Origin of the sequence: uncultured Bacteroides sp., from assembly GCF_910585845.1 — a bacterium.
Classification (GTDB): domain Bacteria; phylum Bacteroidota; class Bacteroidia; order Bacteroidales; family Bacteroidaceae; genus Bacteroides.
This window is the reverse complement of sequence record NZ_CAJUHF010000008.1, coordinates 57,672-99,941: the sequence shown is the minus strand read 5'-3', so window position 1 is coordinate 99,941 and position 42,270 is coordinate 57,672. Positions and strand designations below refer to the sequence as shown.

Genomic DNA, 42,270 nt, shown 5'->3' with positions numbered 1-42,270 from the left:
ACTCAATTCTATCACTATATCTTTCCGCATTTCACTTTTTTGTAGTAACTTTGCTTTATAAACCTAAAAAACGGCAAGTCATGAAATACAAATTGTTGGTTCTTGATGTAGACGGAACCTTGCTTGATAGTGAGAATAATATCAGCAAACGCACTTTGACTGCTTTGCTGAAAGTACAGCAAATGGGAATACGTGTTGTGTTGGCCTCCGGCAGACCCACGTATGGACTTATGCCTATTGCGAAGGCTTTGGAACTGGGTAACTATGGTGGCTTTATCTTGTCCTACAATGGCGGACAGATTATAGATGCACGAAATGGAGAGTTACTGTTTGAACGCAGGATCAATCCCGAAATGTTGCCTTATCTTGAGAAGAAAGCACGTAAGAACGGATTTTCCATCTTTACCTATCATGAAGATACGCTGGTCACCGATTCTCCCGAAAATGAACATATACGCCGGGAAGCGCAACTGAACGGACTGAAAATTGTAGCAGAACCGGAGTTCTCTATAGCTGTGGACTTTGCTCCTTCTAAATGTATGATTGTCAGTGATGACGAAGAAGCATTGGTAGGGCTGGAAGAACACTGGCGAAAAAGGCTGAGCGGAGCGCTGGATGTCTTTCGTTCGGAACCCTACTTCTTGGAAGTAGTACCTTGTTCTATTGATAAGTCGCATACACTGGGAGCCTTGCTCGAAAAGTTAGGAGTCAGCTCAGAAGAAGTCATTGCTATTGGTGACGGGGTGTGTGATGTCTCCATGATACAGTCAGCCGGACTGGGCATCGCTATGGGAAATGCTCCTGATTCGGTGAAAGTTTGTGCCGATCGGACTACCGCTTCCAATGATGAAGACGGAGTGGCCGAGGCGGTAGAAAAAGCTATTCTTTCGGAGATGCGTCCAGCCGATGTTCCTTTGGAGCAATTGAATCAACGTGCACGCCATGCTCTGATGGGAAATCTGGGCATACAATATACTTATGCTTCCGAAGATAGGGTAGAGGCTACTATGCCCGTAGACGAACGTACCCGTCAGCCTTTCGGCATTTTGCACGGTGGAGCCAGTTTGGCGTTGGCGGAGACAGTTGCTGGCTTGGGCTCTATGTTGATTTGCAAACCGGATGAAATAGTGGTTGGTATGCAGGTCAGCGGAAATCATATCTCTTCGGCTCATGAGGGAGATACGGTGAGGGCCGTAGCAACGATTGTGCATAAAGGGCGTTCTTCGCATGTCTGGAATGTAGATGTATTTACTTCGACAGACAAATTGGTCTCTTCGGTACGTGTGGTCAACAGTATACTGAAAAAAGGATAGTCCGGTAGTCGAAATCTAATAGAAAACTTACATGCCTGTTATTGAAATATCATCTTTGGCGCACCCGGGAGTGGATGTGTTCTCCACGCTTACCGAAGCCCAGTTGCGTAATCGCCTTGAACCCGACAAGGGAATTTTCATCGTAGAAAGCCCGAAAGTAATCCGGGTAGCTTTGGATGCCGGATACGAGCCGTTGGCTTTATTGTGCGAACATAAGCATATCACTGGTGATGCTGCTGACATTATCAAGCGTTGTGGTGACATACCTTTATATACAGGAAGCAGAGAACTACTGACGACACTGACTGGATACGTTCTGACGCGTGGTGTGCTGTGTGCCATGCGTCGCCCTGTATGTCGCAGTATGGAAGAGGTGTGTCGGGATGCACGGCGCATAGTGGTTATTGATGGGGTAGTGGATACGACTAACATCGGTGCGATTTTCCGTTCGGCGGCAGCCTTGGGGATAGATGCGGTGTTGCTGACGCGCAATTCATGCGATCCGTTGAACCGTCGTGCGGTCAGGGTGTCCATGGGTTCAGTCTTCCTTGTCCCTTGGACTTGGATGGAGGGTACTATCGGCGATTTGGGCAAGTTGGGATTCCGTACGGCTGCTATGGCACTCGCGGACGATTCCATTCCGATTGATTCTCCTGCCTTGGCAATTGAATCCAAGTTGGCTATAGTGATGGGGACAGAGGGAGACGGACTGCCGCATGAGACGATTGCGGAGGCTGATTATGTGGTCCGTATTCCGATGGCTCATGGAGTCGATTCACTCAATGTGGCAGCAGCTGCGGCGGTTGCTTTCTGGCAACTTCGTGTTCCTGAAAAATAGAAAAAACGGATTAATCATGATTGATACAGAAAGGCTATTATTGCGGGAATGGGTCGAAGAAGACATTGTTCCTTTTGCAGCAATCAACCGGAGCGAGAAGGTGATGAAATACTTCCCGAAGCCTCTTTCCTACGAAGAGACTGTAGGATTCTATAACCGCATAACGCGCGAGTTTGCAGCGTGCGGATTCGGTTTGTATGCTGTGGAGCTGAAAAGTACAGGTGAATTTATCGGTTATACCGGTTTTCATCGGTTCGACTTTGAAGCTGACTTTTCTCCCGGGATAGAGATTGGATGGAGGCTTGATGACAGACATTGGAATCGAGGATATGCAACGGAGGCTGCACAAGCCTGTTTGGATTATGCCCGCAAGAGGGGAGGATTCGATCGGGTATACTCTTTTACTGCGGTATGCAATCGTCGGTCGGAACGTGTGATGCAGAAGATTGGCATGAAGCAAGTGGGGACGTTTTCTCATCCGGCATTGCCTGACGGGCATTGGCTTAGGGAACATGTTTTATACTGCATTGATTTTTTATAAAGAGCTATCCGGGAGTTATCGGTCGATACTCTCAACGTGACCGAAGTTGGGACTGATGACTCCCGGATAAAAATAAAATGCCCTGAAATTTTGTTATTTCGAAAACTTATCCTAACTTCGCGCCCCGAATGAGGAGAGATGCTCGAGTGGTTGAAGAGGCACGCCTGGAAAGCGTGTATACCCCCAAAGGGTATCCGGGGTTCGAATCCCCGTCTCTCCGCGCAATGAAAATAATGATTCACAGGTTTTACACCCGATTTTACATCCAATCATGTAAGATCGGGTGTTTTTCTGTCTACGAAACGGATAATTTCGGGTCAGTCCCCCCCCCATATCTTTAAATATTATTTAAAAGGTACGGGCAATGGAAGAAAAGGAGATATTACTCAAGACGATAGAGGCATTGAATACTACAGTAGCCTCCTTGTCCGCAACCCTTTCTCTTTCTTACTACATAACGAAATGCCATAATCTTGTCGTTTTTTAGAGCCTGTTTAAATTTTGTTCAGCCTTCTTTTGAGAGTTCTTTTTGAGGATGTTTTTCTGTTTTTATAAGGAGCATAGCGGGCTATGTGACGAATAAAAAGAGGAAAACAGACCGAAAAGAAACTCTAAAGAAGCTGAATAAAAAACTTTTTGAAGAAAATTTAAACAGGCTCTAAAATTAATAGAATAAAGTTTGTTTTTGTGTTTTAAGCTTAAGACATGGCAAATGTAAGGAGGTTCTCTCAACTAAAAAAATATTTTTGCGAAAAGCGTTCCACAAAAAGCTTAAATGATGATACTTTCCTTTGAACATTTTTTGTCCGTCCTGATGCATCGCTTTCAAAGTGCACAGAAAAGAGGAAGTGCTATTGTTTTTTATAAAAATATACGTACCTTTAGATAATAAAAAAAGAATTGTATCATTTTTTACTTAACCGTTTTTCCTATGAATGCCATTCACTTACTATTTGGCCCCGTTGGACCTGCGCTGAAGCTTATTTTTTCAATCGGATATATCCCCAATGAGAACGATTTCTTGGAGCTAACAGATGAGCAATATGCCGCATACCTCAAACAATACGGAGAAGTAACGAGCAAAATGTATATGTTTGCACCTAACGACCCTCACCACGCCTTAAACGAAGATTACAATGAAATCTCATGCATTGATGAATATGAATTGCAAGGATTCAAAGAAGCGGCAGCACTCATACAAAAGTATTGCGACAAATCCGGCCGCATCTTCCAAAACACGAAAGAGATACTTCAATACATGGCCTCAGCCTTGCCAGATGTCTTTAGCAAAGGAACACCTTATGAAAAGTATCACCATTTATCTATTTCTATTACGAACTCGAAGAATTAGTTCTATTTAAGTAGATTTTCCAAAGTTAAAAAAGTGACTCGTTACTTCTTTTAAAGTATTCTTTGTATTCATTCAATCACATTAGGCAGAAAGAACTATCTGTTCTGTGGCGATCATGAAGCTGCTGTCAGTGTGAGTGTCGTCTGTTCACTGCTGGCTACCTGCAAGGCACATGAAGTAAATCCGAGGAATTACCTGAATGAGGTTATTGCAAGGATGCCATATATGCAGAAAGCATCGTATGATGAACTGTTGCAACTGCTACCGCACCGATGGAAAAAGGAATGACTATTACTACCATATACTAGCAATGGCCATTGTTGTTAGCGTACTTTATCGGATGCTTACGGAAGAAAGTTTGCATAAAGAAAGGAGGATGTATTCGCTCAACGGAATGCATCCTCCTTTTCAATCAGTCAGTTTAGGTTTATTTCTTGTTATTCAGCTCTACGGTATATGTGCGTTTTCCGTCATAAATGCTGTTGACGAGCACTTTTAGACCTTTCTTCCCTTCCAACTGTTTTTCTATTCCTTCCAGTTTGAATGATACGATTCCCCAACCCGCTTTGCGTTGTTCGTCATGGTAGGCGTTGTGGCGGAATTCCAGGTTGAGATAACCGTCTTCCGTTTCAGGGGCTTCGGCAGTCTCATTAATAACCATGTTCAGCATGTGTCTTATCTGCGGATTCTCACTGTGGAAGAACTGATGCTCGATGTTCAGGTACTTTCCCGTAACCCAGAGTTCAGTAACATTGATGCGGTCATTACCAATGCTGTCGGCTGTTTCCTCGGTCAGGGGGATGATGTCCTTGGTCAATATGTTTTCGAGCTGTATCAATTTCACGTTATATTCATAACCCAGTTTGCTCTCTTTCAACGGGAGAAACTGGATGAAAACTCGTTGTCCATCTACCAATTCATAATCGTGAATGTTGGTTGTGTCACTGGGATACATTTTGCTGCCGTCATCCAGGCTAAAGCAATAATCCCTTCCGTCGATAATCTCCAGCGTACCGATTGTAAAAAGGGTATTTGCGTTGCTTCCGTTATATGGATAAGAATTGCTGTTGTCTTCTAAACAAGACTGCAACATAAACATTGCCAATGCCGTAAGAATAACCGTTGCTAAATAAAATTTTAACTTCTCCATCAATTGTACTCTTTTGGTGTTCGTCTTAAAATAGTCTATACGCTTAGAAAATACCATAGAATGAAGAATACTGCATAAACGAATGTTAAAGAAATAAAAGCGCTATTTTTTCTTTGCTCTGTGCAGTATTTCTATCTTTGCTGCATTTATTAAGATAAACACGTGTCAAGAGAAAGAATGGAAGAACAGGAACTGGCAGAAAGGTGCAGGCAAGGAGACAACCTTGCCAGAAAGGAACTGTACGAGTGCTATGCAGGACGTATGCTTAGCGTGTGCTTTCGCTACACGGGCGATCGTGAGACGGCAGAAGACTTGATGCACGACGGTTTCCTGAAGCTTTTCGATTCTTTTGATAAATTCACTTGGCGGGGAGTGGGCTCCTTGCGGGCTTGGATGGAACGTGTCATGGTGAATACGGCATTGCAATATTTGCGTAGGAATGATGTCATAAACCAGTCGGAGGCACTGGACAATGTGCCCGAAATCTATGAGGAGCCTGATGTTTCGGCGGTAGAGACCATTCCTCAGAAAGTACTGATGCAGTTTATTGGTGAATTGCCTGCCGGCTATCGCACCGTATTCAACTTATATATATTTGAAGAGAAATCTCATAAGGAGATTGCCCAATTATTGAACATCAATGAGAAGTCATCGGCTTCGCAACTGGTGCGCGCCAAAGTTGCTTTGGCAACGAAAGTGAAGAAGTGGATGCGGGACAATGCTTAAAGGAAAGGACGTATGATGAAAGACGAAGAATTGTGGTTGAAAAAGATAAAGGAACGGTTGGACGATTATTCCGAACCGTTGCCTGACGCTGGTTGGGAACGGTTGGAGAGAGCCTTGACGACTGTTCCGCCTATGTCGGTAAGAATGAAAAAGAAAGTTCAGTTCCGGCGTTGGGTGATGACGGCTGCGGCTGTAGGGCTGGTGGCTGTGTCGTCGCTTAGCCTGTGGTTGGTGTACAGTCCGATGGTGGATGAGGTGAACCGTTCTGTCGAGTCGGTTCTGACGATAAAGCCTGACGAACTGCCGGAACAGGCAAAGCCGTCTGTTCGGGGAGAGCAGCCGGAGCCTGTAATCAGAAGGATAGTGGAACGTGGACAGGCTGCAGGACGGCAACCGTTTGTAGCGCAACATTTGAGGGCGGAAGAAGCGAAAGTGAATGTACACGAAGATTTATCGGATGAGGCAGATGCTCGCATAGCAGATATAGATCAGGAAATGTCGGTATCGGACGAAACTGGAAAAGCGGATGAGGAAAATATGTTTTCCGAGAAAGCTCCACAAGAAACATCCTCAGCGCAGGAAAAGAGCAGTCGGAGAGTATATCGTCCTTCGGGAAAAGATAAATTGCATTTGCCAGCAGAGAATAAATCTTCTAAAAGAGGAAAAGGATGGGCAGTAGGATTGTCTGTAGGAAATGTGGGTGCCAATACTTTGCTGAGTGATGCAGAAAAGAATGGCATGCCGGGCTTTGCTCAGAGTTCTGCTCCATTATTTAGCGACAAGTTGAATATGTCAGACATTTCTAATGGCATAATGACCATTCCGGCAGAGCGTGAACTTGTATTTGCGGGCGGAGTGCCTTATCTGCAGGAGAATACACATCTGGTTCGGGATATTAAGCATAAGCAGCCTGTCAGTTTTGGAGTTTCCGTGAGAAAGATGTTGCCTAAGAATTTTTCTGTAGAAACCGGTGTGACTTATACCATGCTGGCATCGGAGATTACCTATGAAAGCGGTTCGGAGAAAATAACCCAAAAGTTGCATTACATGGGTATTCCGGTGCGTGCAAACTGGAATTTTGTCAATAATAAGAACTTTACGATGTATGTCTCTGCCGGTGGTACAGTGGAAAAATGCGTTTACGGCAAAGTGGGAAGTGAGAAAGAAACCGTAGATCCCTTGCAGCTTTCGGTAATGGGTGCGGTGGGTGCCCAATATAATGTAAGCAATAGAGTGGGTATTTATGTAGAGCCGGGTGTTTCTTATTTCTTCGATGACGGTTCTGCGATAGAAACGATACGTAAAGAGAGCCCGACTAACTTCACGTTGCAGGCAGGGATCCGTCTGACCTATTAAAGAAAGCGGCTGACCTATTGAAAGGAATACAGATTGAAAGAGAATCACCACAGATTGCCTTGACTGGCGCAGATGTAATATTCAACAGTTGATTTCCAATGGGAATGAAAGCTGAATATTCTGCGTAGTTCAATGTAATCTGTGGTGAATAAGGTTTTTAGCACAACTTTGTGCTTCTGTTTATTGGTTGCGATGGTTTATCTTTTTGCTTCCGTAGCAGCCGTATGGACTTTCCCTTTCAGGTCGTCTACTTTTTCTGCGATATCAAGAGTTACGTCTGCCATTTTTTCGGCAGCCTTATTGCTGGCATACAGGACTTTCTTTTTGGCATGTTCTGCAAACTCTTCGGTGCGGTCAGCAACTGTTGCCATAGCGTGATGAATTTTCTTTTTCAGTATTTTGGCTTTTGTAGTACGTGAAAAGCGGTGAGCAAATACTCCGACGACTGAACCTATAGCCAGTCCCAACAAAAGGTTTGATCTATTAGCTTCCATAATTAAAGTGGTTTTAGGTAAATAAAATAATTAAAAATCAGTTTTCTTAGGATGGCGGATAAAAGATATGATCCACAACAATAAGATTGCTCCGATGACTGAGGTGAACAGGCTTCCCAGAAGTCCAGTTGTGCTGACACCCAGCAGGTTGAATACCCAGCCTCCCAATACACCGCCGGTAATACCTACAAGTAGGTTGACGAGAACTCCGAAGCCGCCTCCTTTCATAATCTTGCCAGCTATGAGACCGGCAACGATTCCAATGATGATGTACCAAATAAAATACATAATATTAAGTTTTAGTTAAAGAATAATGTTAGCGGAACAAATGGTTTAAAGAATCAGGATAAACATCAGTTCCGTTTTTGAAATAAGAAACATGAGGGCGGAGAAAATGTTTTGTGCACAGAAAAGGATTTAACAACAATTGTCTTATCGAAGAGAGGTAGGGCAGAACTTATTTTATATATAAAGCAGTTATGGGAGTGAAAAAGAAGTTATTCGGGAGTTAGCAACCGATACTTTTGACTAAAGGGGGGTGAGACTCGTCACAAGATTGACATCGTTTTTTGGGGGGGATGATGAATCCGGCATCGATCTTTTGTCATAGATTTTTTTTGTATTCGGCGGCAAATAGGGTTGTTTCAGTTCTTTTGCAGATTACGTTTGGAAGGGGGGCAGGCTGTGAAGAGAGCCGACAGCAGTATGCAGGTTATGAAGAAAGTTGTTCTCATTGCGGGATTGCTGATAGAGTGAATCTTGGTTTATACTGGTTTAAAGTGCCAAAAGATACGATAATTTCCCTATATTTTCCTTTACCTTTGCCGTTATAATGTGGGAGCCTGTTGAAATATTCTTTAGGAGTTTTTTCGAGTACTTCTTTTGAGCTCTTTTTCAGTCTGCTTTCCTGTTTTTATGAGGAACATTGTGGGCTATGTAGCGAATAGAATCAGGAAAACATCCTCAAAAGTAATTCTAAAAAAGTTATGCTCCAATATGAAAAAGAAAAAGGTGTCTTGAACTGGACTAATATTGAATAAGATATAGACAGGTTCCTGTTATGATAAAAAACGAAATTGATTATGGAAACGGAAAAAGAGAAGGCAAGAGCCGGAAAACTGTATGACGCCAATAGCGATGCAGAACTTTTAGCAGAAAGAGATATCTGCAAAGAGAGGTGTTATGAACTGAACAACCTGCGTCCCTCGCAGAAGAAGGAACGGGAGGAGATCATCCGCTCGCTGTTTGGCAGGACGGGAAAATCTTTTCTGATAGAACAACCGTTCTATTGTGATTATGGTTATAATATAGAGATAGGAGAGAACTTCTATTCGAATGTGAACTGCGTCATTCTGGATGGGGCAAAGGTGACATTCGGCGATAATGTGTTTGTGGCGCCCAACTGTGGTTTCTATACTGCCGGTCATGCGATGGATGTGGAACAACGGGCACAGGGACTTGAATACGCTTATCCCATCAAAGTGGGAAGCAACGTGTGGATCGGTGCGCATGTGTGCGTGCTTCCGGGAGTGACAATAGGCGATAATACGATTATCGGAGCCGGAAGTGTGGTCAACAAAAGCATTCCTGCCAATGTGTTGGCTGTAGGGAACCCCTGTCGAGTGCTTCGCCGGATTACGGAGGCTGATAAAGAGAAGTATATGAAGCCGTAGCATTTGCAGTAGAGATGCGGATGGACCATGATATGCGTTGACAGACATGGCGTGTGTGGCTGGTTGGGGGGGGAGAGGATAGTTATGGTCCCTTCTTTTGCAACCGGGTTGCAAGAGGTTTTGCCTACTTTTGCAGCAGATAAAAAACAAGTAAACTTATGGAAACAAAATGTCGGTGCGGTTGTGCACATGTTCATACTGCTTCGCAGGAGAAGGAAAGGGTTCCGGTTACTCCTCAGGGCAAAGGGAAATTCCGTTGGGCTATGCTGAATAGGATATGGGCTCCGTTGTCGTCGTGTCTATTCCTTATTATGGGTGTTATCTTTCAGCAGCAGGAATGGGAATGGTTTGCCCGGCCGGCGATTCAGTTCGGATGGTTCCTGCTGGGTTTCCTGCCAGTGGGATTTCCGGTGATGCGTGAGGCAGTGGAAGGCATCATGCAGAGAGAGTGGTTCAATGAGTTTTCTCTGATGACATTGGCATCGGTTGGAGCGTTCTATATCGGAGAATATCCGGAAGCACTCGCCGTAATGTTACTCTATACGTTGGGAGAGATGCTTCAGGACAAGGCTGTGGGGAAGGCTACCCGTGATATCCGCAGACTGCTCGATGTACGTCCCGAACAGGTGGAGGTATATCAGGAAGGGGCGTTCCGGACGGTTTCTCCGCGCGAGGTCAAGGTGGGAGAGCTTATCGAAGTGAGATCCGGCGAACGCGTACCGCTGGACGGGACTTTGCAGAATCCGCATGCCGTCTTCGACACTTCCGCGCTGACCGGTGAGAGTATGCCCCGTCATATGCAGCAAGGCGATGACGTCCTTGCGGGCATGATTGCCGGCGGGCAGGCTGTGCGGCTGCTGGTGACAAAGCTTTACGAACAAAGCACGTTGGCACGCATCCTCAACCTGGTGCAGGATGCAACGGAACGGAAAGCGCCTGCCGAATTGTTTATCCGCCGTTTTGCCCGCGTCTATACGCCGGTAGTCATGATTCTTGCCCTGCTGATCGTGCTTCTGCCTGCGGTGGTATCTGTGGTGCATGCCGGTTTCGATTACGTATTTGAGGATTGGCTTTATCGGGGACTGGTGTTTCTTGTGATCTCTTGCCCATGTGCACTGGTCATCAGTATTCCGTTGGGATACTTCGGTGGCATAGGAGTGGCTTCCCGCATGGGGATCCTCTTCAAAGGGAGCAATTATCTGGATGCCATTACCCGCGTGAATACTGTCGTGTTCGATAAAACGGGCACGTTGACTACCGGAAGTTTTCAGGTGACGTCGATGCAGGCGTCCGGCATTCAGGAAGAAGAGCTGTTGCGCCTGCTTATATCTGTAGAGAAGAAGAGTACGCATCCGGTGGCTCAGGCCATTGTACGTTATGCCGCCGGACGAGGAGCGGAACCGGTGGAAGTGACGGCGCTGAGCGAGCAGGCAGGCTATGGGCTGGAGGCGGAAGTGGAGCAGCACAAACTCCTTGTGGGCAACATCCGCCTGCTGGGTGAGCGCGGTGTATCGGTGCCCGACGGACTGGCAAACAGTGTGTCGACAGTTGTAGCTTGTGCGGTGGACGGGTGTTATGCAGGCTGTCTGCTGCTTTCCGATACCCTGAAAGAGGATTCAAAGGATGCGGTTAAGGCACTGAAAGCTTTAAAAATAGATAATATCCAGATGCTTTCCGGCGACAAACAAGAGATTGTTGATACCTTTGCCGCGGAGTTAGGCATAGAGAAGGCATACGGCGACTTGTTGCCCGAGGGCAAGGCTGCCTATATGGAGCGACTCAATTCGATTCCGGATGCTTCCGTAGCCTTTGTAGGCGACGGCATGAACGATGCTCCCGTGCTTGCCCTCAGCGATGTGGGGATTGCAATGGGAGGTTTAGGATCAGATGCCGCCATTGAGAGTGCCGATGTGGTGATCCAGACCGACCAGCCGCTTCGTGTGGCAACGGCAATCTCCATCGGACGTGCCACAAGGAAAATTGTGATGCAAAACATCGTAGCGGCCATCGGCATGAAAGTATTGGTTCTGCTGGCAGGAACTTTGGGTTTCGCCACGCTTTGGGCGGCGGTGTTTGCCGATGTAGGAGTGGCGCTGCTGGTTGTGCTCAATTCTGTCCGCATATTAAACAAGAAATTCTGATAGAATTATGGAAGATGTATATCTGAACAAGCTGTCCTTACGGGATATTAAGCCTACGGCGATGAGGCTGCTGATTCTTCGCACCATGATGGAGATGAAGCGGGCAGTATCTATGACAGATCTGGAGGAGAAGCTCGATACCGTAGACAAATCCACCATTTTCCGCACCCTTTCCTTATTCCTTTCCCACCATCTCATACATGGCGTAGACGACGGAAGCGGCTCGTTGAAGTATGCTGTTTGCGAGGATTGCTGCATGTGCACAGTAGAAGACCAACACATGCACTTCTATTGCGAGCATTGCCACAACACCTATTGCATCCGGAGTGTGCATGCTCCTACGGTCGTATTGCCGGATGGATTCGTGCAGACAGGCATCAACTATGTCATCAAAGGCATCTGTGCCGATTGCGCCGCCCGCGAGAGAACAGATGCGAAAGAATAGGGAACGGTTCCCAGAGCGGTTTCTAAATATCGTCTATAGGACGGATGATTTTTTGTCCCACGAGACGGATAAATTTATCTCACGAGACGGATAATTTCATCTCGTGAGACGAATATTTTTGTCCCACGAGGCGAATAATTTCATCTCACGGGACGAATAAATTTATCTCATGAAGCGAATTAACTCCCGATAACTCTTTAACCTCCAACTTCCTCTCTTCAATTTTTAGCCTTGAACACCGGTTCCGCTTTCTGTATCTCCGATTCAAAACCGAACCAATATCCTCGGTTCTCCCCTTCGCCGGAGGGCAGGAAACAGAGCCGTAGGTTTTCGCGGTACTCTCCGTACAACACTTCCCACTGTTCGGGAGGCGTCTGCCTTTTGGTTCTGACCGTTTCTGCCGGCACTTTCTTCAGCGACATGCCCGCTTCTATCCAAGCTATGCTTGCTTCCAGTTGATATTCCGGATACTGCTGCTTGCAGAAATCATACAAGATAAGCCCTCGTTTCTCGAGGCTCATCGGCTGGTCTGCCCAACCCTTCTGAATCAGATGCTGCAAGAACTCATGCAGGAACATGTCATATTTCAGAATCAGTTTTCGGGTGATGTCCTGCCAGGCAGGAGCATTGTAGAACCCATCGAGCAAACGCGACAGTTGCCGTGCCGTTTGCAATTCGTCCACCGTGATTTGTCGGGTCTGCAATACTTCGTAGGGCGGAAACGGAGCGTACTGTATGCCCAGTTCTTCCGCCCTGCGGCGCATTTCCGTGCCGGGCAGCAGTTTTAGAGACTCCAATTGTATTTCTCCGGCTCCATATGCAGCCAGCACGCGGATGTCCTCGAAGATTTCGGAAAGCCGATAGAGTGGGAGTCCGGCAATGAGGTCGGCATGCGTCTCCATGTTGGGAAGGGCGCACAGGAACTTCAGTCCCTCCAGTGCATCCGCCAGCTTACCCATGCGCCTGCTTTGGACAAGCACAGGCTCGCGCAGGCTCTGTATGCCGGCTTCCAGATGCAGCAATCCTTGGGGCAGATGCTTCAATTCCTCTTTCAGCTCTTCGGAGAGCAAGGCGGGATGTATCTCTAAGTGGAAACGGATGTCGGGAGAAAATTCACGGAACAATTCCAGTAGCTCCTTTGCCCGGCGACTGCTGTAGTTGAAAGTACGGTCGAGCACACGCACGTTCTTTATTCCGTGACGGTGGATGATTTGCAACCTCTCGCGGATAACCTCAATAGGCAACGGGCGCACCGGTTTCTCTCCGCCGCTGACGCAGAAAGCACACGTGTTAAAGCAGCCCCGTGTGGTCTCCAGTTGTACGAAAGGCTTGCTCCAATTGAAGAAGCGGCTTTTCTCGGGAGGGACAAGGTGCTGGAAGTCGGACACCCGCGCGATACCATTGTCGACGTAACGACCATCGGCATCGAGGTAGCAGAGGCCGGGAATCTCCTTCCATCTCTCTTGCTCTCCGCGCAGCGCTATCCATTGCGGGAAAGCCTCTTCGCCTTCTCCCCTGAACACGCAGCAGACAAACGGGTTACGACGCAGAAAAGCCTCGTTGTCTCCTAAGAATTCCGGTCCGCCCAGCACGATGCAGCACGAGGGCAACAGAGCCTTCACCCTTGAGACGATATGTAGCAGTTGTTCATGATTGAACAACCAAACTGTGGCAGCAAGTACGTCGGGTTGTTGCCGATAGACTTCGCCTGCCACCATGCCTGCGTTTTCGTTGATGGTGGCGGAGACTACATGCCATTCGATGGCGGAGGCTTCGTCGGCCATCTGCGCATGTAGTGCGGGAAGTGCCAACGAAGAATGGGCGTATGAACTGTTCAGATCAAGCCAAAGGAGTTTCATCTTATTATATAGGATTGGTATTACAAAAAACGATGGCAAAGGTAATGAATGTATTTCTATTTATCCTCTTTCTGTGTGCTCAATCCTTCGTTGAGAGTTGAGTGGGGCATTTCGTGTATAACGCATCTCATCAAGAAGTGCTTTGGGGTTATAATGCTAAATATATTTTGGAATGAATAACCAAACTGCGATCATATGATAAGCAATATTTTAGAATATGGCAGGGGTTAAATGAATATAAAAGATAGGGGGAGTAAAAGGGGGAGTATCAGAAAAAGAAAAGTCCCTGAATTATTGAAATTCAAGGACTTACAAATTTTATTTTTCTGTTTTTGCGGAGAGACAGGGATTCGAACCCCGGGAACCTCGCAGTTCAACGGTTTTCAAGACCGCCGCAATCGACCACTCTGCCACCTCTCCAAAAATTCTTTTAGGGAGTGCTTCTCTCTTAAATCGGTGCAAAGATACGACTCTTTTTTGATAATACAAATGTTTTTAGAGAAAAACTTTAGAAACGAACACGCTTTTTTCATTTTTATTGGGGTTGAGGCGTGTAATACCCTCTATCCGGATTGCTGTGGAATGGGCGTAAATGGCATTATGTTCTATAATAAGTTTGCATTTCTTGTTCTAATGTCATGATGGCAGTTGCTTGTTTGTTCTCTAAATCCAGTACAGTTCACTTTGTAGTGTATGAAGCTGACGTTTATGGCGCTAAACCTTAACTTCGCATGTCTAAACCTTAGGTTTACCGAGAAGTCTATTGATATTAAGCCGATTGAATTCCAAATATCCAAATCCTTGTAGATGGTAGATAAAAATGGAAAATACTTTTAAAAATATACGCACGCGTGTGTATGAGAGTAGTAGGGGTATGCAAGAGCGTAATAGGGATATGCAAGAGAATAATGGGTATGTTCGGGAGAGTATGGGAATACGCGAGGGAGTATGAGAATAGGAAAAGAATAGGTTCCAAATCCTTAATTTATGCTGTTCAACATAAAAAATGCATGTATATGCCTGTAATTACGGAAATATTTCCGTAATTTTGCAGCCCGAAAGGATAACATTACATTTACCCACTAACAAAATGAATATTATGGAATTGAACAAAACCTTTATTGACGGGCTTTGGAGCAAAGAAATCAATGTCAGTGATTTCGTTAGTAAGAACATTACGCCTTATACGGGTGACGCATCTTTCCTGCAAGGACCTACCGAACGTACGAAGAAAGTCTGGGAAATTTGCCTGAAAGCACTCGAAGAAGAGAGATCCAATAACGGCGTCCGTTCCCTTGACCCACATACCGTATCTACCATTACTTCACATCAGGCTGGCTATATAGATAAGGAGAACGAACTTATCGTCGGCTTGCAGACAGACGAACTCTTGAAACGCGCCATTAAACCCTTTGGCGGTATCAATGTAGTGATGAAAGCTTGCCGTGAAAATGGAGTGGAAGTAGACGACAAGGTGAAAGATATCTTCACTCACTACCGGAAGACGCACAACGACGGCGTGTTCGATGTCTACACGGAAGAGATCCGCTCATTCCGTTCGTTAGGCTTCCTCACCGGATTGCCCGATAACTATGCACGCGGACGTATCATCGGTGACTACCGTCGTCTGGCACTCTATGGAATAGACCGCCTTATCGAAACGAAGAAGGAAGACCTGCGCGGCCTGACTGGTCCAATGACCGAAGAGCGTATCCGTCTGCGCGAAGAGGTGGCCGAACAAATCAAGGCACTAAAGGACATCAAGGTGATGGGCGAATATTATGGCCTTGACCTCAGCCGTCCGGCAACTTCTGCACAAGAGGCTGTGCAATGGGTGTACATGGCTTACCTGGCTGCCGTAAAAGAACAGGATGGTGCCGCCATGTCGCTGGGTAACGTTTCTTCGTTCCTCGATATCTTCATTGAATATGATCTGGCACACGGAAACATCGACGAGACGTTTGCACAGGAATTGATTGACCAGTTTGTCATCAAGCTCCGTATGGTGCGCCACTTGCGTATGCAGTCGTACAACGACATTTTTGCCGGCGACCCGACTTGGGTGACGGAAGCCATTGGCGGACGTTTCAACGATGGACGTGTGAAGGTGACCAAGACCTCTTTCCGTTTTCTGCAGACACTCTACAACCTCGGTCCTTCTCCCGAGCCGAACTTGACGATATTGTGGAGCCCCGAACTTCCGGAAGGCTTCAAGGATTTCTGTGCCAAAGTTTCGGTAGACACCAGCTCCATCCAATACGAGAACGACAACCTGATGCGCGAAGTGCGTAACTGCGACGATTACGGAATCGCCTGCTGCGTGTCCTATCAGGCTATCGGAAAGCAAATCCAGTTCTTCGGCGCACGTGCCAATCTGGCAAAGGCGTTGCTGCTTGCCATCAATGGCGGACGCTGCGAAAACACGGGTACGGTGATGGTGAAAGGCATCCCTGTGCTGACGAGCGATGTCCTGAACTTCGAAGAGGTGATGGCAAACTACAAGAAAGTGCTGACGGAAATTGCCCGTGTGTACAATGAGGCGATGAACATCATCCACTATATGCATGATAAGTATTACTACGAGAAAGCGCAGATGGCATTTGTAGACACTAACCCACGTATCAATCTGGCTTACGGTGTGGCAGGTCTTTCCATTGCTATCGATTCGCTGTCCGCCATCAAGAATGCAAAGGTTACGGCTCGCCGCAACGATATAGGTCTGACGGAAGGTTTCGACATTGAAGGTACATTCCCTTGCTTTGGAAACAATGACGACCGTGTAGACCATCTGGGTGTAGATCTGGTCTATTACTTCAGCGAAGAACTGAAGAAGCTCCCCGTTTACAAGAATGCCCGTCCGACCCTTTCGCTGCTGACCATTACTTCCAATGTGATGTATGGCAAGAAGACAGGTGCCACTCCCGACGGACGTGCCAAAGGTGTGGCTTTCGCTCCGGGTGCCAATCCGATGCACGGACGCGACAAGAACGGTGCGATTGCGTCACTGAGCTCTGTGGCCAAACTGCGTTACCGCGATTCGCAGGATGGTATCAGTAATACGTTCTCCATCGTTCCGAAGTCTCTCGGTCCGACGGCGGAAGACCGTGTCGAGAATCTGGTGACCATGATGGATGGCTACTTCACCAAAGGCGCGCATCATCTGAATGTGAATGTGCTGAACCGTGAGATGCTGGAAGATGCTATGGAACATCCGGAAAAGTATCCGCAACTCACCATTCGCGTTTCCGGTTATGCGGTGAACTTCGTGAAGTTGAGCCGTGAGCATCAGTTGGAAGTCATTAGCCGTTCGTTCCACGAACGTTTCTAAGTTGAAAATCTTTAATAAGGGTGTGTCATAATGCCCAAATTGAAAGATTCCCCCTGCCACAGCTATTTGTAGCAGGGGGATTTTCTCAAAAAAGAGTTTTGACACATCCCCATTTCAATGAATTAATCAGTTTATTATAGTCAAATCAACCAAAAACTCACTTCAATGAACTCTCCACTCTCCACTTTCCACTCTCCACTCATTAAGGTCCACTCTTACGAGTCGATGGGTACTTTCGATGGTCCCGGTTTGCGTCTCGTGGTCTTTCTGCAAGGTTGTCCTTTTCGTTGCCTGTATTGTGCCAATCCGGACACGATAGACACGAAAGGGGGTACGGCTACTCCGCCGGAAGAGATTCTGCAAATGGCAATCAGCCAAAAAGCCTTCTTCGGGAAGAAGGGAGGAATTACCTTCTCCGGTGGCGAACCGACATTGCAGGCAAAGGCACTTATCCCTTTGTTCAAAGAACTGAAAGCTAACGGTATTCATATCTGCTTGGATTCCAACGGAGGCGTGTGGAACGAGCAGGTAGAAGAACTGTTGGGACTGACAGACTTAGTCTTGCTGGATATCAAAGAGTTCAACCTCGAACGCCATAAATACCTGACCGGATGTACTAATCACCGGACTTTGCAGACTGCCGCCTGGCTGGAGGAGCATGGGCATCCCTTCTGGTTGCGCTACGTGCTGGTGCCGGGATACAGCGACTTTGAAGAGGACATCTGCAGCCTGGGCGAACATCTGGGTAGATATAACAGCGTAAAGCGTGTGGAGATACTTCCTTACCATCGGCTGGGTGTGCACAAATACGAAGCGATGGGATGGGAATACAAGTTGAAAGAAGTAAAAGAAAATACTCCCGAACAATTGGAACGTGCCGAGGCATTGTTCAAGCAATACTTTGACACGGTAATTGTGAATTGAATGGAGTGGAGTGAAGTGAAGTAAAGTAAAGTAAAGTAAAGTAACGAACGCAGAAGCGGAGGTTTCCTGCCGAACGGCCTCAATCGTTCAGGGAAACCATTCCATCTGCATACCTGCATACTCCTCTTTCTATTAGAGTCTGTATGGCTTTATCAGTTGCAATATCTATGTTTGCATTCCTTCTGTTGAAGCCGAGGAGTTGGGCAATTACTCGTTTCAGGTCTTCTATGGGCATGGATATTTGTTGTTCTATGGCATAATGGGTGGCACTGATAACCTCCATGATCGGTATATCCAAAATGTCACGTTTGGAGTCGGCACGGAAGAAGTCGTCGTCCTTTGCTTTCTCTTTATTCTCCCAGTAGATGGTTTGAGTTCCGGATTGCGGATCTTTATATGCATCCTGCAAGAGGCCGTCGATAAATGTTTGCAGGCGGGGTGTCACTCTGTTTATTCTCCATATTTGCACTATCCTTTTGTATAGCAACGTATTTGTTATGGGCTGTTCTATCAGTATGATCTGCTCAAGTTGTTTTTTTACCAGCTCAGGAGAGGCCAGGACTTCATCAATATCTGTAGCGAATTTGACTTCGCGCAGGTTGGCAAACACGTAATCTCTTTCGCGGATGTTGAGCAGTGGTACAATAGGTTCATGGGCTACGGTGAATGTTTTCAGCGGGGCGGCAGGTTGGGGCGCGAAAGGTTCCTTCCTTTTTTGGGCATCCTCCAGTTTGCTGATAATACGTTTCACGACATTCTCTTTGTGTTCGAACCAGTCGACCGACCATACACGCATGATGTTCCAACGAAGCATCTGCAAAACATGGGGCTGCACAACCTCGCGGTCTCTGGTGGTTTTGGTCTCGTAATAGTTCTTGCCGTCGCAAAGTATTCCCAGAATGTACGTATCCGGTTGCTCCGGATTGACGATAGCCAAGTCGACTTTAAAGCTCGAACGTCCTACCAGTGTATCTACTTTATAGCCGCGTTGCGTAAGCTCTTGCGCAATTAAGGTTATCAAGTCACTCTGTTTCTGATTCTGGAGTTGGACAGCGGGAATAGGGGAGGTGCCACGCTCGGCAAATTCCAAGAATCTTTTCAGTCCCTCCACGCCTTTCGACTTTGTACGCTTCAAGTCGATTTGTTCGGATCGCAGGGTGGAGAAGATGATCATTTCATAGCGCGCACGAGATACTGCCACGTTCAGGCGACGTTCTCCTCCCTGGTTGTTCAGAGGACCGAAATTCATGGATACATTGCCATGCTTGTCTGGACCGTAGCCGATAGAGAACAGGATGACGTCACGTTCGTCTCCTTGCACGTTCTCCAGGTTTTTGATAAAGATCGGTTCGCTGCTCTGAAAAGCTTTCTCTTCTAATGCGGGATATTTGTTCAGTTCCTCTATCAGGATGTCTTCTATCAGGTTTTGTTGTACTTGGCTGAAAGAGACTACGCCAATACTCTTTTCGGCAAGTTCCGGTGTTTGCAACCGATGCACGATTTCCTTTACGATGGCTTCAGCTTCAGCGCGGTTGCTGCGGGTGCGTCCCTTGTCGTACGTACCATCTACGTGAACCATGCGTACTTTGGAAACTCTGTCGTCTACGGAAGGGAAGGTGTACAACCTTCCGTCGTAATATTGCGAGTTGCTGAAAGCAATAAGGCTCTCGTGCTTGCTGCGGTAGTGCCAGGTCAGATGACGGGAAGGTAACGACAATGATATGCAGTCGTCTAGGATGCTTTCCATGTCATCAAATTCAGCTTCCTCTTCATCAACCTGCGAGGAGGAGAAGAAACTTGTGGGCGGCATTTGTTTCGGGTCGCCCACAACAACCAATGCCTTGCCGCGTGCGATTGCCCCTACAGCCTCACTGGTAGGCATCTGGGAGGCTTCATCGAAGATGACAAGGTCGAACTTCTCTCCATTCAAATCGATATATTGGGCTACGGATATCGGGCTCATCAGCATGCATGGGCATAGTTTGGGCAATAGCGTAGGGATTTGGTCTATGATTCTGCGGATGGATGTTCCGCGTCCTCCGTTGGTGATGTTTCTTTTCAGTATTCCCATCTCAGAGCTGGCGGCAGCTTCCATAGTCAGGGTGGGGATCTTGGATGCCAACCTTCCATATAGTTCTTTTTTGCTTAACTCTTGGAATTCGATGTTCAGCGATTTATATTTGGCAATCACCTCCTCGAACAGCAGACCGTTGAAAAGCCGCAAGGTTTCGTCAGCATTGACGGCTTTGACAGCCAACTGATGATAGATCCCTTTGCTGTAGGCCTTGGCGGCTTCGGCTCCCGTCTTGTGATTGTTGGTGATGTAACTGATCACTGTCGGGTGTTCTTTCTCCAGTTCTCTTTTGCGTAGGCACCATTGTTCCCAATCCCTTATCCGGTTGAAGTGTGTCAGCCATGTGTGGAAAAGGTCAGGCAGTTCCGTCTCCAGGTTATTGTCGGGCAATTGCATGCTGCATATCGCATTCATGCGGACAAGTTCCTCATTCAGTTCCTGAATGGTATCGGCTATCTGTCGGAAGCTCTTTTCATTCGTTTGTTTGAAGGCATTCCAGTCGATATCAATCCGGTTTGAAATATGGTTAAGGATATTGCTAAACGGTTGTCCGGTTAGTTCGGCATACTCCACTACAACTTGGTAAATTAGGGGAAGTTTTTTCAATGTGCAGTCAATGTCATCCCATTTTTCCTTGTTCTTCCTTCCTAAGAAGCCGAAGCAGGTCGATAATTCGGCAGACTGTTCCAGAACAATCTTCTTGTGCTTGTCATAGAGGTTAAGTTCAGTTAAGAGTTTGGGCACCTGTTGCTCCTGCAGGCTTGCATTGTACAACCTTAACTTATTGAGATAAGCCCTTTTGGCGAAGAATTTGGGCAGAAACCACTTCATTCCGATAGCATTCCATTCTTGCTGAAGAGCGAATGCATTCTCTTCGAACAATTGGGGTGCATACTCTTTACCCAATTCCGTTCGTATCCGATCCCGTTCGCGTCCGGACCGGACAATCTCTTTCCACTCTTCGATGAGGGTGTCGTTTCCGCCTGTCTCCAGCAGTGTCTTGTTCAGATAGGGCAGCGAGGCGAGCAGGTCGCAGATCCTGTTTATCCAGCTGATCCCCTCCCAGGTGTCCGGAATGGAAATTGCGAGGCTGTCGGTGAGATGTTTCTTGTAGGACATAACTTGGGCGAACAACTGATTGATATGTTCAATACCATCCTTTATTCTTTGACAGTTCTCGAGGGAGGCATTGTACGGTTCCAATCCCTTTAGCGGATGCTCTTGCGGATGTCCTGTGATCTGGAAGACCGTATCCAGTTCTTGTATCTTCTCGCAAAGGAGCTTGATTTTATCTTTTGTGATGTTGTCCAATAGAGACAAGTCGAAGGAAAGTTCATCTCCTTGTATCGAGAGATAGTTGGTTATGCAGTCGTACAGAGACAGGCCGGAGGCATGGGGCTGATGCAGGGCTTCCATGTAGCCGATCAGTTGTTTTCTGCGTTCGAACAACTGGGCGGAGGTTTTCTTAAACTCTGCCGGCGACTGGATATGAATTGCCTTTATGGCTTTCTGGAGCTGGGCGAGGAAGTGGGATTTGGTGACTTTGTTGGAGTGCAGTTCCAAACAGAACGGATCCAAACCGATCTTGGTCAGACGGTCTTGCACAACGGAAAGCGCCGCCATCTTTTCAGCAACGAACAGCACCCTTTTTCCCTTGTACAATGCATTGGCTATCATGTTGGTGATGGTCTGCGATTTTCCGGTTCCTGGAGGCCCATGTAATATAAAACTCTTCCCTTCACCAGATTCGATTACGGCTTCCAGCTGCGAAGAGTCTACATCGATGGGAATGGAAAAGTCGTCGGGCGCACAAGTCTTGTCTATCTCTCGGGCATCCACTTCCGGCACGTTGTCCTGCCATTGGATGCGGTTTTCCATCAGGCTGGCTATGATGGCATTCTCTTTCAACTTTTCCGCATTGCTGTGGATGTCGTTCCACATGACGAACTTGTTGAACGAGAACAGTCCCAGCATTGACTCTTCCACTACGTCCCAACCCTTCATGTCGCGGATGCAAACACGGATGGCTGCAAAAATTTTCTTTACGTCTGCACCGTTGTTGTCTTTTGGCAACGGCATCAGTCCGGAGAGGTTGATATTGAACTGCTGTTTCAGCAATTCAACCAGTGTGATGTTCAGTATGATTTCTTCGTCTCTTGTACGGATGGTGTACCTATTAGTACCGCCGCGCCGTATGATGTCTACCGGCAGTAGCAGTATGGGGGCAAAACGGGGTTTTACGCTTTTGGTAGATTCGTACCATTTCAGGATGCCTAAGACCAGGAACAAAGAATTGGCTCCATTCTCTTCGATGGCAGTTCGCGAGGCACGATAGATGAATTTCAGAGAGTTTTGCAATTCGCTTTCCGTCAGGTAAGAACGGAGCCTTTTATTTTCGAGTTCGCTGATTACTAACTCTTTCAGGTCTTCTTTCCATCGTGACGAGTCGTACATCTCGTTTGCATTAGGCTCTATTTTTACTTTGATGGGATTGGGGAGTATCTGATAATTCTCTCCGGCCTGTAGGTGATCTTCCAGATTATCTATCTTGTGGGAGATGAAAGGGATGACCCTTTTGCCGAGTCTGATATTGATCAGGTTGTTGCGTAGGGAGAAGTCCAGTAGTTTTCTTTCCCAAATCATCTGCTTGGTAATTTTCTCTTTGCAGTTGTCCAGCTTTATCTCATATCGGTCCAGCTGGTTGACTTCGGTGGTGGCATTTTTGTGTTCAATACCGGTGTTTTCTATTTGCCATTCGCCGTTGCACTTTATGCGTTGGGGCAATGGGCGTATTCCTTCAAGCCGGCATCGGTGTACATCGATGAACAGGTCGAAATTTCTCTCTCTTTTCAACTCTTTTTGTGCTGTATCCACGGCTTCTTCGAAAGTGACATTCTCCGAAGAGGTAAGGGTAGTGGTTTCTACCAATACAATGTCGTTGATGCCGTTTGTGCTTCCTTTCAGCAGAAAAGAGGCATCATCTCCCACGGTCTGATGGTAGAGATCTTCCGTGAGCCATGCCCCTATCAGAATGTGTCCTTTTAACAGAACCAGCAGTGGACGTATACCTATGGCTTCCAGGCAGGAGGCATAGAGTAAAGTCAGGTCGATGCAGGTGCCCAGTTTACTGGTGAGTACATTGTCGACTAGACGGATGCGCTGCCCGATCACTTCAAAACTGGCGGGAATGGTGGAATATACCAGCGATTCGGAGCGGAGTGCTTCATAGACGGCTGCTACTTGGGCACGTACGCGGTTAGGGTCTTGGGTCTGATATTCGTCTAAGGATGAATTGCCGGTCCACTTCTCCAGAAATTGGGATGCTTTTATGCTGATTCTTGAAAGTAGGGGATGATTGGGAGTGACAAAAGCAGCCAGCAGTGCAGGCATGATGCTGATGCCCGCCCATTGGTCGTAAGCCATCAGTTTAATGGGAAATTCCTGTTGGTAGACCCTTTCATCGGAGATGGTGACAGTCAGGGTGAAATGTGTATCGATGCCTTCGGTCAGCTCAATCAGTTTAGTATTTTCGGGTGATATTTCCAGGTTGCTGATCTGGACATGCTTGCCCTGAGGAATCAGGTCCAGATTACTTTCCGAATGCTTGATCAACTCGCCGTCTATGGCGACTTTAACATGTTCCCAGTCGGCAGTGTCACTATTTGAAAGTTCGCAGAAGCTGCATGACAACACATGGTTGTGAATCATTGCATAGTTGATGCATGGAAGGTAGTCCAGACGGACATTTCCGTTGAAGGTGCCGGCGATGGCATTGTTATTTCCCATTATTGTTATAGAATTTGACTGATAAAAGGGGTAATCCTATATTTTCATTCCCGGTTCCAAAGATACGGATATATTGGGAATAAATCATCTTTTATTCTAATTTTAATGGTATGTTTATGATATATTTAGTTCAAGGTAGGTTGTTTTTCTTGTTTATCGTTCTTATTTTTGTGTTGTTCGTAGCTTCATGTCCTCTTTTTTTGCTGATAGAAATCTTATGTCTAAGCAGGTCTTACTTCAGGGTCAGCTTGGCCAAATAGTCGTAGTGCTTTCCTTCTTTGATTAGTTCTGCCCGAAAACCGCTCTCGGCAGCGTAGAGGTTGAGGGTCTGGTAGTCGATGTAAAGCCAGTCGAACTCCTCTCCGCAGATGTTTTTATACTGCATACGGAAGTCTACTTCTCCGTAATAGTTGTCTGCCAGATTGATGGAAAAACTGCCGTCCTCTTCTTCGAACAGGTAGCGCAGGTCGCTGGAGTCCATAAGAATGCACCCATCGGGATGGAGCAATTGCTTCATCCGCCTGAAGAAAGCGGGCAGGTTCTCCAGTTTTCCGATGATACCCGAACCGTTCATCAGCATCAGTATGGTGTCGTAATTTCCTTGGAAATGCTCGTCGAACAAGTTGGCAAGGATGGCGTGCCGCACGCCACGTTTCCGCATTACATCCACTGAAAGCGGCGAGATGTCGATGGCATGCACCTCTTTCCCTGTCTCTTGCAAGGCGAGGCTGTGGCAACCGCTTCCGGCACCTACATCCAGAATCTTTCCTGTGGCCAGTTGCAAGGCGTTGCGTTCCAGTGCGGGCATCTGTTTTTCTGTGCGGAACAACTCTTTCACAGGTATCTCATCTTCATCAAATAGCGAAGAGAAGACACGTAATCGGTCGGCCTTCTGTCGGTTGAAGTAATCGGCTATGGCACTTCCCATAGGGTCCTTGTCGGCGGGAATCAGGGCTGTATTCATACTGTTCACTCTTTTTGAAATTGCTGCAAAGATAGGAAAAATGTCTTCTATGAGCAGAAAAAAAACTATCTTTGTGCCGGTTATACGGGCTTTCCTCCGGCACCGGACCGGTTCGAAAGGATCAGATTTGAGATATTGGAAGGGAGGAATGGACAGACACTAATTCTAAAAAGATGCCTGAAATATGAGTATAGAAGATGCAATGATGGGTGGCATCGTCTTTAAAGGAAAAAAAGACGCACCCAAGGAGAACGGAAAAGTGAAGACTAAAGCGAAGAAGAAGTCGTATATAACCGGAACACACGGTTCGGGTGCTGCCAAAATGAAGGCAGATATACGTAGAAAAAGAGCGAACCGCCACAAGTGAGATGTGGCGGTTCGCTTGTTAATAAGGGCTTTTCTGTTTTTATTTCTATCTTATTTAATGAGTGCTTTCAGGCTTATTTAATGAATGCTTTCAGAATTTCGCCTACGTACATGCGAGGCTGACCTTCCATTGGGGCTTGCGAAGGCATCTTCTTGCACTCCAGAATAACCGAAGGCTCGGTCTGGTTGGCAGGATAGAAACGTACGGTGTATGTTTCAGCCTTCTCCATCATCTCGAACGGCTGATCGGGAGAGAGGAAGCTGAAGATGACGGGCTTACCTGATGATTTGCCCAACGAACCGCCGGCATTGGCCGTCATCATAGTCATGTTGAATGCATCTGAACCGATCACCAGCACCAGTCTGCCTGCGCCCATTTGTATGGCATTGGCAGGCACTTGTTCGGGGGCTATTTCCCTGTAGTTTGCTGCTGCGTTCGTAGTGGCAGGAGTGAGTGGAGTAGCCGGAATCACGGTCGATGCCTGTGCAGGTGTCTTTGTCTCCACCATATTCTTTGTTTCTACCATATTCTTTGGGGTGATGACTATCGGGCCGTTGTTGATAGGTTTACTCTCTTCTTTGGGTTGGACTGTCTCAGCTGGCTGTTTGACGGTCGATTCACTGAGTGCTCCTACTGCGCCCAAGGCGAGGTCGTCCACGAAGTCGACCGTCTTTCTACGCCATTTGGCAAGACCGCGCACCAGTTTGGTTTGTGTCTTGTTCAGTGCATACTTGTCTATGATCCATTCCTCTGCCTTGTATCTTTCTTTTCCTTCGCGATAGTTGTAGTGAATTTTTTCTACTTCCATGATGCACTTTTCCGGTTCGCAAACCACGGAAAGCTGGTAGAGAATTTTGGTTCGGTCCAGTGAAAGCGCGCTCGAACTGAACACGATCCACTCTTCGCCGGAGCCAATGATCTGTCCTTTTTCGGGATTGTCGTAGACCACACGGCTATTGTTCTCATTCTTTTTCAGACGGGCATCCATCCATTCTTTCATGCGTCGGAAGACTTCGTCCTGCGTCATGCCAGGGATGCTGAATTCTTTGATGAATACGACTTTTCCGTCTACTTCGGGTACTGCACCCGCCAGATACCTACTGTCATCGTCTTGCTCTTGATCCGGAGTGGCAAGCAGGGTAGCCGGCAGGCAGACGGTCAACAGTGCTAAAAGAAATGTTGTCAAATTTTTCATGATAGATATGTTTTATATAGTTATATTCTTATATCTTTGATATCTTTATATCTTTAATAATACTCCATCTAATAATCGTTGATGATTGCCATTCCGTCTGCTTTGGTCGCAAAGCTGTCAGGTGAAACGGAATCGGATTCATACATGGACTGAATTATAGTGCAATATTACGAAAAACGAGACACAAACCTTGACTTTTGGCTGTTATTTTTATCTAAAAGCGTAGTGGGGTTGTCTGTGTCGGTAAAAAAGCGGGGATATTTTGAGGGAGATTGGCGGGTATATAGCCTTTTTCTTTATATAAGTTTCATTAGAAACAGTTTCTTTTCCAATTAAAATCGGGATGCCACGAATCTTTTTTGCATAAAATAGTTTTTAAAGTGCAATATTGTTGTACCTTTGTGCCCGTAAATAATTAAATAAAGACTTAGATGAGAAAAAATTTCTTGATTAGCTTTTTGCTGCTAATTGTTTCAATTCCAACTTTTGCAGGAGGATTGCTGACCAATACCAATCAGCATGCCGCTTTTCTTCGTATGTTATCTCGTGGCGCAACAACCGAAATAGATGGGGCATTGTCCAACCCTGCCGGGTTAGCGTTCTTGCCGAATGACGGTTTTCATATGGCTCTCAGCATTCAGAGCGCGTTTCAAACGAGGGATATCGATGCAAACTTTTCAATTTATAATGGATTTGCTATGAATGACGGAAAACAGCCGACACCAACAACAGAACCATTCAATAAGTATTATGAGGGAAAAGCTGCTGCACCAATTATTCCAAGTGTGTTTGCTGCTTATAGAAAGGGCGATTGGACTATTTCTGGTTTCTTTGCCATTACCGGTGGAGGTGGAAAGGCTTCATTTGATGATGGGCTTCCTTTTTTTGAATCGACTGCCATGGTAAGTATTTTTCAAGAAGGTATAGAAAAAGGAATGGTGATTACTCCTGATAAGTATAAAATAAACAGCGCTATGGATGGAAAACAGTATATTTATTCTGTACAATTGGGATTGACTTATAAGATAAATAAGTGGCTCTCTGCCTTTGCTGGTGGTCGTATGAATTATTTTGTAGGAGGTTATAAAGGCTTTTTGGATGCGAAGATGGGCGATGTGAATTTGCTGCCTTTGGCTTTGGATTGTGACCAAACAGGTTGGGGGCTTACTCCTGTGATAGGTGTGGATATGAAGTGGAAAAAACTGAATTTTGGTGCTAAATATGAATTCCGGACTAATATGAATATTGAAAATAAAACCAATCGATTGGAGTATCCTGATAAAGCAGAAAGTTTAGTTGGTGCTTATAAGGATGGTGTGAATACTCCGAACGATATTCCTTCCTTGCTCTCCGTAGCTGTCGCATACGAATTTCTTCCGGTACTGAGAGCATCTGTAGAATATCATTTCTATGACGATAAAAATGCGGGAATGGCCGAAGGTAAACAGAAGTTCCTGACCAAAGGCACAAACGAGTATTTGGCAGGTATTGAGTGGGACGTGACCAAACGACTGACGGTGAGCTGTGGTGCGCAGATCACAGACTACGGACTGTCCGACAACTATCAGCGGGATACCAGTTTCTCTTGCGATTCTTATACTTTGGGCTTGGGTGCGAAGTTGAAGTTGAGCGAGAGAGCCAATCTGAACGTAGGCTACATGTGGACAAACTACGATGACTATACAATGACCACAGACAATTACAATGCTACCGGACTGGGCGGGACAAACGTATATAGCCGTACCAATAAGGTGTTCGGACTTAGCCTCGACTACCGCTTCTGATAGGATGGCGAGTATGTCATAATCCACTACGGAACGATACAGATTACCACAGATTTTCCTTTAGAATATTGATAATCAATAAGGAAATCTGTGGTAATTTGCGTAATTTGTGGTGGATACTATTGGGAGAAATCTTGAAGGACGGGTGGATAAAGTTTGCACAAGAAAAAAACTTATTGTAACTTTGCCGCTGAATTACCCATGTATGATGCCGCGAATAGCGGTCGTGTATTCTAGAACACCACGTAAAAAACAGGAGTTATGAAGCAAAAAGTATCTGTATCTTTTATGCTGCTGGGCATTTTGTTTAATGTTTGCCTGATTGCAGCCAATCTTCTTGAAACGAAAGTTATTCAGGTGTGTGGCATCACCGTCACCGCAGGACTGCTCGTTTTTCCCGTTTCCTATATCATCAACGATTGCATAGCCGAAGTGTGGGGCTTCCGTAAGGCGCGTCTCATCATTTGGAGCGGTTTTGCGATGAACTTCTTTGTAGTTATGCTGGGCTTGGTGGCCGTAGCCCTTCCCGCCGCACCTTTTTGGGAGGGGGAAGCCCATTTCAATTTTGTCTTCGGCATGGCACCGCGCATCGTTGTGGCAAGTTTGGCGGCATTTTTGGTAGGTTCGTTCCTGAATGCCTACGTTATGAGCCGCATGAAGGTGGCGAGTGGCGGTCGGCATTTCTCTGCCCGTGCGATTTGGTCGACGGTGGTAGGGGAGACGGCTGACTCTCTGATATTCTTTCCCGTAGCCTTCGGCGGTGTGATAGCATGGCATGAGTTGCTGCTGATGATGTGCGTGCAGATTGTGCTGAAATCCATGTACGAAGTTTTGATCCTGCCGGTTACCATCCGCGTCGTATCGACTATCAAACGCATCGATGGCAGCGATGTCTTCGATGATAATGTCTCCTACAATATATTGAAAATTAAAGATATTTAAACAATGGATAAAGAAACAGCATTAGTCGTATTCAGTGGCGGGCAAGATTCTACCACTTGCCTGTTTTGGGCGAAGCGTAAATTTAAGAAAGTGTTCGCTTTGAGTTTTCTCTATGGGCAGAAACATCAAAAAGAGGTGGAACTGGCACGTGAAATAGCCCGCAAGGCAGATGTGGAGTTTGAAGTGATGGATGTCTCTTTCATAGGCGAACTGGGGCATAATTCCCTTACGGACACTTCCTTGGCTATGGACCAGGAAAAACCGGAAGGTAGTTTTCCGAATACCTTTGTACCGGGGCGTAACCTCTTCTTCTTGAGCATTGCTGCCGTTTACGCCCGCGAACGGGGCATCAGTCACATCGTGACGGGAGTGTCGCAGACTGACTTCAGCGGATATCCCGATTGTCGGGACGCGTTTATCAAATCCCTCAATGTGACGTTGAATCTGGCTATGGACGAACAGTTCGTGATCCACACCCCGCTGATGTGGATTGACAAGGCGGAAACGTGGCGTCTGGCAGACGAATTGGGTGTGCTCGATTTGGTCAGGAATGATACGCTGACCTGTTACAATGGCATTCAGGGCGATGGATGCGGACATTGTCCGGCATGCAAGTTGCGCCGCGAAGGATTAGTGAAATATTTGAATAGTAAATGATATATTGTTATGGCAGATATGGCAGAACTGAAAGACCAGCTTTCCCTTTTGGGAAGAAAGACAGAATATAAACAGAATTATGCTCCCGAAGTATTGGAAGCTTTCGACAACAAGCATCCCGAAAACGATTATTGGGTACGTTTCAATTGTCCGGAGTTCACTAGCCTGTGTCCCATCACCGGCCAGCCGGATTTCGCGGAAATCCGCATCAGCTATATTCCGGACATCAAGATGGTGGAAAGCAAAAGCCTGAAACTCTATCTTTTCAGTTTTCGCAATCATGGTGCTTTCCATGAAGATTGTGTCAACATCATCATGAAAGACCTCATCCGGCTGATGGCTCCCAAGTATATCGAGGTTACAGGGATTTTCACCCCACGTGGAGGTATCTCTATCTATCCGTATGCCAACTATGGGCGTCCCGGTACCAAGTACGCGGCAATGGCGGAACAAAGATTAATGAATAGGGAGTAAGAAGACAGACAGAGGATGGGATGACAGGGCGGTTATCCATTCTGGCAAGGGAAAGAGAGTGGGATATACAGAATTTTTTTTAGAAGTGTGGCAATGTATATTCCTTTTTTATGTACTTTCGCATAATTAATCTTGTATTTTATATTTTTCCCTTAGGACATCAGGTATCTTCCGATGCCTGAATCCTCTAGGATGATAACACGAACGAATTGTAATGGACAGGAGAAGATCCCATTTAATGAGAAATATCTTCATGCTGTTTACCCTACTTGTGTCCTTTGCGCAGGTAGGTGTATCTCAGACGTATAAATACCTGAGCATGGAAGATGGGTTGAGTAGTCAGAAAGTTTACCGCATCCTGAAAGATTCTTTGGGATATATGTGGTTTCTTACACAAGAGGGTGCTGACCGCTATGACGGAAAGGAAATCAAGCATTATGTACTGACTGACAAAGGTCGCAAACTGAATATGCAGTTCAATCTGAACTGGCTCTATTTGTCTTCCGACGGTGTTTTGTGGAGTGTAGGCCGCAAAGGCCGCATATTCCGTTACCTGCCAGAGAAAGACCGTTTTGAGCAGGTTTATATGCCTCCTTTGCCCGAAAAAGGGATTACTTCGCCAAACGTTACTTATAGTTACATGGATCGCGCCGGATGTATCTGGCTTTGTAGCAAAGACCATATCGCACTGTTCAATACGCATACAGAAAAAGTAACCTTATTGAAAAGCACTATAGAAAGCAATATTACTTCTATCGAACAAATTGACGCGTCGAATTTCTTTGTCGGTACGGAGACCGGATTATATCGTGTCGTATTGGATGAGGAAAATGCTATCCTGACCAATTCGTCTGCCTATAATTTCCACATGCCGGTGAGCGAGCTTTTCTTCTCTGCTTCTCTGAAGAAACTATTTGTAGGGACTTTCAAGCAGGGAATATGGGTCTACAAGCTGGATTCTTCTATGGAGGTCTGTTCGGATGGGACACTCAACGACGTGAATGTCAAAAGAATAGTGCCCTTCGGCGAAAAAGAAGTGTTGATTGCTACCGATGGCAAAGGTATCTACCGCATGAGTGTGGATTCCTGCCATGCTGTTCCTTATATCGTAGCCGACTATACGATTCATAACGGGATGAATGGTGACAACATCAATGACGTATATGTGGATGGCGAGGGACGCATTTGGATTGCCAATTATCCCAGTGGCATTACGGTTCGTGACAATCGTTATGGCGGATATCGTTGGACTCGTCATTCTGTGGGGAACCGACAATCGTTGGTCAACAATCAGGTGCACGATGTCATCGAAGACAGCGATGGCGATCTATGGTTTGGCACAAGCAACGGAATCAGCCTGTATAAGTTTGCTACGGGTGAATGGCACTCTTTCCTCAGTACGTTCGACTATGAGCTGGAAGACAAGAATCACATCTTCCTTACACTGTGTGAAATCTCTCCTGGCATCATTCTTGCCGGTGGCTTCACTTCGGGACTTTATCAGATAAACAAGCGTACCCTGACGGTGGATTATATCGCTTCCTCGCGTTTTTTCCAACTCGATCTGCGTCCCGACCAGTACATACGCGACATCAAGAAAGATTCGGAAGGTAATATTTGGTCGGGTGGTTTCTATAACTTGAAACGCATTGACCTCACAGGACAGAAGTTCCGTCTCTATCCGGGGCTGAGTTCCATTACTTGCATTCAGGAGAGAGACCGCTCTTCCATGTGGATCGGCACTTCTATGGGATTGTATTTACTTGATAAAGATTCCGGTAAATATAGTAGTATAGACCTTCCGGTGGAGGCTCTGCATATTTGCGCCTTGTATCAGGGAAAAGATGGCGTGCTGTACATTGGTACCAGCGGTTCCGGCTTGCTGCTCTACGATCCTAAGGAGAAAGCCTTTGCCCAATACGATATGGATAACTGTGCACTTATATCCAACAATATCTATACGATTCTTCCCAAGCCGGACGGAGACTTGCTGCTTAGCACAGAGAACGGCATCGTGTACTTTTCACCTCGTGAGATGTCTTTCAACAACTGGACTCGCGAACAGGGGCTTATGAGTGTTTGTTTTAATCCCGGTTCCGGAATTTTGCATAGCAGCGGCCGTTTTATCTTGGGCAGTAACGATGGTGTCATCGGTTTCCCGTCGGATATGCGTATTCCGGTTTCGTCTGGCTCTCCCATGATTTTCAGCGACCTGAACATTTCCTATCAGGCAATGTACCCCGGTGAAGAAGGATCGCCTTTGGAGACGGATATCAATAAGACAGAGGTCTTGCGGCTTGACTATGAGCAGAACACCTTCTCTCTGAGAGTCTCTACGATCAATTTCGATTACCCCTCCAATGTGTTGTATTCTTGGAAACTGGAAGGGTTCTACAACGAATGGACCGCTCCTTCGTCCGACGGGTTGATACGTTTTACGAATATTCCGTCAGGTAAATATGTGCTTCGTGTGCGTTCAGTGTCCAACGAGGAGAAGTACAAGAGCTATGACCAGCGCGATATAGTGATCATCATAGCCTCTCCCTTATGGGCTACTCCGTGGGCCATAGCCGGTTATATCATACTGGCACTGCTTTTGTGCGCCATCTTGTTCCGTATCGTTATTTTGAGGAAACAGAAACAGACATCGGAGGAAAAGGCACGTTTCTTTATCAACACTGCCCACGATATCCGCACTCCTCTGACGCTGATCAAAGCTCCGTTAGAGGAACTTCGCAATGGCGATATGGTGAACGAAGAGGGCAAGGACCATGTGAATATGGCATTGCGGAACGTGGATGTATTGTTGCGGTTGACTACCAATCTGATTAATTTCGAGCGTATAGACACTTATTCGTCGCGCTTGTATGTATCAGAGTATGAATTGGGAGCCTATATGTCGGGCATTTGTGAGACATTTTGCTCATACGCGCGTGTCAAGCATATCCGGTTGGATTACAAAGACAATCTGAACTATCTGAATGTCTGGTTTGATAAGGATAAGATGGATTCTATTCTGAAGAATATCCTGTCGAATGCTATGAAATACACGCCGGAGCATGGAAGCATCCACGTCTCTGCAACCGAATGTGGAGATGATTGGTGCATTGAAGTGAAAGATACAGGGATCGGTATTCCGCACAATGAGCAAAAGGGATTGTTCCATTCTTATTTCCGGGGAAGTAATGCCATTAACCTGAAGGTAAGCGGCAGTGGCATCGGCTTGGCTTTGGTGCATCGGTTGGTGCGGCTGCATGGCGGCAAAATCTCTATAGAAAGTATGGCAGAGCAGGGTACGTTGGTGCGCCTTGTGTTTCCCAAGGGGAACCGGCATTTCCCGAAGTCCAGCATCATTTCGTCTGCCACTGAGCCTGCCGTCACGTTGTCCGAGCCGGTATTTCCTGTCTCTCCGACAGTGGTACACAAGCAGAATTCAACCTCTTCCCAGCGTCTTCTTATCGTGGAAGACAATGACGACTTGCGTATTTATCTGACAAACACGCTTGGCGAAGATTATCAGGTGCAGTCCTGCCTGAATGGAAAAGAGGCACTTGAAATTTTGCCTGAGTTCAAACCGGATCTTGTCTTGTCGGATATCATGATGCCTGAGATGTCGGGTGATGAATTGTGTGCAGCCATTAAGGGCAATATTGATACCTCTCATATTCCGGTACTTCTTCTGACTGCATTGGGCGACGAAAAGAATATGTTGGAAGGACTGAAAATCGGTGCGGACGACTATATGGCTAAACCTTTCAGCATCAATCTGCTGAAGGCGAGCATCAGCCGCCTGATTGCCAACCGTCGCTTGCTGTACAAGAAGTTTGGCAGTTCGGACTTTGAGAACGAGAAATGGCCGAAGGGTTGCCGAGATACTCTCGACTGGAAGTTTATCTCTTCGGTAAGGGAGAGTGTGGAGAAGAATATGGCTGATCCGGACTTTACGGTAGATACGCTTTGTGCACTCCATCACATGAGCCGTAGCAGTTTCTACAATAAGCTGAAAACGTTGACAAATTATTCTCCGGCAGACTATGTGCGTCTCATCCGCATGCAGAGTGCCGCCCGTTTGCTGAAAGAAGGAGGACATACCATCACTGAAATAGCGGATATGACCGGTTTCTGTGATGCAAAATATTTCAGGGAAGTATTCCGGAAACACTTTGGAGTCTCTCCGACAGAGTATAAAACAAAAGGACAGCCGGAGAAAACCGTCACAGAAAAACCGGAGAAGACCATCACAAAAAAAGAGGCGTCTGAAGAGGGAAAGCCTGAGTTATAACACAGCTCTTTCATTCGCAGGAGTGAGCGGGAGTTATCAGCCGGCCAGTCGGTTTCGGAGGTAAAGCTAATACTTATAAATGAGTAGAGCCTGTTTAAATTTTCTTTAAAAAGAAGGCTGAACAAAATTTAAACAGGCTCTAATAATACGAGGGTGTGTCATAATGCCCAAATTGAAAGAATCCCCCTGTCACTGAAGCTATTTGTAGCAGGGGTATTTTCTCAAAAAAAGGAGTTTTGACACATCCTCATCTTGTTTATTGTCCTTTATGAAATCAGACTTCTCTGATTAATTCCATTCCTTTCTTGATTGCTTCTTCATTCATCGGAATCAAGTGATGATGGCGTTCGGGAAGTGTCTTTTTCAGTCCTTTGAGCACGCTATCCAACTTGACCATCGGTTTTAGTTTCAGCAGTCCTCCCAGAACAATCATGTTGAATGCTTTGGCGTTGTTCATTTCATTGGCTGCATCCATGGCGTCAATGCGGTATACCTTGATGTCTTTGCGCGTTGGCGGGTTGATGATTCCATATCCGTCATAAATCAGGATACCTCCCGGCTTTACTTTGCTTTCGAACTTCTCCAAAGAAGGCTGGTTCAGTATGATGGCAGCATCGTATTTGCTCAAGATGGGGGAGGAGATTTTCTCATCACTCACAATCACCGTTACGTTTGCCGTACCGCCGCGTTGCTCCGGCCCGTAGGCGGGCATCCAGCTTACTTCTTTGTTCTCCATCAGCCCGGAATAGGCTAAAATCTTTCCCATGGACAATACGCCCTGGCCGCCGAAGCCTGCTATAATGATTTCTTCTTTCATTGTTTTTTCTTTTAGTCGGCGAGGTAATGGCTGGCAAGTCGGGAAGAAGAGGCATCTTCCGTGTCGGCCAGTTTCCTCGTTTCTGTGTTAACACTGATTTATCTGTCTTTCAAGTCGCCTAAAGGATAGAATGGGAACATGTGTTCTTCCATCCATTTGTTGGCTTTGTCAGGTGTCATTTTCCAGCCGGAGTTACACGTCGAAACGATCTCTACCAGGTTGGAACCTTTCCCCTCCATCGAGTTTTCAAACGCTTTACGGATGGCTTTCTTAGCCTTGCGAATGGCGCTGACGGTATGCACGCTCTGTCGGGTCACATAGGCCGTTCCTTCCAGTTGGGCTGCAATATCTGCCATTTTCAGGGGGTAACCGTGCAGATGTACATCGCGTCCGTAGGGGCAAGTTGCTGTCTTTTGTCCGACAAGGGTGGTGGGCGCCATCTGTCCGCCTGTCATTCCGTAGATGGCATTATTGATGAAGATGATGGTGATGTTCTCACCGCGGTTCAGAGCGTGGATGGTTTCGGCTGTACCGATGCATGCCAAGTCGCCGTCTCCCTGATAGGTGAATACCAAGCGGTCCGGCCAAAGGCGTTTGATGGCACTGGCAAGTGCCGGTGCGCGTCCGTGGGCAGCTTCTTGCCAGTCGATGTCCAGATAGTTATAGATGAACACGGCACATCCTACGGGGGAAATGCCTATTGCTTTATTTTCCATGCCCATTTCTTCGATCACTTCGGCTATCAGCTTGTGTACCACACCGTGGCTGCATCCCGGACAGTAGTGCATGGGATTATCGTTCATCAGAGTCGGTTTCTTATAAACCAGATTCTCAGGTTTGATAATATCTTCTTTTGTCATATTTTTAGTTCTTTAGTTTTTTAGTTCTTTAGTTTTTTAGTTGGCGGGTTATGAATTCATCAACTTGCAAATTCACCATCTCATCATCTCATCAACTCACAAACTCATCCTCTCACCAACTCACCAACTTACAAACTCATTAACTTACCAACTCACCTATTGGTGAACCGTATAAAAAACTCCATGAGTTTTATGAATATCGCTGCTCCGCAGACATAGATGAATAACTTGAAATCATCTTTTGCTACAAAATATACGATGATCGCTGCCAAGGCAAGTATCATGAAGAGTATATTCAGTATGTTTCTTATCTTATCTGGGTTCATTGCTGGATTATTTTTTCTTTCAGGGCACTTACTATTTCATCGGGATCGGGTACGATACCACCGAGGCGTCCGAAGTGTTCTACTTTTACTTTTCCGTTCACAGCGAGGCGTACGTCTTCAATCATCTGTCCTGCGTTCAGTTCGGTCACCAACATACCTTTCACCTTGTCGGCGTATGAGGCGATGGCTTGGGTCGGGAATGGCCAAAGGGTGATGGGACGCAGAATGCCGACTTTGATACCCTCTTCGCGTGCCAGTTCCATGGCCTTTTGGCCGATACGTGCCATTGAGCCGAAGGCGATGATCAGATAGTCGGCATCTTCGCAGTTGATTTCTTCGAAGCGGACTTCGTTCTCTTCTATCAGCTTGTATTTGGCTTGGAAACGGATGTTGTTCTTTTCCATCTCTTCCGGTTTCAGTTCCAAGGAAGTGATGATGTTGGGTTTCCGTCCGTTTGTCCTTCCGGTGGTGGCCCACGGGCATTGTTCTATGATTTCTTCGTTGGTGCGGCGTGACCTTTGCGGGGGCAGGATTACTTTTTCCATCATCTGCCCGATGACTCCATCAGCAAGGATGATGGCGGGGTTACGGTATTTGAAGGCAAGGTCGAAGGCCAAGCCTACGAAGTCCGCCATTTCTTGTACGGAAGCGGGGGCAAGGGCTATCAGGCGGTAGTCGCCGTGTCCTCCGCCTTTGACGGTCTGGAAATAATCAGCTTGGCTTGGCTGTATGGTTCCGAGACCGGGACCGCCACGCATTACATTGACAATCAGACAGGGCAGTTCAGCACCTGCAAGGTAGGAGATACCTTCCTGTTTCAGGCTGACACCGGGGCTGGAGGATGACGTCATTACCATTTTTCCACTTCCGGCACCGCCGTACACCATATTAATTGCTGCCACTTCACTTTCTGCCTGCAATACCACCATGCCGGTCGTTTCCCAGGGTTTCAGTTCGGCAAGAGTTTCCAACACTTCCGATTGTGGAGTAATCGGATAACCGAAGTATCCGTCTGCTCCGCAGCGGATGGCTGCATGGGCGATGGCTTCGTTTCCTTTCATTAATACAACTTCTTCTGCCATATTATACTGTTTTACAGGTTTATTCTACTTTTACTTTATAAACAGAGATACATCCGTCCGGGCAAACCTGGGCGCACGACGAACAGCCGTTGCAGGTATCTTCCAGTATTTGGTGGGCATAGTTATACCCCTTTACGTTCACCTCTTTTGTGAGGGCGATTACGTGCAGCGGACAGGCTACTGCGCACAGGTTGCAGCCTTTACACCGTTCGGTGTCCACTACGATTGCTCCTTTGATCTTTGCCATAATTCACGTTACTTTTATATGTTATTGATTGTACATATCTTTATTGTAGAAATTCAGGATATCCATTACCATACGGTGAGCCTCTCGGGCGGGACTGTCCGGATTGAGGTCGATGGCATATTGGTAGTTGTTTAGGGCTTGCTGCCAGTTCCCTTGTTTGCGGTAGGCATTTCCGCGGAGATAGAAGGCTTCATCCCGCTTGACAGAGGTAGCGGTTGCCAGATATTCGTCAAGCAATTGGATGGCTTTGGTCACATTTCCTTGGCCGATAAGCTCTTTGATTGTATTCAGTTGCTCCATATCGTATTGAATTCCGGATTATCAAAATACAAAGATAGTTTTTATTTGGAGACAACAAACATGTATTCTGTGAAAAATGAGAAAAAGTAGAAAGTAGAAAGCCCGGAGTGTGATGATGAACTGTCTGGATATCACAACTCCGGGCTTGTTTTATGATAAAAGTGGTTTGCTTATTTTACGAGTTTTCCGTTTATATAGAGGTTTTTGAATGTTACGTCTTTGGCGCCTTTGATGTCGTTTCCATCTTTGGCAACGTTATTGAAACGGGAGTCTTCGACACTGACGTTATATACTTGGTCATCATTGTCAAGTCCGATGATGAGTACACCAAGTTGGCTTTTTTCGCAAGTCACATTTTTTAGGTGAACGTTGCGGACGGTAGGGGTGAAGCCTCGGTTGCACTTCTCGCGGTTTTCGTATTGCAGGTTGATGCGGAGTACAGCTTCGCGGCATTGACCTACGGTGATGTTGCGTACAAATACATTCTCGATGATTCCACCGCGGCATGTGCTGGTCTTGATGCGGATGACACGGTCCAGGTCGGGGCTGTCCATGCGGCAGTTCTCCACGTACAAGTTGCGGTATCCGCCGGAGATTTCACTGCCGATGACTACACCTCCGTGGCCATTCTTCATGAAACAGTTGCGCACGATGATGTTTTCGCTGGGGATGTTCCATTTGCGACCGTCGGCGTTGCGTCCCGATTTGATGGCGATGCAGTCGTCGCCTGTGTCGAAGGTACAATTCTCAATCAGTACGTTCTTGCATGATTCAGGGTCGCAACCGTCTCCGTTGGGACCTCGGTTGTAGACCTTCACGCCCCGCACGATGAGGCTTTCGCAAAGCAGTGGGTGGATAACCCAGAAGGGGGAATTCAGTAAGGTTACGTCCTCTATCAGTACAGTATTGCATGAATACAAATTAATGAGTTGTGGGCGCATGCCGTCTTCGGGTGTCATCACGCGTTTGTAGATGGGAGTGGAGGTTTCGCCATACATCAGCAGGCGGTCGCGTCCGCCGTTGCGCTGTGCCACCATGCCTTCTTTCCAGCCGTAGCGGGGAGCACCGCACATGGGCCACCAAGTGTCATTGGAGCCTTGTCCGTCGATAGTGCCTTTGCCGGTGATGGCGATGTTGGTTTCACCGTATGCATAGATCAGCGGATGGGCATTATAACAGTCCAATCCTTCCCATCGGGTGATGACGCCTGGAAAGTAAAGGCTCTGGTCGGTTGAGAATTTCAACACGGCACCTTCTTCTATATGGAAGTTGACATTGCTTTTCAGTGTAATCGGACCGGTATGGAAAGTTCCTTTCGGCACGATGACAGTACCGCCTCCGTTCAGGCTGCAAGTGACGATGGCGCGGTTTATTTCGTCGTGGCAAGGATTGTCCGGAGTGTCGGGTTGGGCGCCGAAGTCCGTGATGAGGTACGTTTGTTTGGGAAAGGATGTCTTTTTGATTTGTTTCTCAATTCGGGAACTTTCTTTGAATGCCTTGTCGAAGTCTATCGGGTTGGCCGTGGCCACGATGGTCAACAGAAGCAGGGAAAGGATGCTTAATGCTCTTTTCATGGTTATTCTTTTTTTTGAATTTAATAGGGTTATTGTATGATGGTTGCAAAAGTACGGAAAGCTATAAGAAAATAGGATGAGTTTTTGACTGAAAAGGTGTATTATTTGATTGAATCGGTTGGAATTACATCATGGCTTTCTATAAAAACATAGAATGCACACCTTCCTTTGCATTAGAGTGGATAATGCGTTGCCTTAAACAACATAAGAGAATATCAAGCAATAGCTTGTAGCCCTCAACTTGTCAGTATAGAGGTAATGACATGCGCGAAGTTTGAGGCACACTGTAACCGATTTCATGATTAGGTGTCGAATGATTAAGCCCAGATGTATTCAGGATGTTAATTAATTCTTTTCTGCTCATTCGTTTGTGTTCCAATAAGGTTGCACATAATCCTGCAATGGCGGGAGTCGAAAATGAAGTTCCTCTGCGAGGAAGTTGTACATAAGCACATACGTCGGGCTTTATGTAATCCATCCCCTCCCAACCTATGCCACTATAGATGGCACGTGTTGTCCCATCTTTTTCTACTGCTCCTACGGATATGACTTCTCGGACATCTGCAGGGAAATTTCCATAACGCCAGGACTTGTTTCCCTCATTACCCATGCTTTGTATATAGATTAAGTTTGGATTGGCTTGAAGAACACTGTCAACGAAACAGGATATGCGGGACGAATGTCCGTCAAGCATCTGAACTGAATATCCATCATAATCGTCAAAAATTGTGTAGCCGCAAGAAGATGTTATGATGTCCAAGAACGTTGGCGCAGTCCTCCAAATCCAGCATCTAATACACCAATCTTAATTCCACTTCCGTTCAGATTCAAGGAATCATAAGTCGAGTCAACCATCATAGCAGGCACAGCGGTATAAACTCGTTTTCCTATGGTAGTATAGTGTTCTGGTGGGTTCTTGAAATTATCACGGACGGTGAACCAGCCTATTATCCAAAAGATAATTAGGGCAGACAAAATGATACTGCAAATAATTTTGATAGTCCTTTTGATTGCTTTCATATGTATCATATTTTCATACAGTACGTTTTAGGATAAATTTATCTCATGATTACAAAGGACAAAATTACTGAAAATTTCCATGCTACTGATGAACTCAGCAAGAAACTTGAAGAGAATTATAGAACTGAACAATAAGCAATTTTGAATTTAGGAGATTGCAAGGATATTATAACGAGGTTACAAACTGATTCCATTTCGTCCTTTCTCAATCTTCCAATCATATCGCCCTTCTGCGCAACTTCATTTGTTGTGTATGGAGATTGTAAACCTCAACTTGAAAGATCTAAAGTTAAGGTTTACGGTGCTAAACCTCAGCTTGATAGAGAGGAATAATAAAACGGTTCGCATCGTGGGAAAAGGGTTTCCTGCGATGCGGACCGTTATTATCTTAATCATTTACTGGACCGGCATTTTCTCAATCCGTTTCTGGTGGCGTCCGCCTTCGAAGTCGGTATTGAAGAATTCCGTCATTATTTGGTCGGCTTCTTCCGTGCTGATGAAGCGTCCGGGCATTACAAGTACGTTGGCATCGTTGTGCTGACGGGCCAAATGGGCTATTTCTGTTTTCCAGCACAGTGCGGCGCGAATACCCTGATGCTTGTTCAGCGTCATGCTGATGCCTTCGCCGCTTCCGCAAATGGCAATTCCTGGGTAACATTCTCCGGCTTCAACAGCCAGCGCCAGCGGATGGGCAAAGTCGGCGTAGTCGCAACTCTCGGTAGAGTATGTTCCGAAGTCTTTATATTCCCAACCTTTAGCCTCCAGCCAATTACGAACGTATTCTTTCAGTTCATATCCTGCATGATCAGAGCAAATTCCAATTGTTTTCATTGTATGTTGTCGAATTATGAGTTTATAATGGGGTTATGGGTGTTGTTGCTAAAATATTTCGCCCCTACAAGCCTGTTATGACCTGTAGGGGCAAATGATTTTCGCCCGTTCTATCTACGGGAGTATTATAACATGGCTTTCACTTGCTTATAGACATTTTCAGCCGTGAAACCAAGTTTTTCATCCAGAACCTTATAAGGAGCGGAGAAACCGAATGATTCCAATCCCCAAACCTTTCCATTGCTACCTACAAGCCCTTGCAGGTTGACAGGCAGACCGGCTGTCAAACCGAATACTTTGGCACTGACCGGTATGATGCTTTCCTGATAACCCGGAGCTTGGCTGCGGAACAATCCTTCAGACGGAGCAGATACGACGCGTACCTTTATGCCGTCTTTACGCAACAATTCCGTTCCGGCTACCAATGTAGATACTTCTGAACCGGAAGCGACAAGCACTACATCCGGATTGGGATCTGAACCGGCTACGATGTAAGCACCTTGGGCTGCCTGATTGTAGTCGTTGCCTGCGGGCAGGTTGGCGATATTC

At 46.4% G+C, this 42,270-nt stretch carries 35 protein-coding genes and 2 tRNA genes (1 of these 37 cut by a window edge); 19 read left to right on the top strand and 18 right to left on the bottom strand.

The window, feature by feature from the left end; translation table 11 throughout:
• The first annotated feature begins 80 nt into the window (after positions 1 to 80).
• From QZ323_RS04180 to QZ323_RS04155, 6 genes are all read left to right on the top strand, one after another.
• Entirely contained in the window at positions 81 to 1,313 is a 1,233-nt protein-coding gene (locus tag QZ323_RS04180) for a Cof-type HAD-IIB family hydrolase (protein ID WP_294633058.1), read from the top strand.
• 31 nt (positions 1,314 to 1,344) lie between these two features.
• Entirely contained in the window at positions 1,345 to 2,151 is an 807-nt protein-coding gene (locus QZ323_RS04175) for an RNA methyltransferase (RefSeq protein ID WP_294633056.1), read from the top strand.
• Between the two features lie 16 nt (positions 2,152 to 2,167).
• Positions 2,168 to 2,692: a GNAT family N-acetyltransferase gene (locus QZ323_RS04170; protein ID WP_294633055.1), complete on the top strand. Its 525-nt coding sequence runs from the start codon at positions 2,168 to 2,170 to the stop codon at positions 2,690 to 2,692.
• A 132-nt stretch (positions 2,693 to 2,824) separates the two neighbouring features.
• Positions 2,825 to 2,912, top strand: a tRNA-Ser gene (locus tag QZ323_RS04165).
• Positions 2,913 to 3,623: 711 nt separating this feature from the next.
• Positions 3,624 to 4,043: a hypothetical protein gene (locus QZ323_RS04160; RefSeq protein WP_294633053.1), complete on the top strand. Its 420-nt coding sequence runs from the start codon at positions 3,624 to 3,626 to the stop codon at positions 4,041 to 4,043.
• 132 nt (positions 4,044 to 4,175) lie between these two features.
• A complete protein-coding gene (locus tag QZ323_RS04155; RefSeq protein ID WP_294633051.1) occupies positions 4,176 to 4,331 on the top strand; it encodes a transposase domain-containing protein in 156 nt (51 codons plus the stop codon).
• 139 nt (positions 4,332 to 4,470) lie between these two features.
• Here QZ323_RS04155 and QZ323_RS04150 read toward each other — a convergent pair whose 3' ends face one another.
• Positions 4,471 to 5,193 (bottom strand): NigD-like protein, encoded by a 723-nt coding sequence (locus tag QZ323_RS04150; RefSeq protein ID WP_294633049.1) that lies wholly within the window; start codon positions 5,191 to 5,193, stop codon positions 4,471 to 4,473.
• A 177-nt stretch (positions 5,194 to 5,370) separates the two neighbouring features.
• Between QZ323_RS04150 and QZ323_RS04145 the strand changes: the two genes are divergently transcribed.
• Together QZ323_RS04145 and QZ323_RS04140 are read left to right on the top strand one after the other, a co-directional pair.
• Positions 5,371 to 5,919: a sigma-70 family RNA polymerase sigma factor gene (locus tag QZ323_RS04145; protein WP_294633048.1), complete on the top strand. Its 549-nt coding sequence runs from the start codon at positions 5,371 to 5,373 to the stop codon at positions 5,917 to 5,919.
• Between the two features lie 12 nt (positions 5,920 to 5,931).
• Positions 5,932 to 7,275 carry an outer membrane beta-barrel protein gene (locus tag QZ323_RS04140; RefSeq protein WP_294633046.1) on the top strand — a complete coding sequence of 448 codons (1,344 nt, stop codon included), beginning with the start codon at positions 5,932 to 5,934 and terminating at the stop codon, positions 7,273 to 7,275.
• A gap of 197 nt (positions 7,276 to 7,472) precedes the next feature.
• Here the strand turns inward: QZ323_RS04140 and QZ323_RS04135 are convergent, their stop codons facing one another.
• On the bottom strand, positions 7,473 to 7,769 hold the full coding sequence (locus QZ323_RS04135; RefSeq protein WP_294633044.1) for a YtxH domain-containing protein: 297 nt from the start codon (positions 7,767 to 7,769) through the stop codon (positions 7,473 to 7,475).
• Positions 7,770 to 7,799: 30 nt separating this feature from the next.
• On the bottom strand, positions 7,800 to 8,057 hold the full coding sequence (locus QZ323_RS04130) for a GlsB/YeaQ/YmgE family stress response membrane protein (RefSeq protein WP_294633043.1): 258 nt from the start codon (positions 8,055 to 8,057) through the stop codon (positions 7,800 to 7,802).
• Positions 8,058 to 8,851: 794 nt separating this feature from the next.
• Between QZ323_RS04130 and QZ323_RS04125 the strand changes: the two genes are divergently transcribed.
• The 3 genes from QZ323_RS04125 to QZ323_RS04115 all read left to right on the top strand — a co-directional run bounded on the left by QZ323_RS04125 (position 8,852) and on the right by QZ323_RS04115 (position 12,028).
• Positions 8,852 to 9,442: a sugar O-acetyltransferase gene (locus QZ323_RS04125; RefSeq protein WP_294633039.1), complete on the top strand. Its 591-nt coding sequence runs from the start codon at positions 8,852 to 8,854 to the stop codon at positions 9,440 to 9,442.
• A gap of 158 nt (positions 9,443 to 9,600) precedes the next feature.
• The gene (locus QZ323_RS04120) at positions 9,601 to 11,583 is read left to right on the top strand and encodes a heavy metal translocating P-type ATPase (RefSeq protein ID WP_294633038.1); all 1,983 of its coding nucleotides are present in this window, start codon (positions 9,601 to 9,603) and stop codon (positions 11,581 to 11,583) included.
• Positions 11,584 to 11,590: 7 nt separating this feature from the next.
• Entirely contained in the window at positions 11,591 to 12,028 is a 438-nt protein-coding gene (locus tag QZ323_RS04115; protein ID WP_294633036.1) for a transcriptional repressor, read from the top strand.
• Positions 12,029 to 12,246: 218 nt separating this feature from the next.
• Here the strand turns inward: QZ323_RS04115 and QZ323_RS04110 are convergent, their stop codons facing one another.
• On the bottom strand, positions 12,247 to 13,887 hold the full coding sequence (locus QZ323_RS04110) for a DUF4080 domain-containing protein (protein ID WP_294633034.1): 1,641 nt from the start codon (positions 13,885 to 13,887) through the stop codon (positions 12,247 to 12,249).
• A 335-nt stretch (positions 13,888 to 14,222) separates the two neighbouring features.
• A tRNA-Ser gene (locus tag QZ323_RS04105) sits at positions 14,223 to 14,307 on the bottom strand.
• 679 nt (positions 14,308 to 14,986) lie between these two features.
• Between QZ323_RS04105 and pflB the strand changes: the two genes are divergently transcribed.
• Both pflB and pflA read left to right on the top strand, forming a co-directional pair.
• Positions 14,987 to 17,215 (top strand): formate C-acetyltransferase, encoded by a 2,229-nt coding sequence (gene pflB / locus QZ323_RS04100; RefSeq protein WP_294633033.1) that lies wholly within the window; start codon positions 14,987 to 14,989, stop codon positions 17,213 to 17,215.
• A gap of 165 nt (positions 17,216 to 17,380) precedes the next feature.
• On the top strand, positions 17,381 to 18,139 hold the full coding sequence (gene pflA / locus QZ323_RS04095; protein ID WP_294633029.1) for a pyruvate formate-lyase-activating protein: 759 nt from the start codon (positions 17,381 to 17,383) through the stop codon (positions 18,137 to 18,139).
• 79 nt (positions 18,140 to 18,218) lie between these two features.
• On the opposite strand, the gene QZ323_RS04090 is transcribed toward pflA, so the two are convergent.
• The gene (locus QZ323_RS04090; protein WP_294633028.1) at positions 18,219 to 23,999 is read right to left on the bottom strand and encodes a DUF4011 domain-containing protein; all 5,781 of its coding nucleotides are present in this window, start codon (positions 23,997 to 23,999) and stop codon (positions 18,219 to 18,221) included.
• Positions 24,000 to 24,231: 232 nt separating this feature from the next.
• Positions 24,232 to 24,963, bottom strand: coding sequence for a class I SAM-dependent methyltransferase (locus tag QZ323_RS04085; RefSeq protein WP_294633026.1), 732 nt, complete (start codon positions 24,961 to 24,963; stop codon positions 24,232 to 24,234).
• 184 nt (positions 24,964 to 25,147) lie between these two features.
• On the opposite strand from QZ323_RS04085, the gene QZ323_RS04080 reads away from it, so the two are divergent.
• Positions 25,148 to 25,330 (top strand): hypothetical protein, encoded by a 183-nt coding sequence (locus QZ323_RS04080; RefSeq protein ID WP_294633025.1) that lies wholly within the window; start codon positions 25,148 to 25,150, stop codon positions 25,328 to 25,330.
• A 73-nt stretch (positions 25,331 to 25,403) separates the two neighbouring features.
• Here QZ323_RS04080 and QZ323_RS04075 read toward each other — a convergent pair whose 3' ends face one another.
• Positions 25,404 to 26,525: a DUF4468 domain-containing protein gene (locus QZ323_RS04075; RefSeq protein WP_294633024.1), complete on the bottom strand. Its 1,122-nt coding sequence runs from the start codon at positions 26,523 to 26,525 to the stop codon at positions 25,404 to 25,406.
• A 431-nt stretch (positions 26,526 to 26,956) separates the two neighbouring features.
• Between QZ323_RS04075 and QZ323_RS04070 the strand changes: the two genes are divergently transcribed.
• The 5 genes from QZ323_RS04070 to QZ323_RS04050 all read left to right on the top strand — a co-directional run bounded on the left by QZ323_RS04070 (position 26,957) and on the right by QZ323_RS04050 (position 34,664).
• Entirely contained in the window at positions 26,957 to 28,309 is a 1,353-nt protein-coding gene (locus tag QZ323_RS04070; protein ID WP_294633021.1) for an outer membrane beta-barrel protein, read from the top strand.
• A 261-nt stretch (positions 28,310 to 28,570) separates the two neighbouring features.
• Entirely contained in the window at positions 28,571 to 29,251 is a 681-nt protein-coding gene (locus tag QZ323_RS04065; RefSeq protein WP_294633019.1) for a queuosine precursor transporter, read from the top strand.
• 3 nt (positions 29,252 to 29,254) lie between these two features.
• On the top strand, positions 29,255 to 29,908 hold the full coding sequence (gene queC, locus QZ323_RS04060) for a 7-cyano-7-deazaguanine synthase QueC (RefSeq protein WP_294633017.1): 654 nt from the start codon (positions 29,255 to 29,257) through the stop codon (positions 29,906 to 29,908).
• Between the two features lie 18 nt (positions 29,909 to 29,926).
• On the top strand, positions 29,927 to 30,382 hold the full coding sequence (gene queF / locus QZ323_RS04055) for a preQ(1) synthase (protein ID WP_294633065.1): 456 nt from the start codon (positions 29,927 to 29,929) through the stop codon (positions 30,380 to 30,382).
• A 238-nt stretch (positions 30,383 to 30,620) separates the two neighbouring features.
• Positions 30,621 to 34,664 (top strand): two-component regulator propeller domain-containing protein, encoded by a 4,044-nt coding sequence (locus QZ323_RS04050; RefSeq protein ID WP_294633014.1) that lies wholly within the window; start codon positions 30,621 to 30,623, stop codon positions 34,662 to 34,664.
• A 274-nt stretch (positions 34,665 to 34,938) separates the two neighbouring features.
• On the opposite strand, the gene QZ323_RS04045 is transcribed toward QZ323_RS04050, so the two are convergent.
• The 10 genes from QZ323_RS04045 to QZ323_RS04005 form a co-directional block, all read right to left on the bottom strand.
• Entirely contained in the window at positions 34,939 to 35,481 is a 543-nt protein-coding gene (locus tag QZ323_RS04045) for a 2-oxoacid:acceptor oxidoreductase family protein (RefSeq protein WP_294633012.1), read from the bottom strand.
• A gap of 98 nt (positions 35,482 to 35,579) precedes the next feature.
• A complete protein-coding gene (locus QZ323_RS04040; protein ID WP_294633011.1) occupies positions 35,580 to 36,341 on the bottom strand; it encodes a thiamine pyrophosphate-dependent enzyme in 762 nt (253 codons plus the stop codon).
• A 322-nt stretch (positions 36,342 to 36,663) separates the two neighbouring features.
• Positions 36,664 to 37,749: a 3-methyl-2-oxobutanoate dehydrogenase subunit VorB gene (locus tag QZ323_RS04035; protein ID WP_294633010.1), complete on the bottom strand. Its 1,086-nt coding sequence runs from the start codon at positions 37,747 to 37,749 to the stop codon at positions 36,664 to 36,666.
• 19 nt (positions 37,750 to 37,768) lie between these two features.
• A complete protein-coding gene (locus QZ323_RS04030) occupies positions 37,769 to 37,996 on the bottom strand; it encodes a 4Fe-4S binding protein (protein ID WP_294633009.1) in 228 nt (75 codons plus the stop codon).
• A 21-nt stretch (positions 37,997 to 38,017) separates the two neighbouring features.
• Positions 38,018 to 38,296 (bottom strand): tetratricopeptide repeat protein, encoded by a 279-nt coding sequence (locus tag QZ323_RS04025; protein ID WP_294633007.1) that lies wholly within the window; start codon positions 38,294 to 38,296, stop codon positions 38,018 to 38,020.
• 170 nt (positions 38,297 to 38,466) lie between these two features.
• Positions 38,467 to 39,870 carry a glycoside hydrolase family 28 protein gene (locus QZ323_RS04020; RefSeq protein ID WP_294633006.1) on the bottom strand — a complete coding sequence of 468 codons (1,404 nt, stop codon included), beginning with the start codon at positions 39,868 to 39,870 and terminating at the stop codon, positions 38,467 to 38,469.
• A gap of 244 nt (positions 39,871 to 40,114) precedes the next feature.
• Positions 40,115 to 40,630 carry a S8 family serine peptidase gene (locus QZ323_RS14440; protein WP_363174836.1) on the bottom strand — a complete coding sequence of 172 codons (516 nt, stop codon included), beginning with the start codon at positions 40,628 to 40,630 and terminating at the stop codon, positions 40,115 to 40,117.
• Positions 40,618 to 40,890 carry a hypothetical protein gene (locus tag QZ323_RS04015; protein WP_294633005.1) on the bottom strand — a complete coding sequence of 91 codons (273 nt, stop codon included), beginning with the start codon at positions 40,888 to 40,890 and terminating at the stop codon, positions 40,618 to 40,620. The genes QZ323_RS14440 and QZ323_RS04015 overlap by 13 nt, the downstream gene beginning before the upstream one ends.
• Positions 40,891 to 41,286: 396 nt before the next feature.
• Positions 41,287 to 41,721: a ribose 5-phosphate isomerase B gene (gene rpiB / locus QZ323_RS04010; RefSeq protein WP_294633004.1), complete on the bottom strand. Its 435-nt coding sequence runs from the start codon at positions 41,719 to 41,721 to the stop codon at positions 41,287 to 41,289.
• Positions 41,722 to 41,846: 125 nt separating this feature from the next.
• Positions 41,847 to 42,270, bottom strand: the 3' end of a protein-coding gene (locus tag QZ323_RS04005; protein ID WP_294633003.1) for a transketolase. 1,586 nt of this gene lie beyond the right edge of the window; only the last 424 of its 2,010 coding nucleotides appear in the window; the start codon falls outside the window, past its right edge; its stop codon occupies positions 41,847 to 41,849.

Excerpts from the sequence above, each read along its gene's own strand:
- QZ323_RS04050 (WP_294633014.1), top strand. The coding sequence starts at position 30,621 with ATGAGAAATATCTTCATGCTGTTTACCCTACTTGTGTCCTTTGCGCAG.
- QZ323_RS04020 (WP_294633006.1), bottom strand. The coding sequence starts at position 39,870 with ATGAAAAGAGCATTAAGCATCCTTTCCCTGCTTCTGTTGACCATCGTG.
- QZ323_RS04085 (WP_294633026.1), bottom strand. The coding sequence starts at position 24,963 with ATGAATACAGCCCTGATTCCCGCCGACAAGGACCCTATGGGAAGTGCC.
- QZ323_RS04130 (WP_294633043.1), bottom strand. The coding sequence starts at position 8,057 with ATGTATTTTATTTGGTACATCATCATTGGAATCGTTGCCGGTCTCATA.
- QZ323_RS04125 (WP_294633039.1), top strand. The coding sequence starts at position 8,852 with ATGGAAACGGAAAAAGAGAAGGCAAGAGCCGGAAAACTGTATGACGCC.
- rpiB (WP_294633004.1), bottom strand. The coding sequence starts at position 41,721 with ATGAAAACAATTGGAATTTGCTCTGATCATGCAGGATATGAACTGAAA.
- QZ323_RS04140 (WP_294633046.1), top strand. The coding sequence starts at position 5,932 with ATGATGAAAGACGAAGAATTGTGGTTGAAAAAGATAAAGGAACGGTTG.
- QZ323_RS04110 (WP_294633034.1), bottom strand. The coding sequence starts at position 13,887 with ATGAAACTCCTTTGGCTTGATCTGAACAGTTCATACGCCCATTCTTCG.
- pflA (WP_294633029.1), top strand. The coding sequence starts at position 17,381 with ATGAACTCTCCACTCTCCACTTTCCACTCTCCACTCATTAAGGTCCAC.
- QZ323_RS04030 (WP_294633009.1), bottom strand. The coding sequence starts at position 37,996 with ATGGCAAAGATCAAAGGAGCAATCGTAGTGGACACCGAACGGTGTAAA.
- queF (WP_294633065.1), top strand. The coding sequence starts at position 29,927 with ATGGCAGAACTGAAAGACCAGCTTTCCCTTTTGGGAAGAAAGACAGAA.
- QZ323_RS04145 (WP_294633048.1), top strand. The coding sequence starts at position 5,371 with ATGGAAGAACAGGAACTGGCAGAAAGGTGCAGGCAAGGAGACAACCTT.
- QZ323_RS04070 (WP_294633021.1), top strand. The coding sequence starts at position 26,957 with ATGAGAAAAAATTTCTTGATTAGCTTTTTGCTGCTAATTGTTTCAATT.
- QZ323_RS04045 (WP_294633012.1), bottom strand. The coding sequence starts at position 35,481 with ATGAAAGAAGAAATCATTATAGCAGGCTTCGGCGGCCAGGGCGTATTG.
- QZ323_RS04025 (WP_294633007.1), bottom strand. The coding sequence starts at position 38,296 with ATGGAGCAACTGAATACAATCAAAGAGCTTATCGGCCAAGGAAATGTG.
- QZ323_RS04170 (WP_294633055.1), top strand. The coding sequence starts at position 2,168 with ATGATTGATACAGAAAGGCTATTATTGCGGGAATGGGTCGAAGAAGAC.
- QZ323_RS04035 (WP_294633010.1), bottom strand. The coding sequence starts at position 37,749 with ATGGCAGAAGAAGTTGTATTAATGAAAGGAAACGAAGCCATCGCCCAT.
- QZ323_RS04150 (WP_294633049.1), bottom strand. The coding sequence starts at position 5,193 with ATGGAGAAGTTAAAATTTTATTTAGCAACGGTTATTCTTACGGCATTG.
- QZ323_RS04160 (WP_294633053.1), top strand. The coding sequence starts at position 3,624 with ATGAATGCCATTCACTTACTATTTGGCCCCGTTGGACCTGCGCTGAAG.
- pflB (WP_294633033.1), top strand. The coding sequence starts at position 14,987 with ATGGAATTGAACAAAACCTTTATTGACGGGCTTTGGAGCAAAGAAATC.
- QZ323_RS04175 (WP_294633056.1), top strand. The coding sequence starts at position 1,345 with ATGCCTGTTATTGAAATATCATCTTTGGCGCACCCGGGAGTGGATGTG.
- QZ323_RS04065 (WP_294633019.1), top strand. The coding sequence starts at position 28,571 with ATGAAGCAAAAAGTATCTGTATCTTTTATGCTGCTGGGCATTTTGTTT.
- QZ323_RS04135 (WP_294633044.1), bottom strand. The coding sequence starts at position 7,769 with ATGGAAGCTAATAGATCAAACCTTTTGTTGGGACTGGCTATAGGTTCA.
- QZ323_RS04015 (WP_294633005.1), bottom strand. The coding sequence starts at position 40,890 with ATGAAAGCAATCAAAAGGACTATCAAAATTATTTGCAGTATCATTTTG.
- QZ323_RS04075 (WP_294633024.1), bottom strand. The coding sequence starts at position 26,525 with ATGAAAAATTTGACAACATTTCTTTTAGCACTGTTGACCGTCTGCCTG.
- QZ323_RS04180 (WP_294633058.1), top strand. The coding sequence starts at position 81 with ATGAAATACAAATTGTTGGTTCTTGATGTAGACGGAACCTTGCTTGAT.
- QZ323_RS04080 (WP_294633025.1), top strand. The coding sequence starts at position 25,148 with ATGAGTATAGAAGATGCAATGATGGGTGGCATCGTCTTTAAAGGAAAA.
- QZ323_RS04090 (WP_294633028.1), bottom strand. The coding sequence starts at position 23,999 with ATGGGAAATAACAATGCCATCGCCGGCACCTTCAACGGAAATGTCCGT.
- QZ323_RS04120 (WP_294633038.1), top strand. The coding sequence starts at position 9,601 with ATGGAAACAAAATGTCGGTGCGGTTGTGCACATGTTCATACTGCTTCG.
- QZ323_RS04040 (WP_294633011.1), bottom strand. The coding sequence starts at position 36,341 with ATGACAAAAGAAGATATTATCAAACCTGAGAATCTGGTTTATAAGAAA.
- queC (WP_294633017.1), top strand. The coding sequence starts at position 29,255 with ATGGATAAAGAAACAGCATTAGTCGTATTCAGTGGCGGGCAAGATTCT.
- QZ323_RS04115 (WP_294633036.1), top strand. The coding sequence starts at position 11,591 with ATGGAAGATGTATATCTGAACAAGCTGTCCTTACGGGATATTAAGCCT.